The organism is Pseudomonas sp. Je.1.5.c, from assembly GCF_051129895.1.
Classification (GTDB): Bacteria; Pseudomonadota; Gammaproteobacteria; order Pseudomonadales; family Pseudomonadaceae; genus Aquipseudomonas; species Aquipseudomonas urmiensis.
Genome location: NZ_JBCPSP010000036.1, coordinates 1 through 57,671, shown reverse-complemented (window position 1 = coordinate 57,671; position 57,671 = coordinate 1). Strand labels below are relative to the sequence as shown.

Below are 57,671 nucleotides of genomic sequence, written 5' to 3'. Positions count from 1 at the left end.
ACCCCGGCGTTGTGGCGCAGGCGCATGGGGTGGCGGCGGCCGTCCCAGTTGTTGAAATCGCCGACCACCGAGACCCGCTTGGCATTCGGTGCCCATACCGAGAACAGCACGCCGTCGATGCCGTCGACCTGGGTCGGCTGCGCGCCAAAGCGCCCGGACAGGTCGCGGTGGTTGCCCTCGGCGAACAGGTACATGTCCATCTCGCCCAATTGCGGGCCAAAGCTGTAGGGGTCTTCGGTGACTTGCTCGCCACCGGCCCAAGCCACCTGCAGCTGATAAGGCTGGGCCTGATCGAGATGGGCCGTGAACAAGCCCGGCAGGCTGCCCTGGTGCATGTCGGCCAGCACGCGGCCGTCGTCACGCGCCAGCACCTTGGCATTCAAGGCATTGGGCAAAAAGGCGCGTACGAACACGCCGCCCGCACCGTCCGGGTGCGGGCCGAGCACGGCAAATGGATCGGCGTGCTCGGCGCGGGCCAGGGCGTCGATGTCCCGTTGCCGAAGTCCGCCGTTTTCACGCGTGGTTGCGTTCATTCATGACTCTCCCCAAGTGCTGATCAGTCCATGCAGACCATGCAAAGGCACGGCCAGCCACGTCGGCCGATTCTCGGCTTCATAGGTAATCTCGTAGGCGGCTTTTTCCAGACAGAACAGTTCCAATGCGGCGCGCTCGCCCTCGGCCTGTTCCCAGGCGTGGGGCATGGCGGCGGTGGCCAGGCCGTAGGCTTCAACGAAGGCATGGCGCGACTGGTGCAGGTACTGCCTTGCGACCCGCTGACGAGCCTGGCGAGCGGCGTCGGAGAGGTCTACCGCCGAGGCGCTGCGCAGGATCATCGCAGCAGCATAGTCGAAGGATCGCAACACGCCGCTGACATCTTTGTACGGGCTGTGTTTGGCCCGCCGCTCGTCTAGCGGGCGCGCCGGTTCGCCTTCGAAGTCGATCAGGTAGGCATCGCCCTGCACCACCAGTACCTGGCCCAGGTGCAAGTCGCCATGCACCCGCATCAACAAGCCCCCCTGGGCCTGCTGGGCGAGGTTGTCGATGTGCTTGGCCAGGCCATCGCGTTGCTGCTGCAAATCGTCGACCAAGGCCTGGCTGTCGCGGTCCAGGCTGTCGCGGTGCTGCACCAGCAGGTCCAGCGCATGGCTGAGCTCGGCGCTGATCTGCTGGCTCCAGCGCGCGCTGTCCTCGCCGGTACTGGCGCGGGGTTTGAACGCCGGATCGTCAGTGGCGGCGGCGAGCAGCAGGTGCATTTCGCCCAGGCGCTGGCCGAGCAAGGTGGCAAAGCCGTTCAGCTCAGCCAACGCGTCGGTGTGCGCTTCGGCTTCGACGCTATCGGGCTCCATCTCATCGCGGATCGCCCGCTCCAGGGTGTTCTGGGTCCAGGCCCAGGCATCGCCCTGGTTGCTCAGGTAGCCCTGGGCGATCATCAGCAGGTTCGGCTGATCGTGCGCATCGACGCGGCTGACCCAGGCCAGCAGCGGCGATATATTGGCAAAGCCGCCAGCGGTCAGGTAGGCGCTCATCTCCAGCTCCGGGTGAATGCCGGGGTTGACCCGCCGGATCAGCTTGAGCACCACCCGATCAGCGATCACCACCGAGCTGTTGGACTGCTCGGCGCTCAGATAGCGCACTTCGCTGTCCTCGTTGAGCTCAAGCGGCGCCAGCAAGTCGGTGCTCTCAAAGCGCAGCTCGCCGGCACTGCTGGGCAGCCGGGTGCCGTCCTGGCAGTTGCGCAGCACCGCACGAATGAACGGCTCCAGCACGAACGCATCGGTGATCAGCCCGACCTGGCGGCCACGGCGCACCCGCGACAGTGCCAGTTGCTGCGGCAATGCGGTGTTGATCTGCTCCTCGGGCAGGAAGCCGAACGGCAGCTGGTAGTAATTGGCCACGCCATCGCTAATCACTTCCAGCTCGCTGAGCAGCACCGGGGTGGTCGCCGTGGCCAGGCGCACGCCGTAGCTCAGGCGTACCTGATCGAGCGGCCCTTCCTTGCCGGCGAACCAGCGCCGTTTGGGCAGGTACTGCGGCAGGATCGCGTCTTGCAGGCTGTCGATCGAAGGCGCTTCGAGCAGCTCTTCCATGCGTTTGCGCAGCACCAGCGTGGTCAGCTCCGGCAGGCCCTCGGTGGGCTCGACGTGCCAGCTGGGCATGCGATCGCGGCTGGCCAGCAAGAACCAGTAGAAGCCATACGGCGCCAGGGTCAGCAGGAACGGCAGTTGGCCAATCGGCGGGAAGGCGCTGCCGCCGAGCATCTCCACCGGCACCTTGTCGGCGTACTGCGACAGCTCAAGCTCTGCGGCCTGGGCTGCGCGGGAAACGTTGGCGACACACAAGATGATTTCGCTGTTGCCATCGGCGTCGGTGTACTCGCGAATATAGGCGAGGATGCGCCGGTTGCTCGGCGTGAGCATCTTCAACGTGCCACGGCCAAAGGCCTTCTGCTGGTTGCGCACCGCCAGCAGGCGGCGGTTCCAGTTGAGCAGCGAATGCGGGTCGTGCGACTGGGCTTCGACGTTGACCGTCTGGTAGCCGTACAGCGGGTCCATGATCGGCGGCAGCACCAGGCGCTGCGGGTCGGCGCGGGAGAAGCCGCCGTTGCGATCAGGCGACCACTGCATCGGCGTGCGCACACCGTCGCGGTCGCCCAGGTAGATGTTGTCGCCCATGCCCAGCTCATCGCCGTAGTACAGGGTTGGCGTGCCAGGCATCGACAGCAGCAGGCTGGTCAGCAGCTCGATGCGCCGCCGGTCGCGCTGCAGCAGCGGCGCCAGGCGCCGGCGGATGCCGAGATTGATCCGCGCGCGGCGGTCTTCGGCGTAGTAGTTCCACAGATAATCGCGCTCGCGGTCGGTGACCATCTCCAGGGTCAGCTCATCGTGGTTGCGCAAGAAGATCGCCCACTGGCAGTTGGCGGGGATCTCCGGGGTCTGGCGCAGGATGTCGGTGATCGGGAAGCGGTCTTCCATGGCTAGCGCCATGTACATGCGCGGCATCAGCGGGAAGTGAAAGGCCATGTGGCACTCGTCGCCATCGCCCTCGCCAAAGTACGGCCGGGTGTCTTCAGGCCATTGGTTGGCCTCGGCCAGCAGCATGCGGTCGGGGTAGTTGGCGTCGATCTCGGCGCGAATGGCCTTGAGCACCACATGGGTCTCGGGCAGGTTTTCGTTGTTGGTGCCGTCGCGCTCGATCAGGTACGGAATGGCATCCAGGCGCAGGCCGTCGACGCCGATGTCGAGCCAATAGCGCATGACATCGATCACCGCCTTCATCACCTGCGGGTTGTCGAAGTTCAGATCCGGCTGGTGCGAATAGAAGCGGTGCCAGAAGTACTGGCCGGCGACCGGGTCCCAGGTCCAGTTGGATTTTTCGGTGTCGAGGAAGATGATCCGCGTGCCGTCGTATTTCTGGTCGTCGTCCGACCACACGTAGAAATCCCGTGCCTTGCTGCCGCGCTTGGCGTGGCGGGCCTTTTGAAACCAGGGGTGCTGGTCGGAGGTGTGGTTGATCACCAGCTCCGTGATTACCCGCAGGCCACGCTTGTGCGCCTCGGCGATGAAGCGCTTGGCGTCGGCCATGCTGCCGTAGTCGGGGTGCACGGCTTTGTACTCGGCGATGTCATAGCCATCGTCGCGCCGTGGCGAGGGGTAGAACGGCAACAGCCACAGGGTGTTGACACCCAGTTCGGCGATGTAGTCGAGCTTGCTGATCAAACCTGCGAAATCACCGATGCCGTCGTTGTTGGAATCGAAGAACGACTTGATGTGCAGTTGATAGATCACCGCGTCCTTGTACCAGAGCGGATCGTCGATGAAGGCTGCTGGGCGGGAACGCTTGGCCATGTGCAACTCCTTGCTGTCCTAGACTGTCTCGTGAGATGGGGTTGGCTGGATTGGGGCTGCAAAGCAGCCCCAAAACCTCAAGGTCATCCGGCTTTCTCGATCCGCCAGATACCAAACGGCTGATACCCAGGATCAATCCGCATCCACTGGGTCTTGCCATGCCAGGTCCAGCGATGCCCGTTCATCAAATCTTCCCCCAGGGTGTCGGCATCGTCGTCCAACCCCAGCTCCCACAGCGGCAACTCGAAGCTCGCCTCCTGCACGTTGTGCGGATCGAGGCTGATGGCCACCAGAATGAAGTTGTCCCGCTCCGGCGTGCGCTTGGCGAAATACAGGATGTTGTCGTTCCAACAGTTGAAGAACGCCACCCCCAGATGGGTCTGCAAGGCCCGGTTCTGCCGGCGAATGCGATTGAGCTGGGCGATCTCGGCGACAATGTTGCCGGGGGCGGTGAAATCACGCGGACGGATCTCGTACTTCTCCGAATCGAGGTACTCCTCCTTGCCTGGAATCGCCGCGGCTTCGCACAGCTCAAAACCCGAATACATGCCCCACAGGCCCGAGCCCATGGTCGCCAGCGCTGCGCGAATGAGAAACCCGGCACGCCCGGAGGTCTGCAGGAAGAATGGGTTGATATCGGGGGTATTGACGAAGAAGTTCGGCCGGTAGCACTGGCTCCAGGGCGGCTGGTTGAGCTCTTCGAAATACTCGCGCAACTCCTGCTTGGTAGTGCGCCAGGTGAAATAGGTGTAGCTCTGCGCATAGCCGACCTTGCCCAGCCGCGCCATCATCGCAGGCTTGGTAAAGGCCTCGGCGAGAAAGATCACCTCCGGGTGCTGGCTGCGCACATTGGCGATCAGCCATTGCCAGAACGGCAGCGGTTTGGTGTGCGGGTTGTCGACGCGGAAAGTCTTCACGCCCTCCTCGACCCAGCCGACCACCACGTCACGCAGCGCCAGCCACAGCGAGGGCACCGCCTCGGCGGCATAGAAATCGACGTTGACGATGTCCTGGTATTTTTTCGGCGGGTTCTCTGCATAGCGGATGCTGCCGTCGGGACGCCAGCTGAACCAGCCGGGGTGCTCGATCAGCCAGGGGTGGTCTTGCGAGCACTGGATGGCGAAGTCCAGGGCGATCTCCAGGCCATGCTCAGCGGCAGCCGCCACCAACCTGCGAAAGTCCTCGCGGGTGCCCAGCTCAGGGTGGATGGCATCATGGCCGCCTTCGGGGCTACCAATGGCATAAGGGCTGCCAGGATCGCTGGGTTCGGCTTGCAGGGCATTATTGCGGCCCTTGCGGTGCTTCTTGCCAATTGGATGGATGGGCGGGAAATACAACACGTCAAAGCCCATGTCGCGGATCATCGGCAGGCGCTGGTGGACATCATTGAAGGTGCCATGGCGCTCAGGGTCATCAGTGATCGAACGCGGGAACAGCTCGTACCAACTGGCGAACTGCGCTGCCGGTCGATCGACATCGAGGGGAAACTCAGCGCTGCGGGTCAGGTAGCTGCGGTGTTCGGCCTCGATCATCAGCCGCGCGGTCTCGGCGTCCAGCAGCAGGGCGACCTGCTCGTCCGCAGGCAGTGCAGACAAGCGCGATTGCAGCGCAACGATCGCTTCGCGTAGCGGCCCCTCGCTGCGCTCTGCGCCCTTGCCCAGCAATAACCTGCCCTCCTCCAGCTCAAGCTTGACCTCGACCCCGGCGTGGTACTTCTTTTCAAGGTCATGGCAGTAGGTGGCGAACGGATCGATCCAGGCCTCGATACTGAACAGGTGCAAGCCCAGCTGGACAGGCGTGAACTCGGCCAGCCACAGGTCGTTACCCGCCGCCTGCATCGGCACGCCGTGCCAGTGCCGACTGTTGGCCTCGCGCCAGTGCAGCAGCACCATCAACTGGTCGTGGCCGTCGCTGTAGACCTTGCTGCTGACCTGCACCGGCTGGCCGCTAATGGCCTTGGCGGCGAAGGTGCCACCGTCGAGCACCGGGCTTGTGTTTTCGATCACCAAACGTGGCGCCAGCAGCGCCTGCGACAGGCTGATGGCCTGTTCGGGGTGGTCGTTGGCCATGGGTACGCTTTCGAAGGGCTCGCTGCGAGACATCGGACTGTGCTCCCTGTTGGCGATGGCGGTAAGGGTTCAGAGCCGTCGGACGCGGGAGGGGTTCAAAAAAATTGAGCGAATGGCGCAGGCCCGGATCAAAGCCTCTACACCCTCTGAACACCCCAGCGAGGACAGGCGATGAACATTCCCATTCCACCGGAAACTCCCGATCCGAACATCGACGACCCCAGCTTGCCGCCGCCGGTGCCCGAACAAGAGCCGAACGAGCTGCCGATCAAGCCGACCGTGCCGCCAACCGTGGGTGACCCGCCGAGCCAGGAGCCACCGGTGAAAGCCAAAGGATAGACCAACGGCCTGATAACTCTGCCAGTAGCGGCAATCGCGCCAGGTTCCGATGATGGGTTCTCTCGAACAACAACAGGAGAACCCAGCATGGATGAGTTGCTCACCCGCGTGGAACGTGAACGCTGCCTGTTCGATGCGCTGCAAGAAGCTGGCGTCGGCTACGCCACGCTTGGCACGCGATTGCGGGAGATCGACCCAAACAAGATCGACCGCGCCATGGAAAAGTTACAAGAGCAGTTCACGGTCGAATTCAAGCGTGAGCCCCGCACCACGATCTATACCTTGGTCACTGCCCTGAGCGCCGCCGCGAGTAAACCGCCTGGTACCTCACACCGCTAGCCCAATCCTCGCCCCACCAGACAGCCCCACTCCCACAGGCTCACCACAACCGCAAACCAGCGCAGGCCCCTGTGGGAGCGGGCTTGCCCGCGAAAAAGCCAAGGCTTACCCGTCCCTAAGCCCTGCTCCCCAAGCAGTAAAACCTACCTCACAGCACCTAGTAATTCTGCCAGGTGCGCCAGTTCCCTCCCAGGCGTAGCGTCTGCTCATCCCCTCATGCACACAGCAGCGACTGTGCCTGCACCCCCTGCCCCTCTTCGTTTGCAAAGGATTCAGGCGATGAACGAACTCACCTCACCAGCCGCTGGCACCACCCCCGCCGAAAGAAATGATGCCGCCACGTACATGCGCCTGTTCCCGGACGACCAGACCCGCTGCGCACCCGGGGCGCTGATGGCCAACAATAGCCGGCTGGCCTATCTGGTGCATCTGAAGGAGTTGATCCAGGCATTCGAGGTGCGGGCGAAGATCAGCGCGCCGATCACCCTGCTCAAGCGCCGCCCCGACCTGCTGGCGTTGACGCTCGACGACAAGAACAGCCGTAAAATCCTGCCCAAGGTGCGCCTGGCCCTCGGCCTGCTAGAGAGCCGTGCCAAAGAGGCCTTGACGGCCAAGCAAACGCTGCAGCCGATGGTAGCCAAGGGGCTGTATAACGCCAACGTGCCCTACCACGCTGCCTGGGAATCGATCAAGGCCACGCTGGCAGCCAAAAACATGCCGCTCTGGGACGTGTTGAGCAGCGCCCATGCAACCTACCCCAGCTTCACCTTCGACAACCTCACGCAGGCTGCCCAGCGCTCCGCCACGTCCCTGAGCAACGGCTTCGCGCCCCAACTGCAGGCAGTGCTGCTGAGCGAAAATGGCCAGGACAGCCTCGCACTGACGTCCGTCGATACCACACGGAAAATGGCCAAGGCTCTGGGGCTTACACGTCGCGAGCTGCGCCAGCTGTTGGCCGTCAATGCTGTCGGTGAGGGTAAAACCGCAGTGAACCGCAGCGCCCATGTCAGCTCGGCAGCCGTCCCATCGAGCGCGGTGCACGGCGCGGCATTCATCAACAATGGCGCGACGCCACTATCCCTCACCGAGCCGCAGCCAGCGCAGCCGTCGGCGAAGAAGACCGTGGTCATCACCGGCCTCACGAACGCGCACCTCGACCGCATGCAACGCATTCTGCGCGTGCAGCGTGCCCTGGGCCTGAACGCCGCGGAGTGCGATAGCCTGGTGATGGCCGCGCTGCGTGCCGAGGGCCAGCAGACCGACTATCACCTGACCGGCAACACCCTGCGCGCCCTGGGTATGTTCCGTCATCTACAGCAGAAATACCGGGTCACCCCCTGGCAATATGCCGCATTCCTCGATGCGATCTCGCCCTACGCCACTGACCGACAGGTGTCGTTCTACGACCAGTTGTTTGCTCCAGCCAACGGTGACGATGCCAATCCCGCAGCCCCCGTATTATGCCTCGACGACAGCGAGTTCGATCCCCTGGCCACCAGTGCTAGCGACGGGCTGACCATAAAACAGCTCTGCCTGGCACTGAACGTGGACAACGCTTTTTTGCGCGTCATCCTCGGCTGGGTCAACAGCGCCCAAGGGCTGGCCAAGCCAACGCGGTCATTGGCGGTGGTTTCGGCCTGCTACCGGATCGTTGCCCTGGCACGCCTGTTCGGCACCTCGACCCAGCAAGGGCTGTGCCTGCTCGAGCTATTGATGGAAGAGCAACCCGTCTACCGTCAGCAACTGGCCGGCAAACCGAGCCTGCTGGGGGAAGCCGGCAAGGCAGACATCGTCGACGTGATCGCCGGCGTGGCCCATGCCATGGAGTGGGTGCAGCAGCAGGGGCTGGATACCCAGCGATTGGCCAGGGTCCTGAGTCAACAGGCCCCGTACACTTCGAGGGCATGGGAAACTGTATTCAAACCCGGCCTTGCCCAAAGCCCCGACGCCCTGCACCTGGCACTACGCACTGCGCTTGGCCTTAACGCCGACAATCTGGTGGAACCCCTGCTGCGTTGGGCCAAGGTCGACGCCAAGGCGTTTGCTGACAGGATCGAAGCCATTGCCCAGCAAAGTGCCCAAGGCGCCACACCGCTCAGCTGCTTCACGGCCAGCGACTATCTTCAGTGGTCCACGCTGCAGCGCCTGAGCGACCTGGTGAAGCTGTTCAAGCTCAGCGCCACCATGCTCCAGCAAGTCTCGCTGAACCCTGGCTGGTTCACCCTGGAGGGCAAGAAGAAGAACACCTGGCGCCCCCTCGACCTCACCACCGTCTATCAACTCAGTCGCTACAAGGCTCTGCTGGCCAGGCTTGCACAGGGCCATGGCGAGCCCGATGTCTTGCACTACCTGGCCGAGTTCGACACGCAGACCAACGGCCCACTGCAAGGCTCGCGGGTCGACAAGGCCTGGAGCGAACTCGAACGGCTGCTCGACCAACCCAGCGGCGCGCTCAGCGCCCTGGCAGGCATCGCGCCGCCCTCGACGTTGGGTGAGCTCGATCGGCTACTGCGCCTGCTGGAACAGGCGAACAAGCACCGCCTGGCGGTAGACACCCTGCTCGAACTGGGCGCACTTCCCAAGGCCAAGGAGTACGGGGCCTTCGAGCAAGCAGCCGTCGCCCTGCGCAAAGGCTGCTCCAACAAACAGCGCAAAGCGCTCGACGCACAACTGAGCCTGGCCTGGCGCGACGCGCTGATGCAATGGATGATCGTCAACTGGGCGCCCAAGGAAGCCGCGCGTAGCTGGATCAGCAGCCCGCAGACCCTGGCCGACTACCTGCTGATGGACCTTCAGGTGTCCCACGAACCACTAACCACCCGCACGCTCTCGGCCACCGCCAGCCTGCAGCGCTACCTGCATCAGATCCACTCGAACCTGGAAAACGGCTACCGCAACAGCAAGATCAGCGAAGAGGAGCGTGAGGAGTGGGAAACCTTCAGCAGCAGCTACGAACGCTGGAAGCTGCGCAAGGACGCGCATAACGAGCCGCAAAACTTCATCGACCCCACCCGTCGCCACCGCAAGACCACCGCGTTCAAGGATCTGGAAACCGCACTCGCCCAAGGCAAGTGCACGGCGGATGACGTGCAGATTGCGATGCTGGGTTACCTCAGCAGCTTTGAGACAGTCAGCAATATCCAGCCGATTTCGGTGTATGCCGACGGTACTTCACCGTTGACCGATACCTACCATTTCATCGGCAAGACCAACGTGGAGCCTACCGAGTATTACTGGCGCACGCTGGATATGAAACAACTCGACAAGCAGCGCGCGCCCAGCATGCTGGCGTGGAGCGAGTGGGAAAAGATCACCTTGACGGTCAGCGGGCAGATGGCGGTGACACCACTGCCCAAAACGCTGGTTTACGTAAAAGGACAGGGAACGGCTGAGGAAGAAGCCGCGAAGAAGGAACAGTTCTTGGTCGATAACGCCACAGAGCAAAGCCTGCTTGCGAACGACTCGCGTGAGCATATCGATCTGGTCCGTCCGGTCGTTATTGCAGGCCGCCGCTATGCCGTGTGGGTGGAACGCGACACCACCGCGATCATAGGCGAAGACAGTAAACCCAGCCCCTACTATGCGTTACGGGTCTGTTTCAGCTACCAGCAGACCGACGGTATGTGGACCCCTGCCAATGAACTGATATGTCTGGATGGGCATGATGACCAGGGCGCATTCACGCCAATTGCCAAAAATGACACGCAAGCCAATGGTACATCGAGCAGCAATAATTACCTGAAAACCAAAGATTTCAAGCCTGGCCTGATGGTAATGGTGAATATTGAAGGTGATCGCCTGGATGACCCATGGCTAACCGTTCTATTGTTCGACGCCTCCCCAAGCGCCAAAAAAGATGCCACCTCTTTCATTGTAATGAAGGACCTATTGTTACTGGAAAATAGATCACTCGACATAGGCAACGAAGAAAAAACCATTCAAAGTAAATTGGCGACTAATTGGCTGAAACTGTTCGATGACCCAAGGACGGTGCAGCACCCGTACAAAGGCCCATCAATCGATCTGGAACCGAAGGCAGATACCAAGAAGCAACACACGTGGAGTAGGACTACGCCAGAGAGTAAGTTGGGGAAGAAATATGGTATTCAGCCTATTGGGAAAATAGATTTTACAGCGCAAATTTCAACCGATCAGAAACAAATCAAAATCTGGGCAGACCCGCAGAACATTTGGTTACCCAGAACACTATTTGCATTAAAGCCATTTATCGTAAACGAAAAGGGTTACGGAAATATCGCAACCATCGCAATCGAAGTCCGCGAGACAAATAACAACGAAGATTACGAACTTCTTGTAAGTGCCACTCACATATCAAAGGATGCGTACAAACTTATACGCCTATACCTCGAACTCCCATCCCAAAACGATCTATTAACAAAAGATGACATGCTATTCAAAGAACACTTTGCACAACAAAAGTTCAGCGTCACCATCAAAAAAAATGCCTTTGAAAAACTTAAAAACTCGAAGGAAATATACTGCCCCACAACCGCCTCCTATGGTGAAAATAGATCCGAGTGGCCCACCGCCCAGCTCACACCTATATCTATCCAACGACCCTCACAAGTTAAAACCAGATCAACCATCACACCACACAATGCATCCCATCCAACCTGGACCTTACCCAACCAAGACTCACAACAACTCGAAACTCCAGTTCTGAGCCAACTAAAAACGCTCGCCAGCGCAAAACTGCCCCTCTTCAACGCATTAAAAAAAGCGCTATTGAAAACCCGCTACACCACGCTCTCTGAATACAACTCACAGCTCGGGATAACCGAGGGCACCAACGACCAGAGCCGCTTGGCCTATGGCGAAGCGATCACCATGGCTCGAACATCAAATAACAGCAAGGCGGCCGACGCCATCACCGCCTTTATCGACAAAGAAGCCGAAGAAATTAAGCTGGCAGACAGTACTTTGCCAGATGACCTGTTAAAAGCTGCTGTTCGGCTACGCCACTACCACCCTGAAAGCTGCCTCAGAATCCTGCTCTACCTCGGCCCCGAGCACACCATGGTCTTCGAGGACGTGCTGCTGAAAAATGACCTGTCCCAAGTGCTATGCCAATACCCTTTCAACCGGGACATCACTGAGTACACGATCAAGCTTGAAGCCTTCGATGAAGCGATAGACGACGAGCCGCTCGCCTCTGTCGAAGAGGTCTACACCTTGGTCAGCAAAGAAGATGATGCCGTGCCTAGCGTGTTCATCAGGCGTAACGACCAGCAGGCACTTTACCTTGATCTGGCTGAGGCCAATGAGAAAGCAGACACGAAGGACAAGCTGAGCGTACAAAGCTTGCGCCTCAACACCTTGTTCGGCAAACAGCTGGTAGCCTTGGCCAGCCAGTCGGTTGAGCAGGCCCTGTCGTGGAAAGCCCAGCATCTACCAGAGCCGCCCCTGGAACCCGGCAGCTCGGGTACCACCGTCGACTTCCGTAGTGCCAACGGTCTGTACTTCTGGGAACTGTTCTTCCACGTTCCGTTCCTGCTTGCCTGGCTGCAACGCCAGAACCGCGAATACAGCCAGGCCTGGCGCTGCTGTACCCGCTACCTGTTCGACCCGTACCGCACCTGGGTGCCCGAAGGTGACCGCCCACCGAAGCACTGGCTCAGCCAAGCACTGCTCGACGACGTCGGCTATGCTGTCGCCGCCCAATCGAACGACCCCGACCTGCTGGCCTACGCCGAGCCTGAACGCTACCAGAAGGCTCTGCACCTGTTCGTGGTGGGCAACTGGCAACGCCAGGGTGACGACCAATACCGCCTGCTCACCCTCGATTCACTGGTCGAGGCGGCGCTGTGCTACGACAAGGCCCTGCGCCTGATCGGTGTGCTGCCGGAAAACCTGTCGAGCGCACCCGCCCAGCCACCGTCGCTGGACGATGCCCGTTCAAGCGCCTTTACACCGCCGCTCAACAACAAATTGGTCGAGCTACGCAATCTGCTGCGCAATCGCCTGTTCAACCTACGCCACGGTCTGACCCTGGATGGCAAGCCCGCCTCGATCATGCTCGACCCCGACGTCATCGACCGGCTCGCCTTGGGCCATGGCAGCGCAGACCAGGACCAAAGCAGCAAGGCGAGCAAAGCCCGGGTGGTGCCGCCTCTGCGTTATGCGGAAGTGCGCAAATGCGCAGGAGAGGCGGTACAGCAACTGATTGGCATGGGGCAGACCCTGCTGGGCTACTACCAGACCGAAGCGACCCAGCAGCTTGAGCTGCTCAGCAAGCGTAACCTGATCAAGCTGCTGGACTTCCCTTACCAACTTCAAGAACAGGCGCTTGAGTTGGCCCAGCGAGAGCGTGAGACCGTTCTGACCGCCAAAGAGATGGCGCATCACCGCTTGCACCACTACCAGCAATTGAAGGATGACGTTCGCATAGACAACCTTTCGCTTGCCGGCATTGGGCTTGGAACCGCATCGTATGCTACACGCATAGCTGCAATCCCCCTGTATGCCGTCGCCGCCAAAGCGGCAGTGGTGCCGACAATTTTCGGAATGGCCTGCGGCGGCCATAGCCCAAATGAATGCTTTGAGTCAGTGGCAAATGCGATTGAAGCAGCGGCCGAAACCATCGAAACCACAAGCAATTCGATGTTTCAACTCGCAGACTATTTCCTGCGCCAGGCTCAATGGAACTACGAAATCGAACAGGCTGGTCACGAGCTCAACATTCTCGACAAACAACTGCGCGAACGGGACGTGCATATCAAAGCCGCCCGCATCGCCCTGCAAGAAACCAACGCCACCCGCCAGGCCCACCAGGCCGAGTACGAGGTGATGACCTCGGTATTCCCCAACCGCACCACCTACCTCTGGCTGATCGAGCGCCTGTCGGAGATCTACAACAGCGCTTACGATGCCACGCTCTCGTTGTGCCTGATGGCCGAGGCTTGCCTGCAGTATGAACTTGCTGATTTCAAGACCACTTGGATCAAACCTGGCGCCTGGCTGGACAACTGGCGGGGCATGCTCGCCGGCGAGGCACTGATACGCGACCTGATGCTGATGGACGTGGCTGCCGTGCGCGATAATCATCGGCCGCTGATTGTCCACGCGAATGTCTCACTGAGAAAGATAAAGGGCTGGAGCCAGGATCAACTAAAAGAACACATTGAGAAGGGCACAATTTATTTCGAACTAGCCCCCCACCATTTTGACGCTCACTTCCCCGGGCACTATCTGAGGCGCATTGAAGATCTTGATGTCGAATTCATCAAGTACAACAGAATGGCCAGCGGTCTACACACCGTGTCGGCAATGCTACGGCAGACCTCGAGCACCGTCTTGCTGGAGCCAAACGTCGAAGCAATGGCGCTTCTCTACGCCGGTAAGCGGGAGGGACATGACGCTATAAAAACCAATTTGCGTGTCGACCAGTACATGGCCATTTCAGCAGCCTCCCGACCTCCACTGCCCTATGACGTGCTGCCAGCGATGACCGACAAATCACGTTATAACGTCTTTGAAGGCACAGGATTGATTTCAAGTTATACCCTCACCTTCCCGACTGACGCGGCCTGTCACCCTGGGTTATACAACGACAAGGGAACATTCATAGTGGAGGATATTACCGTAAAACTTATTATCTCCGCCTACCAAGGTGAAGTTGCTTTCTGTGACGCCGTCAAGCGTGAACTAAACGAATTCAACAAAACAGAAGCGGCGCGCAAAACCGCCGACAAGTTGGCCAAGGCCCGAAAAGCCGAGCAAGACGCCAACGCGTCGAGCGCACAGGCACAAATCGACGCCAGCGCCGACGTGCTCAAAGCCCCCGAAGCCGCCGCCGAACTGAGCAAAGCCACTGCGGCGGCCACCGAAGCCCAGACCGCAGCAGATAAAGCCAAGGCCGCCAGGGAACAAGCCGAACGGGCTATAACGGTGGAGGGTTTGGATAACGCTGTGGCCGAGGCTGAGCATGCGGCTCAGGAGGCTAAAGATGCAGCGGATAAAGCGGCAGCAGCCCGCAAGGCTGCCGAGGATTTGGCCACACAACGCCGCACCAATGCCCTGGCCAAGGCCCGAAAAGCCGAGCAAGACGCCAACGCGTCGAGCGCACAGGCACAAACCGACGCCAGCGCCGACGTGCTCAAAGCCCCCGAAGCCGCCGCCGAGCTGAGCAAAGCCACTGCGGCACTCACCGAAGCCCAGACCGCAGCCAAAAAAGCCAAGGCCGCCAGGGAAAAAGCCGAACAGGCTACAACGGTGGAGGGTTTGGATAACGCTGTGGCCGAGGCTAAACATGCGGCTCAGGAGGCTAAAGACGCGGCGGATAAAGCGGCAGCAGCCCGCAAGGCTGCCGAGGATTTGGCCACACAACGCCGCACCAATGCCCTGGCCAAGGCCCGAAAAGCCGAGCAAGACGCCAACGCGTCGAGCGCACAGGCACAAACCGACGCCAGCGCCGACGTGCTCAAAGCCCCCGAAGCCGCCGCCGAGCTGAGCAAAGCCACTGCGGCACTCACCGAAGCCCAGACCGCAGCCAAAAAAGCCAAGGCCGCCAGGGAAAAAGCCGAACAGGCTACAACGCTGGAGGATATCAATAACGCTGTAGCCGAGGCTGAACGTGCGGCTCAGGAGGCTAAAGACGCGGCGGATAAAGTGGCAGCAGCCCGGATCGCCGCTGAGGACATCAACACGACAAAGAGAGTTCTGGCTGAAGCACTAGCGCACCGGGATAGCTCCAACATGAAGATTAAGTTCCGAAACGGCGAGAGTACATACGGCCATCTCAACACCGTGAACGAAACCAGTATAACTTTCTATGAGTACGGAACTAAAAAGGACAGAACACTAGAACTCAAGGACATCAAGAAAATTAGCAAATGATCACAGCCAGCCCAGCTACCCATATACAGCCCGGGCGAAGACACGCTCGCCGCAGACTCCACATGTGATTGCACCCGCTACAGGCGCGAGCAAGCGCTGTATGTTTACCCACAACCAGGAAGCCACCATGAGTCATTCACAAAACATCACACTTGAGCAATTAATCGACCTGATACATCACCGCATAACAACTCTCAAAGACATCAGCAAAACAACAAAGATCGAGGAGCTCACGGTAGATACGAATTTCTTTGCCCACACCCTTAACTCAACATTCGGCGTCACTCTATCCGCGAACGATTTCCAGCGCCTTGAGACCGTTGATGATTTGTTAAAAATGCTAAATGACAATTGATAGCCCGTGCACTCGTCGGCCTTCGCGCTGAGCGGTTTACAGCTCGAAGCCGACAGTGCCCGAGGCTTGGCGACCGTCGGCTCAAGCTCGTCGTCGCCGTTCTAGGTAGAGAGGTGCTTCAAGTCATCAGGTCTTGCCGATTTCTGCAAGGCTGATTTCGCGCATGCGAAACTTCTGCACCTTGCCCGTCACCGTCATCGGAAACTCATCCACCAAGCGGTAATGCCTGGGCACCTTGAAATGCGCCATGCGCGCCTTGCACCAGCTGTGTAATTCCTCAACCGTCGCCGTATGCCCGGGATGCAGTTTGATCCAGGCCACCACCTCTTCCCCATACTTGCTGCACGGGATGCCGATCACCTGGGCATCGGCCACTGCCGGATGGGTGTAGAAGAACTCTTCCAGCTCGCGCGGATAGATGTTCTCCCCTCCCCTGATGATCATGTCCTTGTTGCGCCCAACGATGCGTACATAGCCCTGCTCGTCCATCACCGCCAGGTCGCCGCTGTGCATCCAGCGCGCCGGGTCGATGGCATCGGCGCTGGCCTGGGGGTTGTCCCAGTAGCCGAGCATCACGCTGTAGCCGCGGGTACACAGCTCGCCGATCTCGCCACGGGCGACGATGCAGCCGTGCTCATCGATCAGCTTGGTTTCCAGCTGTGGCTGGGTGCGGCCGACGGTGGTCACGCGCAGTTCCAGTTCGTCGTCCGGGCCGGTTTGCAGTGAGACTGGGCTGGTCTCGGTCATGCCGTAGGCGATTTGCACCTGGGCCATGTGCATCTGCTCGATGACCCGACGCATCACCTCAATCGGGCAGGTGGCGCCGGCCATGATGCCGCTGCGCAAGCTTGAGAGGTCCAGTTGCTGGCGTGACGGGTGGTCGAGCATGGCGATGAACATGGTCGGCACGCCATAGAGGATGCTGGCGCGCTCTTCGGCCACCGTGCGCAGGGTCAGCTCGGGGTCGAAGGCGTCGTTGGGGTAGATCATGGTGCTGCCATGGGTGATGCAACCCAGGTTGGCCATGACCATGCCGAAGCAGTGGTACAGCGGCACCGGGATCACCATGCGGTCATGCTCGGTCAGGGCCAGGCTTTCGCCGACCATCCAGCCGTTGTTGAGGATGTTGTAGTGGCTGAGCGTCGCCCCTTTAGGCGCACCGGTGGTGCCGGAGGTGTATTGGATGTTTACCGGCTGGTCGAACTGCAAGCTCTGCTGGCGGGCCGTGTAGGCCTCAAGCGACGTCTGCCCTGCCCGTTCGGCAAGCGCCTGCCAGGGCAGAAAGCCTTGCGGCGGCTGGGCGGCCAGGCTGATCACCCCGCGTAGCTGGGGCAGGCTTTCGCTGGCCAGTTCGCCCAGGGCTGCTGTGGCCAGCTCAGGTACCAGCGCTTGCACCATGGCGTGGTAATCGGAGGTCTTGAAGGCATCGGCGCACACCAGCCAGCGGCAGCCGGACTGGCGCAGCACGTAGTCCAACTCAGCAACGCGATAAGCCGGGTTGATGTTGACCAGAATCGCGCCGACCTTGGCGCTGGCCAACTGCAGGATGCACCACTGGGCGCAGTTGGGCGCCCAAATGCCGACCCGATCGCCTGTGTTGACGCCCAGCGCCATCAAGGCGCGGGCATGCGCATCGACCTGTTCGGCCAGCTGCTGCCAGGTATAGCGCACGCCCTGGTGGCGTACCACCAGCGCTTCGCGGTCGGCATGACGGGCCACGGTGGCAGCGAAGGCCTGGCCGATGGTCTGCTCGAGCAAGGGCCGGTCCTGGCGGCCGCGGGTGTAGCTGGGTTGATTCATGACTGTCCCTTCTTGTGGTTGTTCTGGGCATGACTGAAGCAAGCGACGAATACTCTGGCGCAGATTTACGTTAACGTAAAGGTCATGAGCGGATTGACAGTGAAGTGAGCCAGGTTTACGTTAACGTAAAGGTTACAAGCAGCGTGGGAGCGGGTTTGACCCGCGACAGCAATCCAATGGCATCCAGGGCCATACTGATATTGATAGACGCCATCGCGGGGCGAGCCCGCTCCCACGCGCCAAGCTCACTCAGGCCTAGCCAAGAACAAGAAGGTGCCCCACATGCATTACCCGTCCCTGAACTTCGCCCTGGGCGAAACCGTCGACATGCTGCGCGAACAGGTGCAGGCCTTCGTCGCGGCCGAACTGGCCCCGCGCGCCGCGCAGATCGACCAGGACAACCTGTTCCCCGCCGACATGTGGCGCAAATTCGGCGACATGGGCCTGCTCGGCGTCACCGTGCCGGAAGAATACGGCGGTGCCGGCCTGGGCTACCTGGCCCACGTGGTGGCCATGGAAGAGATCAGCCGCGGTTCGGCCTCGGTGGCGCTGTCGTACGGCGCGCACTCCAACCTGTGCGTCAACCAGATCAACCGCAACGGCAGCCACGAGCAGAAGCAGAAATACCTGCCCAAGCTGATCAGCGGCGAGCACATCGGCGCCCTGGCCATGAGCGAACCCAACGCAGGCTCCGACGTGGTATCGATGAAGCTGCGCGCCGAGAAGCGCGGCGATCACTACGTGCTCAACGGCAGCAAGACCTGGATCACCAACGGCCCCGACGCCAACACCTACGTGATCTACGCCAAGACCGACCTGGACAAGGGCGCCCACGGCATCAGCGCGTTCATCGTCGAGCGCGACTGGAAAGGTTTTACCCGCAGCAACAAGTTCGACAAGCTCGGCATGCGCGGCTCGAACACCTGCGAGCTGTTCTTCGATGACGTCCAGGTGCCCGAAGAAAATATCCTCGGCCAGCTCAACGGCGGCGTGCGCGTGCTAATGAGCGGGCTGGACTACGAGCGCGTGGTGCTCTCCGGTGGCCCGACCGGGATCATGCAAGCGTGCATGGACCTGGTGGTGCCATACATCCACGACCGCAAGCAATTCGGCCAGAGCATCGGCGAGTTCCAGCTGATCCAGGGCAAGATCGCCGACATGTACACCCAACTCAATGCCAGCCGCGCCTACCTGTATGCCGTAGCCCAGGCCTGCGACCGTGGCGAGACCACCCGCAAGGACGCCGCTGGGGTCATCCTCTACACCGCCGAGCGCGCCACGCAAATGGCTCTTGAGGCGATTCAGATTCTGGGGGGCAACGGCTACATCAACGAGTTCCCGGCGGGGCGTCTGCTGCGCGATGCCAAGCTGTACGAAATCGGCGCCGGCACCAGCGAGATTCGCCGGATGCTGATCGGCCGCGAACTGTTCAACGAAACCCGCTGAGCAAAAGGAACTGGCGCCCATGGCTATCCTGCATACCCAGATCAACCCGCGCTCGGCAGAGTTCGCCGCCAATGGCGCGGCCATGCTCGAACAGGTCCAGGCCCTGCGCGGCCTGCTCGCCCACATCGCGCAGGGCGGCGGGCCCAAGGCCCAGGAGCGGCACACCTCGCGCGGCAAATTGCTGCCACGTGAGCGTATCGACCGCTTGCTGGATGCCGGCTCGGCGTTTCTTGAGGTCGGCCAATTGGCCGCCCATGAGGTGTACGGCGAAGACGTCCCCGCTGCCGGGGTGATCGCCGGCATTGGCCGAGTCGAAGGTGTCGAGTGCATGATCGTGGCCAACGACGCCACGGTCAAAGGCGGCTCGTACTATCCGCTGACGGTGAAAAAACACCTGCGCGCACAGACCATCGCCCTGCAGAACCGCCTGCCGTGCATCTACCTGGTGGATTCGGGCGGGGCCAACCTGCCGCGCCAGGATGAAGTATTCCCGGACCGCGAGCATTTCGGGCGGATCTTCTTCAATCAGGCCAACATGAGCGCCCTGGGCATTCCGCAAATCGCCGTGGTGATGGGCTCGTGCACCGCTGGCGGCGCCTATGTGCCGGCGATGGCCGACGAGGCGATCATGGTCCGCCAGCAGGCGACCATCTTCCTCGCCGGCCCGCCCTTGGTGAAGGCCGCTACGGGTGAAGTGGTCAGCGCTGAAGACCTGGGCGGCGCCGACGTGCACTGCCGCACCAGCGGCGTGGCCGACCACTATGCCGACAACGACGAGCACGCCTTGGCCCTGGCCCGGCGCAGCGTGGCCAACCTCAACTGGCACAAGCTCGGTAAGCTGCAACGCCAGGCGCCAGTGGCGCCGCTGTATGCCGCCGATGAGCTGTACGGCGTGGTGCCAGCCGATGCCAAGCAGCCGTTTGATGTGCGCGAGGTGATTGCGCGGCTGGTCGACGGCTCGGTGTTCGATGAGTTCAAGGCGCTGTTCGGCACCACCCTGGTGTGCGGTTTTGCCCACTTGCACGGCTACCCGGTGGCGATCCTGGCCAACAACGGCATCCTGTTTGCCGAAGCTGCGCAAAAAGGTGCGCACTTCATCGAGCTGGCCTGCCAGCGCGGCATCCCCTTGCTGTTTTTGCAGAACATCACCGGCTTCATGGTCGGCAAGAAATACGAAGAAGGCGGCATCGCCAAGCACGGCGCCAAGCTGGTCACCGCGGTGGCCTGCGCCCAGGTGCCGAAGTTCACCGTGATCATCGGCGGCAGCTTTGGCGCGGGTAACTACGGCATGTGCGGGCGGGCCTACGACCCACGCTTCTTGTGGATGTGGCCCAATGCGCGGATTGGCGTGATGGGCGCCGAACAGGCCGCTGGGGTGCTGGCGCAGGTCAAGCGTGAGCAGAGCGAGCGCAGCGGCCAGGCCTTCAGCGCCGACGATGAGGCCAAGCTCAAGCAGCCGATCCTCGATCAGTACGAGCGCCAGGGCCACCCCTACTACTCCAGCGCCCGGCTGTGGGACGACGGCGTCATCGACCCGGCACAAACCCGCGACGTGCTCGGCCTGGCGCTGTCTGCCGCGCTGAACGCGCCCATCGAACAGAGCCGCTTCGGCATATTCCGGATGTGACCCATGAGCGATTTCAGCACCCTTGAACTGATCAAGGACCCGCGCGGCTTCGCCACCCTGTGGCTGAACCGCGCCGACAAGAACAACGCCTTCAACGCGCAGATGATCCGCGAGCTGATCGTCGCCATCGACCAGCTCGGCGCCGACGCCAGCCTGCGTTTCGTGCTGCTGCGCGGCCGTGGCCGGCACTTCAGTGCCGGCGCCGATCTGGCCTGGATGCAGCAATCGGCGCAGCTGGACTTCAACACCAACCTGGACGACGCCCATGAACTGGGCGAGCTGATGTACAACCTGCACAACCTCAAGCTGCCAACTGTGGCGGTGGTGCAAGGCGCGGCCTTCGGCGGCGCCCTGGGGCTGATCAGCTGCTGCGACATGGCCATTGGTGCCGAGGACTCCCAGTTTTGCCTGTCCGAGGTGCGCATCGGCCTGGCGCCAGCGGTGATCAGCCCGTTCGTGGTCAAGGCCATCGGCGAGCGCGCCGCACGCCGCTATGCGCTCACCGCCGAACGCTTCAGCGGCCTGCGCGCCCGCGAGCTGGGCCTGCTGGCCGAGGCCTACCCTGGCGCCGAGCTTGAGCAGCAGGTCGAGGCCTGGGTCGACAACCTGCTGCTCAACAGCCCCCAGGCCCTGCGCGTGAGTAAGGAGTTGCTGCGTGAAGTCGGTCATGGCGAGCTGACCCCGGCCGTGCGCCGCTACTGTGAAAACAGCATCGCCCGCATCCGCGTCAGCCCCGAAGGCCAGGAGGGCCTGCGCGCCTTTTTGGAAAAACGCCGCCCTGCCTGGCAAGACTTTGATAAGGAACCGCGCCCATGAGCCAACCCACGCTGACCACCCTGCTGGTCGCCAACCGCGGTGAGATCGCCTGCCGGGTGATGCGCACGGCCAAGGCCATGGGCCTGACCACGGTCGCCGTGCACAGCGCCATCGACCGCGAAGCCCGGCATGCGCGTGAAGCTGATATTCGTATTGACCTGGGCGGCGCCAAGGCTGCCGAGAGCTATCTGGACATCGACAAGTTGCTGGCCGCCGCCAAGGCCAGTGGCGCCCAGGCGATTCACCCAGGGTACGGTTTCTTGTCGGAAAACGCAGGTTTCGCCCGCGCCATTGAACAGGCCGGGCTGATCTTCCTCGGCCCACCGGCCAGCGCCATCGACGCCATGGGCAGCAAGTCGGCGGCCAAGGCATTGATGGAAAACGCAGGTGTTCCGCTGGTGCCGGGTTATCACGGTGAAGCGCAAGATCTGGAAACCTTCCGCGCCGCCGCCGAACGCATCGGCTATCCGGTGCTGCTCAAGGCCAGCGCTGGCGGCGGTGGCAAGGGCATGAAAGTGGTCGAGGAAGAAAGCCAGCTGGCTGACGCCCTCGCCTCGGCCCAGCGTGAGGCGCAGTCGTCGTTTGGCGATTCGCGGATGCTGGTGGAAAAGTACGTGCTCAAGCCGCGCCACGTGGAGATCCAGGTATTCGCCGACCAGCATGGCAACTGCCTGTACCTCAACGAGCGCGACTGCTCGATTCAGCGTCGTCACCAAAAAGTGGTCGAGGAAGCGCCAGCCCCAGGGCTCTCGCCCGAGTTGCGTCAGGCCATGGGCCAAGCGGCAGTGCGTGCCGCCCAGGCGATTGGTTACGTCGGCGCAGGCACCGTGGAGTTTTTGCTCGATGCCCGCGGCGAGTTCTTCTTCATGGAAATGAACACGCGCTTGCAAGTCGAGCACCCGGTGACCGAGGCGATTACCGGCCTGGACCTGGTCGCCTGGCAGATTCGCGTGGCGCGTGGCGAGGCGCTGCCGATCAGCCAGGCGCAGGTGCCGCTGATCGGCCATGCGATCGAGGTGCGTCTGTATGCTGAAGACCCGGCCAATGAGTTCTTGCCGGCCACGGGCACCCTCAGCCTGTACCGCGAATCGGCGCCTGGTGAAGGCCGGCGGGTGGATAGCGGCGTCAGCGAGGGCGACAGTGTGTCGCCGTTCTACGACCCGATGCTGGGCAAGCTGATTGCCTGGGGTGAAGATCGCGAACAGGCGCGGCTGCGCTTGCTGGCGATGCTCGATGAGTTCGCCATTGGCGGGGTGAAAACCAACATTGCCTTCTTGCGCAGAATTCTCGCGCATCCGGCGTTTGCCGCGGCAGAGCTGGATACGGGTTTCATTGCGCGTCATCAAGAGCTGTTGCTGCCGACTGCCAGCGAGCTGCCCGCCGCGTTCTGGCAGGCTGCTGCCGAGGCCTGGTTGCAGAGCACGCCTGCGCAGCTGCGCGCTGACGATCCTGGCTCGCCGTGGGATGAGCGTGAGGGCTTGCGGTTAGGCTTGCCAGCACGTAGCAGTGTGCACCTGACCAGTGCTGGGCAAGATCAAGCCGTGGCGCTGGAGCGCAGTGCACCGTCCACTTTGCGCCTTGAAGGCGAGCAGCTGTGCGAGGACCGCGACGGCCTGCGCCGCCGGCATCTGGCCATTCGCCGGGCTGGCACGCTGTATCTGCGCTGGGAGGGCGACATGCATGCCATTACCGCGTTCGACCCGATTGCCGAGGCTGAAGCCAGCCACAGCCACCAGGGCGGGCTCAGTGCGCCAATGAACGGCAGCATCGTGCGGGTACTGGTCGAGCCTGGGCAACTGGTCGAGGCCGGCACCGCGCTGGTGGTGCTGGAGGCGATGAAGATGGAGCACAGCATTCGCGCGCCCCAGGGCGGGACGGTGCAGGCACTGTTCTGTCAGGAGGGGGATATGGTCAGTGAAGGGGCGGTGTTGGTCGAGTTGGCTGACTGATCGGAGATTTTGGGGCCGCGCTGCGGCCCTTCGCGGCGGTTCGGCGCCCCGACAAGCCCGCTCCCACAGGTACTGTGTTGAAACTAAGTGCAGCGCGCTCTCTGTGGGAGCGGGCTTGCCCGCGAAGGGCTGCGAAGCAGCCCCAAAATCCCAAATCTAAAAAATCCCGTGAACCCGCACCACCACGCCTAGAAACTCACACCCAGGTTCGCACAGAACCGTCGGATAGCGCGTATTCAGCGGCCTAAGCAAGCGTTCACCGCCCTCCTCGATCAACTGGCGCAGCACCGCTGATTTGCCCGGCTGGCGAGCAATCACCAGCTTGCCCGGCTGCACCTCAAGCCCGGTATCCACCAGGATCAGCATGCCCTCGGGCACGCTCTTGCCGCTGGCGGCATTCATCGAGTCGTTTTCCACCGGCAGCCAGTAGGCATTGCCCGCAGGCATGTAGTCGGTCTGCTCTTGCAGTTCGCTTGCCGTGGGCAGCCCTTCCTGCAGATCCGCCCAACTCAGCACCGGAAAACGAAAACTGGCATAGCGCAACGCTTGCGCCGACAGCGGCTGCTCGGTGGCGTAACTGCCCTGCGCCTCGCGCACCAGATCACGCTCGACCACCATCGCCTGCGCCTCCAAATACACCAGGCCCAGCACTTCGAGTTTCTCGTTGATGGTCTGCAAGGTCGGCCTGCGCGAACCGCGCAGCCAATGACCGACGCCGCCTTGGGTCATCTGCAGGCGCTCGGCCAGTTTGATCTGGCTGAGGTTGTGTTCGCGCTTGTAGCGCGAGAGAAAATCGATCCAGTTTTCCATGACCGGAACAATACGGGCTGTATTAATCTCATCAATACACATTGTGAATTATCTTCAGAGAGCTAATTAGTACAAATTGACCTATGCTCGGCATTCACTGTCCTTGAAAGGAAATCGAAGGTATCCAAATGAATCCGCAGAAAAACGAAGATACAGATCTCGACAGCGAAGCCGCACGCCGCGCCCTCGACTATTACCTCAACCCCACCCCACCGCGGCCGAACCTGGACAACAAGCTGTGGGCCCTGCAGCCGGGGGTTTCCAGCACTGAAGCCCACGACCATGCGCTGGCCCTGCTGCGCTGCGCCGCAGCCACCGCCCACGAAACCGCCGTTCACCAAGACGGCATGACCCGCGAGATCACGCTGGCGCTGATGCACATGGTGAACATGGCCAGGGCGCTGCTGGAGCACAAGCAGGCGGTTCAATCAGAAGGGAAATAAGGGAGAAACGTGACAGCCGATTAACGGCAATGGCCCCGATTGCCGGGACCGAGGAAGTGCATCGGTAAAAGTATTTTGCCGAATTAAACAAATATCATTTGACTGGCAAATGATAACGATTATTATTGCACTCAGCAGGTCGCGAGACCCGCTGGATAACCTGGAGCCCTTAGGTCGGACTCTCAGATTATCTCCTCATCAGGCTAATCACGGTTTTTGACCCGGCTTTTTGCCGGGTCTTTTTTTTTGGCTCTTCAGGCTAATGAAGAAGGGTTACCGCTTGAATGGCCGCGATGATAGCAAAGGTGTGTCAATTGGTGAACGGTTGTTACAGCGTTTTGCGCAAACAGCACTTGAGAATCAATCTCGTTACCATTAAGCTGGCTGCGCATTAGGGAAGATGCCCCCACCCCTACCCTTGAGCAAGGAGCAATCCATGACCCGCCTGCTGCTGCCCCTTGAACACGCCCCGCACACTGCTGCAGCACTGGATGATGACGCCTTGCTGCATGCCCTCAAGCGCCTGCCGCGCCGGGTGCAGCAAGTGTTTCTGCTCAACCGCCTCGATCAACTGGATTTTGCCGCTATCGCTGCCCGGCTCGATTTGCCCTTGCTCAGTATCGAGCGGCATATGAACCAAGTGTTGCAGGCCGCTCGCCCGCACGGCGATGGCTTGGCCGGTGTCGCCGGGCAATGGTATGTGCGCTTGCAAAGCCCGCAGGTGACCGCGTGCGAGCGGATTGATTTTCGCCGCTGGCTGGATGCAGCGCCCGCGCATCTTGAGGCGTTTCACCAGACCGAGCTGCGCTGGCGCAGCCTGCTCGGCCCAGCGCGGCAGTTAGGCCACGATGACTGGTACCGGCAAGGCCGGGCCGCGTTGTCGCTGGGGGGCTGTTCGATTGCCATTGGGCTGGGCGTCGCAGCCCTGTTCGCCTTGGGTTTCTGGGCCTGATTTGTGGGTCGATGAGGTCGCTATCGCGGGGCAAGCCCGCTCCCACGTGCTGTTTCATTGAACACTGACAGCTTCATTGAACACTGTCGGCTTCATTGAACACTGTCAGCTTCATTGAACACTGTCAGCTTCATTGAACACTGACAGCGTGGGAGCGGGCTTGCCCCGCGATAGCGACCTCACTGACACCACGCAACACTTTACCCGCACAACATTCGAACCAACCCCTCCACCGAGGGGTGTACAGTAGCGTCACAACAAAAGCCACAGGAGTCTGGCAATGACCGTGACGCTGTCCCCCCTGCAGATCGACTGCGATTTCGATTCCGGCAACATTCAGGTGAAGGACGCCAGCGACCCCAGTCGGGTACACCTGGCCATCCGCCCTGACAGCCACAGCGACCACTTCCAATGGTTCCACTTCAAGGTCGACGGCTTGACCCCGGGCCATACCCACCGCTTCAGCCTCGACAACGCCAGCCAGTCTTCCTACAAGAATGCCTGGGATGGCTATCAGGCAGTCGCCTCCTACGATCAGCAAAGCTGGTTCCGCGTGCCCAGCCAGTTCGATGGCCAGGCCCTGACGTTCCAATTGCAGGCCGAGCAACCGCAGGCCTGGTTCGCCTACTTCGAACCTTATCCGCGCGCCCGCCACAATCAACTGATCGAACGTGCCCGCCAGCTCCCTGGCGTCGAGCTGTTGGCCAGCGGACGCAGCGTGCAGGGCCGCGATATCCCGCTGCTGCGTGCAGGCGATGGCGCGGCGGGCAAACGCAAGCTGTGGCTGATCGCCCAGCAGCACCCCGGCGAGCACATGGCCGAGTGGTTCATGGAGGGCGTGATCGATCGCCTTGAAGCCAACGATGCGAGCATCCAGGCGTTGCTTGCAGAGGCCGACCTGTACCTGATCCCTAACATGAACCCTGACGGCGCCTTCCTAGGCCACCTGCGTACCAACTTCAAGGGCAAGGATCTGAACCGCGCCTGGCAGGACGCCAGTGTCGAGCTCAGCCCCGAGGTGTTCTTCGCCCAATCGCAGATGAAGCTGTATGGCGTCGATGCCTTCATCGACGTGCATGGCGATGAAGAAATCCCCCATGTGTTTACCGCTGCCTGTGAAGGTAACCCTGGGTACACGGCGCGGATCGAGAAGCTCGAGGAGCAGTTCCGCAGCACCCTGTGCAGCGTCACCAAGGATTTTCAGACCGAGCATGGCTACACCCGCGACCAGCCGGGCCAGGCCAACATGACCTTGGCCTGTAACGCGGTAGGCCAGATGTATGACTGCCTGTCGCTGACCCTGGAAATGCCGTTCAAGGACCATGACGATGCGCCCAATGCGCGTACCGGGTGGTCGGGCGAGCGTTCCAAGGCGTTGGCGGCGGCAGTGCTGGAAACCTTGCGCAAAATGGTCAGGGATTTGCGCTGACTGTACCGCCCTCATCGCGGGGCAAGCCCGCTCCCACGCATCTTTGCTTGCGAAATGCACGTAGTGGGAGCGGTGCACGCCCAGCCACCTCAGAACTGCACATCAAGGATCACACTGTCGGTGTAACTGGCCGCCGGCGGGGTTGCCTGGTCGGTGTACACCTTGGCGTTGTAGTTGAACACCTGACTCCCGATGCCAGTCCCCGCGCCGGGGTTTACATCCGCATCGCTACTGGCCCGCCGTGCGCTGCTCAACATCCCCCAGCGGACACTGCCGGCACTCTTGAAGATGTCGTAAGCCAGATAGTTGTTGGCCGCCGACTTCATCCGCCGCCGCCCATTGAGCACATTCTGCCCATCATCGAGCCCAACGGTGTAGTTGCTGCCTTTGGTGCAGGCAATATTGATGCTCTGGTTGACCGTACCAAACCCTGCCACCACCGGCGCACTGGCAAAGCTGATAGTAGGCGTGGTGATCTGGCAATCGTTGCTCACCGTCAGGCTGACGGTCAGCGTCTGCACGCCACTGCCGATGTCGCGCCCCAGGCAGATAGCGCCAATGCCAATGCCTGAGCAGTAGTTCCAGCTCCAGGCGATGTTCAGGGTTTCCTGATACAGCCCGGCGGCCACATTGGCGCCGACCACCGTTCGAAAATACAGCGGCACCGACTTGGGCGTGGTGCCACTGAGCAGGCCCAACGCATCGATGATGCCCCCCGGGGCGAAATCGAACTGGGTACCGCGGGCGATTGGAAACGAGGTGGTATTGTTGGCATAGATGGTATACGGGATCACATCGCCAGTAGGGCCCACCAGGCCGCTGCGACTGGAGGTAATGGTGGCGTAGAAGTGGTCGTTGCTGGTCAGCAGCGACAACAGCGAGCCGGTGCATTGCAAGCCGGCGTTGGTGCTGCTGGCCGTCTGCACCGTGCTGCGCACCAGGGTGGAATTGATAGTGCCAAAGGCGGCCGGCGCGGTCGCCACCGACGAGCACAAGGCCCAGGCCGGAGCGGCTGGCAGCAGCATGGCGCACAGCAGCGCGCTACGGCTTAAGGTGTTCATTGGCACACCAGCGGGCCGATCAATGGGATGGGCCCCTGCCCTTCGGGCAGATCGAATTCAACCTGGCACGGGCCGCCATCCGCCACGTCGACCTGCAAGCGGTTGTGCGCCGAGAGGTTCTCCAGGTAGACCAAGCCATCCCAGCCCACCACTGCCTGGGCGCCGCTGTGCGCGTCGGTCACGCGGCTGCCAAGCTTGAGCACCTGCTGCTTGGCGTCGACCAGCACGATGCTCGCCGCCAGCACCTGCTTGAGCGGGAACTCCAGCAGATAGCCGCTGCCACGCCGCACCGCCACGCGCTGCTCGACCTGTGGCGCGAGGATGTCGGCGGGCAGCTCCATCGGATCGATCTCGTACTTGCCGCGGTAATAACCGCTGCTGTACGGCACCAGCAGATGGCCTTTGCTATCGGTGCGCCCAATCACCTGGTTTTCATAGCGCACCGGCACGTCGGCATAGCCGCTGGTGCTGACCACGACGAAGGCATCGTCGATGCGGTTGGCGGCAAACACCCCGGCATCCATCCACACCAGCGAGCCACTGGCGTCGGCCCAGCGGGTCATCGAACCACTGCTGCCATAGGCCCCTGCCTGCAGTTGTACCGACTGCAAACGCCAGGTGACGTCGGCCTGGCGATAGGCCTCGCGGTCACCGTCGGCATAGCCCAGGTTAAAACCAACACCACCTTCTACTGGCACTGCGCGGCTGTAGTTGACCCGTTGCAAGCGTTCGCCGTCGGTGCTGCGCTCCATGCTCAGGGCCAGGGTGCCGCGCAGGTCGAACGGGATCACCCACTGCGCCTGCACTGCCCACTGGCTGTCACCGACTTCGCGGTTGGCCGACAGGTACAAGCTGCTGTTGCCCCACAGCGGCTTGCTCCAACTGAGGTTGATCAGGCGGGTGCGTGAGCCGTCGCCAGCGCGCACGTCGAAGTAGCCCGCGCCAAGGCTGCCATAGCTGTCCAGGTTCAGGCTCAGGGTGACCTGCTCGCTGCGTTGCGACAGGCGCATGTAGGGGGTGTCGACCCGCGACAGGTCGGCATACTCGCCATGGCGTTGCAGGCGCTGGTAATTGAAGCCCAGCCGCTGGCTGTTGTACTGATAGCCCAGGGCCACCTGCTGGCCCTGCTCGCCTTCGAAACGGCTTTGCGCCACTGCGGCATTGAGCACGCCAAAGGTGCCCAGGCGCATGTTGCCGCCCAGGCCACCGAGCATCAGCGACTCGGCGCTTTCAAGGTGGCTTTCGAGGGTGAAATTGTCGCTCAGGCCATGGCGCAGGCTGGCCGAGGCGACGCCTGGGCCGTAGCTGAAATCGCGCAGCGCATAGTCGCGACGCAGGCTACCGGCGGCCAGGGAGAAATCGCTCAAGCCCTTGGCCAGCAAACTGCTGGTGACGTAGAACGGCAAGGTGGTCGAAACCTGTCGGCCCAAGGCATCGGTGGTGACCACCACTGCCTCGCCCGCACCATTGATGAAGGGCACATTGGTCAGGGTGTACGGCCCAGGCTGCAGCTCGGTGGTGCTGGTCTTGTAGCCGTTGATGAACAGGTCCAGCGACGTCGGCACCGCCGCTTCACCGGCAAAGGCCGGCAAGGGATAGGTGACCAGGTCGGGACGCGCACCAAAGTCGCGCGACAGCTGCACACCGCCGACCCGCACCGAGCTGGTCCAGGGCAAGGCGCCGGTGATCACATCCCCGGCTTCGAATGTCAGCAGGCGCTGTTCGTCGGTGTAGCGCCAGGTAGTGTCATAGCGCAAAAAGCCCTGGCGGCTATCGTCCTCAGGTGCCCCATTGAATGACTGACGCCACTGCCCGGTCGTGGCGAAGGTGCCCCAGCTGTCGAACAGGCGCAGCTCGTTCCAGGCCGCCAGGTAGGTGCCGCCTTCATCGGTGTCGTTCAGGTACAGGTCGTAGTTGAACAGTGCGCCGAAGCTGCTGCGCGCATCGCTGGCCGGGTACAGGTTGCGAGCACCGACCTGCTGCCCTGGCAACCAGGCGGCGGGCACCTGCAACAGCAGCCGTTGATTCTGGCTGTCGTAGTCGCTGTGCAGCGCCGCAACGCTATCCAGCGCGATTTCGCCCTGCGGCGTACCCGGCAGGCTGATGCCCGCGGCACTGAGCGCCGCACTGTCGATGAACAAACGCCCGGCACGCTGTTGCACGGGCACCAACTCAGCCTTGGGCATCTGGTTCACCAACAGGTCGAGGTACAGCGTGGCGTCGGCAATGGCGGCGGTTTCGCTGGGCGGCGGCGGCAGCTCGTTGGCCACGCCAAGGCCCGACCCCATCAGCAACAGGCCTAAGCACACGCGGCATGTCGCCTGCGACACGCATTTCACACACGGCTTCCAGCCATTGTCGGGTCCTCCATGGCCCCTGACGTCGTTTCACGATTGCTTCAACGGCCCTGGCTGATCGCCTGGGCCGCATCCTGTCCATTGACCCGGCCCTTGAGCACGCTAGCGGCACTCGGCGCGCTCGGTGCCGGCCAGCGCATGCTGGCGCCGGGCAACACATAGCCGAGCAGGCCCTCGACCACGGGCGTATCCCGGCCGCCCTGCTGCAACACCACATCAGTCAGGCGCGCATGCACCGGCCCTGTGTTGCGCAGCTCAAGGTAGGGCTTGCCTTGCACGCTGACCGGGCGCCAGCTCAGTTGCGGCTTGCCGACGCCCTCGGCGCTGCGCTTGCCTTCAGGGTCGGGCTTGCCCCACAAGCCTTCGCCGTAGACGAACAGCGGCACCGAATAGCGCATTTGCAGGCGGATCGCCGCCAGGGTGCCTGCGCTGGGCGCATCGGCCGGCAGCGGCGAGGGGATTTCGTCGATGATGATCCGGTAGGCCTGCTCCTGGCCGGCCGGTGAAGTGCCGGTACGGGTCAGGCGGATCAGCTGTTTTTGCCCGGGCGCAATATTGGCCACCGGCGGGCTGCCGATGATCTCGCGCTGGGCCTGAAACTGCTCCTGGTACTCGCCCTGGCGCCAGGCGAATACCCGCACTTGCAAGCTGGCCGGCGCCGTGCCGCGGTTTTCCAGCCACAGTGCGCCGGCCTTCTGGTCAGCTTCGAGCACCGGGTCGATCGGCCAGATCAGCACCGAGGTGGCGGCCCCTGCTGGCACACTGGCCAGCAGCAGCAAACCGATCAATGTTCGCGCCCATTTTGCGCCTGCCCCCATGCTGCTCTCCTTCGCTGGTTGTGATTGATCCGGGCCTCACCAGGTCACCGTCACCTGCACCACATCGGTGTAGGTCCCGGCCGGCAGCGTGCCGCTCAACTGGGTGCGCCCGTACACCGGCAGCTTGATCGCCGTCGGGTCGCTGTAGCTCACGCTCACGCTCTGGCCAATCGCCAGGGCCTGGCTCAGGGCGGCGTCGCGATAGAGCTGGTAGGCGAGCAACTGGCTGCCGCCATTGCGTTTGAGGTTGCGGCTGCCGCTGGCGCTGTTCTGGCCGCCATCCAGGCTCATGCTCAGCGCCACCCCCGGGGTGCACTGGAAGGTCACCGTGGTGCCACCCAACGAGGTGCTCAGGGTGGCGGTGGACAGCGCCGACTGGCTGCCGAAATTCAGCACGCCATAGTTGCTCACCCCGCCCACCACCAGGCAGCCAGCGACAATCTGCGCGCTGACCTGGAAAGTGCTGCTGGTCACCGCCCCCAGCGGCAAGGCCAACAGCAGGCCGAGGGCGCCGACGCCACTGCGCAGCCAGGCGCTCATGGCTCAGAACGTCAGCTCGACTGCCACCGTGTCGGTATAGGTGCCTGCCGGCAGCCCGGCCTTGCCACGCGCCTGGCCATACAGGTTGACGGTCTGCGCCACGCCCGTGCTGGTCGGCAAGGTGATGGTGCCGTCGATGGCCAGCACCTGGGTGTGGCCGGCATCGGTGTAGAAGTCGTACGGCACGAAGTTGCCGCTGCCATCGGCCAGGGCGCGGGTGCCACCGGTCGACTGGCCGTCATGGGCGCCGGCGCGCACGCGGATCGAAGGCACCGTGCCATTGGAGCAAAGAATGCTCATGGCGCCACCGCCCGGGCCGAGTACCTGGGCATTGGCAGTACCGAACAAGGCGTCCTGGGTACCGAAGTTGAGGCTACCGAAGTTCAGCCCCGAGGTGCCGGCGCTGCCGTTGACCTGGCAGGCGGCGGTCAGGGTCAGGGTCGAGTTGATCGTGCCGGTGACGGTCGCGGCCTGGGCCTGGGACGCCAAGGCCAGACCGAGGCCAGCGAGGATGGAGCAAGTGACATGAGTGCGCATCGGAATCTCCTTGGGTGTTACCAGTCCAGGGTCACGCTCAGGGTGTCGCGGTACAGGCCTGCGGGCAGTGCGCGCGGTTGCGCGACCACCACGCCGTAGATCGGGATGGGGATCTGTCGGGTGCTGCTGATGGTGAAGGTGCGCGCCTGGCCGACCCCATAACGGTTATTGCCATTGGGGTCGACGGCCAGTTGATAGGGGATCAGTTCGCGACCATTACTCAAGCGGCGCACGCCATCGCCGCCATTCTGGCCGCCATTGATACGCACGCTGAAAGCGCGCACCGACGGCGTGCAACTGATCTGTAACCCGCCCTCACCGCCCGCCTCGTCGACCCGGCCTTGCAGGGGCTGGTCCCAGCTTGGCCCGCGGGCGCCGAAATCCATCACACCAGGGTTACCCAAGGTGGCCGGTTGCTGCGGGTCGCTGCTGATCTGGCAGGCCGCGCTGATCACCAGGCGCGCCTCGATAAACCCGGTGGTGGTGCCATGCACCACTGAGCTGGGCAACAGCAGCGGGCCGAGGGTCAGCAGCAGGAACGAGGTGCGGTTCATCGGGCGGCGTCCTTGTCCATGGCGATATCCCTACCAGGTGAGCGTGACTTTGAGCAGGTCGGTGTACAGGCCTGGGCGTGGCACCCAGGCCAGTCGGTCGATCCGCGCGTAGAGCGGAAGTTGCGCCGAACCGCTGTCCGGCACCCGCGCCGCGTGCGCCTCACCGACGCTCAACGGTTGGCGCCAGGCGGCATCGCGGTAAAGACGGTAAGGAATGGGCTTGGCCTGGCGGTCGTCGCTGGCCAGAAAACGCAGTTCGCCAACGCCGCCATGCTGGCCGCCGTCGACGCGGATCTGATAAGGCGTATCAGGGTTGCACTCCAGCCGCGGTGGGCGCTGGCTGAGCAGCACGCCGGACAACGGCGCGCCCGGCCCGTCCAGCCGCGCAACCGCGCCCAGGTCGATGCGACCCAGCGCTTGCGCGCCAGCGTCGCGCTGCTGGTTGACCAGCATGCAGCCGCGCTGCACCTGGACCCGCACTTCGACCAAAAAGTCCGCCGCCAGGGTGCTCGCGCTTAACAGCAGGCCCGACAACACGGCCAGAAAGCGTCTCGTCACCTCGATATTCCTGTCTGTAGGTACTGAGCTTGAGGGTAGCAGCCGGGGGAGATAGCGCCGGGCTCGGCGGCCCCTTCCTTGGCATTAATAACAAGGGGTTAGCGCAGGTTTGGTAGGGGCTGGAGGCCATCATCGCGGGGCGAGCCCGCGCCTACAGAGGGCACGATCTGTTGTTGTGAAAGAATTTTCTGACACAGCGGCAGAACCCCTGAACTTATCAGCCCTCAAATGGCCATATGCCGGCAAAGCAGACGACATTCTGATACCGTGCATGTGAAACATCCTGTGCCATGCGCATTCCGCCATGCGCGGACGGAACCGACAGGAGAACCTCTTTTGACTACTGCCCAGAACGCGCTCGACCAAGCGGTCGAACGCTGTGCCCAGGAACCGATCCAGGTCCCCGGCAGCATTCAGCCGCAGGGCTTTCTGCTGGTGCTGGACGAGCACGACCTGCGCATCCTCCAGGCCAGCGAAAACGCCGAGCGCTGGCTAGGCTTGCCAGCCCGCGAGTTGGTCGGCTGCACCTTCCCCGACCTGATCAGCGAAGGCTTCGACCTGCGCGCGCACCTTCAGTACCTGCCTGATGACGAAGTGTTTCCCTTCCATATTGGCGACGTGCAACTGCGCCAAGGTGTGCCGGGCGGTGAGCGCCTGCGGGTGCTGGTGCATCGTCATGACCAGGTGCTGATCAGCGAATTCGAACCGATTCGTTCAAGCCCGGGGCCAACCGGTCATGGCGACTATTACCCGCTGGTGCGTGCGTTCGTCAGTAGCGTGCACCAGGCAGGCTCGATCCAAGAGCTGCTGCAGCAGTCGGTGGTGCAGCTCAAGCGCATCACCGGTTTCGGCCGGGTCAAAGCCTACCGCTTCGATGCCGAAGGTAATGGCCAGGTGCTGGCCGAAGTGGCGGACCCTGGCTACCCGAGCTACCTGGGGCTGTGCTTTCCGGCCTCCGACATTCCGCGCCAGGCCCGCGAGCTGTACCGGGTCAACCGCATCCGGGTGATCGAAGATGCCAATTACCAGGCCTCGGTGCTGGTCCCAAGCAACAACCCGCGCACCGGCAAACCGCTGGACATGAGCTTTGCCGCGCTGCGCAGCGTCTCTCCGGTGCACCTGCAATACATGCGCAACATGGGCACCCTGGCCTCGATGTCGCTGTCGATCGTGGTCGATGGCCAGCTGTGGGGCTTGGTCTCGTGCCACCATGTACAGCCGCACCGGGTCGACTTGCCGACCCGTACCGCCTGCGAATTGCTCGGCAGCGTGCTGTCGCTGCAGATCGAGTCACGCGAGGCGCATACCAGCACCCAGACCCTGCTCGACATGCGCCAGCGCATCGTGCGCATGCTCGCCTCGATGGCCGACCATGACAACGTCAGCCAAGGCCTGCGCGCGTTGCCCGATGTGCTGCTGGACTTCGCTGGCGCCAGCGGCGCTGCGATCATCTCCGCCGAACGCTGCGACCTGATCGGCATCACGCCGCCAGAGGCCCAGGTCAACGCCCTGGTGCACTGGCTGGGCGGGCGTGGCGAGGTGTTCCACACCGACAACATTCGCCGCGATATCGACGAGCTGCCGGAACTGGCCGAACACGCTGGCGGCCTGCTGGCGGTGTCGATCTCGCAGATCCACTCCAATTATCTGGTGTGGTTCCGCCCCGAGCAGATCCGCACCGTAACCTGGGCCGGGCGCCCGGAAAAACACATCAGCGCGCAAGGCTCGCTCGACCCGCGCAACAGCTTCGAGCGCTGGCAAGAGCAGCTCAGCGGTTTCTGCCAGGCCTGGGATCCGCTGATCATCGAAGGCGTACAGGAGCTGCGCGGCGCGGTGTTCGGCATCGTCCTGCGCAAGGCCGAAGAGCTGGCGCAATTGGCCGGCGAGCTGAAGCGTTCGAACAAGGAGCTTGAAGCGTTCTCCTATAGCGTGTCGCACGACCTGCGGGCGCCGTTGCGGCATATCGCCGGCTACACCGAGCTGCTCGGCGAAATCGAAGGCGCCGGGCTCAGCGAGCGCGGCCGGCGTTTTTTGCAGCACATCGAGGAAGCCGCGCACTTTGCCGGCACCCTGGTCGACAACCTGCTCAATTTCTCGCAGATGGGCCGCTCGGCGCTGCGTCTGTCGGATGTCGACCTCAATACCCTGGTGGAGGCGATCCGCAGCGAAATGGCCCCCGACTATGCCGGACGCGAGATCGTCTGGGAGGTCGAGCAATTGCCCAAGGTGATCGGCGACCCAGCCTTCATCAACATGGCCCTGCACAACCTGATCGCCAACGCCATCAAGTACACCCGGGGCCGCCAGCCTGCGCGGATCAACATCGGCGCCCGGCAACTGGAAAACGAAACCGAGATTTTCATCCGCGACAACGGCGTGGGCTTTGACATGGCCTATGCCGGCAAGCTGTTCGGCGTGTTCCAACGCCTGCACCGCATGGAAGATTTCGAGGGCACCGGGATTGGCTTGGCCAGTGTCCGGCGGATCATCGAACGGCACGATGGCCGAGTCTGGGCCGATGGCCAGATCGACCAGGGCGCCAGCTTCCATTTCACGCTCCCGCGTAATTCAATCAATACCTGAGGCAACCGTACGATCATGCTCAAGCCCATCCTTTTGGTCGAAGACAACCCTAGGGACCTGGAGTTGACCCTCCTTGCGCTGGAGCGCAGCCAACTGGCCAACGAAGTCATCGTCTTGCGCGATGGCGCCGATGCCCTTGATTACCTGTTACGCCGTAACGCCTACGCCGATCGCGCCGGCGGCAACCCGGCGGTGTTGTTGCTGGACCTGAAACTGCCCAAGGTAGATGGCCTGGAAGTGCTCAAGGAAGTACGCGCCACCGCCGAGCTGCGCAGTATCCCGACGGTGATGCTGACCTCCTCGCGCGAGGAGCCAGACCTGCTGCGCGCCTACGAACTGGGGGTCAACGCCTACGTGGTCAAACCGGTCGAATTCAAGGAATTCGTCGCCGCCATTTCTGACCTTGGGGTGTTCTGGGCGGTGCTCAACGAACCACCACCTGGCTCGTTGCGCCTGAATCGGCGCGGCAGCAATTGAGCCTGGCGCCGATGCTGCCCAGCCCGCTGAAACTGCTGATGGTCGAAGACAGCTCGATGGACGCCGAGCTGAGCTTGCTGCGCCTGGAGCGCAGTGGCCTGCAGATTCAGTCGCAGTTGGTGTTCGACCATGTCGGCGTCGAGCACGCGCTGCGTGAAGCCAGCTTCGACTTGATCCTGTGTGACTGTGTGCTGCCCGGCTCCTCCGGCACCGAGGTGCTGGCGATTGCCCAGCGCCTGGCGCCGGATGTGCCGTTCATCTTCCTGTCCGGGATCTACGGCGAAGAGCATGCGGTGGAGATGATCCGCCTCGGCGCCACCGATTATGTGCTGAAAAAGAACCTGCCGCTGCTGCCCAAAGCCGTGCGCCGGGCACTGACCGAAGTGCAAGAGCGCCAGCGTCGGCGCCGCGCCGAAGAGGCCTTGGCCGATGTCGAGGCGCGCGCACGGATTGCCATCGATGCCGCCGGCATGGGCACCTGGGACTTTCGCCCCGAAGACGGCCTGCTGCTGTGGGACGACCGCTGCAAGACCCTGTTTGGCCTGCCCACCGATACCGAGATGAGCCTGGATGTGTTCTACGCAGGCATCTATCCCGATGACCGGGAGATGGTCCGCAACGCGGTCGAACAAGCCATGCTGCCAACCAGCGATGGCCGCTACCGAGTTGAGTTTCGTATCGCCCAGGCCAACGGCCTGGAGCCACGCTGGTTGCTCAGCAGCGGCCAGTGTCAGTTTGTCGAAGAGCGCTGCGTGCGGTTCTCCGGCGTGCTGCAGGACATCCAGCAACAGCGCCAGGCCACCCAGGCGCTGAAACAGCTCAACGAGATGCTCGGTGAGCGCGTCGAGCGCCGCACCCGCGAACGCGACCGCGCCTGGGAGTTGTCCCAGGATTTGCTCGCGGTGCTGAACAAAGACCTCACCCCCGTGGCGCTCAACCCTGCCTGGGAGGCTAGCCTGGGCATCTCCCGCGAGCGCCTGAGCCAGGCCTCGCTGCTGCAACTGTTGCCCGAACAGGATCAGGAGTCGTTTCTTGCCGAGCTGGCAGCCCTCGCCCATGGCCGCACCAGTGCGCGCTTCGTGGGTCGCATCCAGCATGCCAGTGGCCAGCAACGTTGGTTGTCCTGGGTAGTGGTGCCGGAAGACACCCTGCTCTACGTCGTGGCGCGCGACATTACCAGCGAGCGTGAATCGTCACTGGGCCTGGCCGAGGCCAACGCCCGCCTGCGTGAGCAGATCGATGAGCGCGAACGAATCGAAGCGGCGCTGCAACAGATGCAGCGCCTGGAGGCGGTCGGCCAGCTCACTGCAGGCGTGGCCCACGACTTCAATAACCTGCTGACGGTGATCCTCACCGGCGCCAGCTTCCTTGAGCGCGACCTGGACAAGGCAAACTACGAGAAGGCGCGCAGCCGCCTGCAACACATCCGCGAAGCAGGCGAGCGCGGCGCCAAGCTGACCTCGCAATTGCTGGCATTCTCCCGCCGCCAGCGCCTGGAGCCGGTGCCGCTGAACCTCAATCAGACATTGGCCGGCCTTGAGGAGCTGCTGCGCCGTACCCTGGGCGGCAACATTTCGGTGCGCCTGGACCTGGACGACAGCCTCTGGCAAGCGCTGACCGATCCGACCCAGACCGAAATGATCATTCTCAACCTGGCGATCAACGCCCGCGACGCCATGCCCGACGGCGGCCAATTGACCCTGACCACGCGCAACACCCAGGTGGTGGCTCGCCCGCAGCGACCGGAAGACCCCGAGCCTGGCGAGTACGTTTCGCTGTCGATCCGCGACACCGGCTGTGGCATGAGCGAGGACGTGGTGGGCAAGGTGTTCGAGCCGTTCTTTACCACCAAGGATATCGGCAAGGGCTCAGGCCTGGGCCTGGCCCAGGTGTTCGGCTTTGCCAAACAATCCGGTGGCGGGGTGCGCATCGATACCGCACCGGGGCATGGCACGCTGGTGTCGGTCTACCTGCCCGCGGTCAAGCAGCCGTACGTGCTTGAAGCGGCAGTGGTCAATCCAGCGCAGCCGCTGACGGCCGAGGGGCGCGATCGTACCGTATTGCTGGTCGACGATGATCACCTGGTACGCGACATGATTGGCGATGTGTTGCGCCTGCACGGCTATCAGGTGCGCCAGGCGCATAGCGGCGAGCAGGCCTTGGTGCTGCTCGATGAGCACATCGACCTGCTGCTGACCGACTTCGCCATGCCCGAATTCAATGGCGCGCAGTTGGCCTTGGCAGCGCGCACGCGCTTTCCCAAGCTGCCGGTGGTGATCCTGACGGGCTATGCCGAACTGCAGGGCCTGGAGTTGGCCGATAGCCTGGTGATCCAGAAACCGGTGCAGGCGCAAGTACTGGCGCAGGCATTGAACGATCTGTTGGGAGCGGTCTGAGCAGGAAGCTCGGCCGTTTTTCAAACGAATAAAGCAGGAGAGTGTTGGAGGGTAAAGCGAGGAAAGAAAATGGCAGGGGCGGCTGGATTCGAACCAACGCATGGCAGGATCAAAACCTGCTGCCTTACCGCTTGGCGACGCCCCTGTATCGGATGCGACGAGTGCTGAGCACTGTCGTTCTGACAACTCCCCTTGGATGACAACATGGGTTGCTGTCGGGGAATGCGCGGCACTTTAACAACAAACGTTCGATGTGGGAAGTTTTTTTTAAAAAAAATTGCCGGAAAACAGCAGGTTAGTCATTGGGGGCCCTGCGCGGGCCTCATCGCGGTGCAAGTTTGCTCCCCTGGGTAGCGCGGTGATCGCGCAAGCACCACTCGACCACCCGTCGTAATTTCTCAACGCTGCCTCAACACAATCGCCTTGCCCCCTTCCAATCAGATAAGCCATATCAGCGCATCACAAGGAGGGCGCAATGCCAGTTTCCCATGACCTGTACCAGGACCTGCACTACCCGCGCGAGATCGTCCAGCAGCGCCGCCAGCAAGACCCGAAGCTCGACCGCCTGCTCGACGAGTACATCGATATCGACAATCAGGTGCTGGCCGCAGAATCGATCTCGGCGGGCATCGCCAACGATGACGATCTGCATCGCCTCAAGGAGCGCCGCCTGGCGGTCAAGTACATGATCGAACGGCAACTCGAACGCAAAAGCTGAGTCGCCAGACTGCTCGAGCAGCGCCGGCGTGCGCGCATCCGCAAAGCACCAAGCTGGGTGAGCTGACGAGCGACGTTGTCCGGTATCCGCCCAGTATCGGAGCTATCGCATAGTGCGATCGTTGCCTGCCAATTTATCTATTGGTCAAAATAGCCGCCCTCGCGCATGCTGCGCCCTGCCCTGTCCTTCGAGGAACTTTCGCTGTGTCCGCCTGGATCCCCACGCCGCTGCGCCACCTGCAGCAACGCCTACGCAGCGAAGCGCGCGCCGACAGTGCGCTGCTGGCCAGCTTCGAGGAAAAAGCCCGCGAGCGTGGCTACACCCTGAGCGACGGCCAGCGCCGGGTGATTGCCTGCATGGCCGAGCAGTTGGCACTGCTGGAGCAAGGCCAGGCACGCAGCCTGTACCTGTATGGCGCGGTCGGGCGCGGCAAAAGCTGGCTGCTCGATGGTTTTTTCCAGGCGCTTGCAATCGAGGCCAAGCGTCGTCTGCACTTTCATGACTTCTTCGCTCGCCTGCACCAGGGCATGCATCGCCACCGGGCGCAGGACGATGCCTTGGGCGCGACCCTGGATGAGTTGATCGGCAAGTGCCGCGTGCTGTGCTTCGATGAGTTCCATGTGCATGACATTGGCGATGCCATGTTGCTGACCCGGCTGTTCACGGCGCTGTTCGAGCGGGGGATTTTTGTCCTGGTGACGTCCAACTATGCCCCTGAGGGGCTGCTGCCCAATCCGTTGTATCACGAGCGTTTTCTGCCGGTGATCCGCCTGATCAACGGCCGCATGCACGTGCTCGAAGTGGGCGGCGATACCGATTTTCGGAGCCTGCCCGCCAACCGCGCGCATCAGCGCTTTACCCAGGGCCACTACGTGTGGCCGGGTGAGACGCAGCAGTTGCAGGCGTTGCTGGTGCCCGCTACCGAACCGGTCATGCTGGAGGTGAACCAGCGCCCGCTGCGCGCACTGGCCAGCGGTGAGCGACAGGTGATGTTTGGCTTTGCCGATTTGTGCGAGCAGCCGACGGCGGTGATCGATTATCTGCACCTGGCTGGGCGCTATGAGCGCTGGGTGATCGCAGGTCTGGATGACCTGGCCGAGTGCTCGCTGGCGGCGCAGCAGCGCTTCGTCAACCTGGTGGATGTGTTGTATGACCAGGACCGCGAGCTGGTGGTGATTGCGCGGCGGCCGCTGGCGGACAGTCTGGGTGGGGCGATTGCTGATCTGATGCGTACGCGCAGTCGCTTGGGGCAGTTGCATCAGGTTGGGCCGGTAACGCGCTTGGACTGACCGCCGCTATCGCGGGGCAAGCCCGCTCCCACGATAGCCGCGATAGCATCAGTTCGCTTCCACGCCACCTGTGAACGCTGCGCTATCGTGGGAGCGGGCTTGCCCCGCGATAGCGATATCAGCGCCGCCGCATCAGCCAGCCCTGGGCAAATCCGCCAACACCCCTTCAATCTCGCCAAGCACCGCCGGATCATCCAAGGTCGAAGGCGGCACATAATCCTGGCCATCGGCAATCTTGCGCAGCACGGCCCGCAGGATCTTCCCTGAGCGAGTCTTGGGCAAACGCTTGACCAAGCGCACCTGGCTAAAACACGCCAACGCGCCGATATGCTCGCGCACGCTGGCCACCAGGTCCTTCTGCAACTGCTGCTCGCCAATCCCTTGGCCATCCTTGAGCACCACCAGTGCCAACGGCACCTGCCCTTTGATCTCGTCATGCACACCGATCACCGCGCATTCGGCCACTGCTGGATGGCGTGCCACCAAGTCCTCCATTTCGCCAGTCGACAGCCTGTGCCCGGAGACGTTAATCACATCGTCAGTACGGCCCATGATGTAGACGAAGCCATCGTCATCCAGATACCCGCCGTCGCCGGTGTGGTAGTAGCCCGGATAGGTCTGCAGATAAGCCTGCAGATAGCGCTCATGATCACCCCACAGGGTCTGGCTGCAACCGGGTGGCAGCGGTAAGGCGATCACGATCGCGCCTTGCTGGTTGGGCTCCAGCAGCTGGCCGTCGTCATCCAGCACCTGCACGTGATAACCGGGCACGGCGCGATTACTCGACCCGGGCCGGGCGGCGCTGCCCTCAAGGCCGACACAAGGCGCGGTGACCGGCCAGCCGGTCTCGGTTTGCCACCAGTGATCGTGCACCGGCTTGCCGCTGACCCGTTCCAGCCATTGATGGGTGCTGGAGTCGAGCTTCTCCCCTGCCAGGAACAACTGGCGCAGCGAGCTCAAATCATGCCGGGCGATCAGTTCGCCATCGGGGTCTTCCTTGCGAATCGCACGCATGGCAGTGGGCGCGCAGAACAGCGCATTGACCTGGTATTGCTCGACTACCCGCCAATACGCCGAGGCATCGGGGGTGCGGATCGGCTTGCCTTCGTAGAACACCGTGGTGCAGCCGTTCATCAATGGCCCATAGACGATCAGTGAGTGGCCGACCACCCAGCCCACGTCGGAGATCCCCCACCAGACATCGCCGGCCTGCATGCCGTAGATATGGCGCATGGCAAAGCTCAGGGCCACCGCGTTGCCGCCGTTCTCGCGCACGATCCCCTTGGGTTTGCCGGTGGTGCCGGAGGTGTACATGATGTACAGCGGATCGCCCGCATCCAACTCGACCGGTGGCACGGGCTGGGCGTTGGCCAGCGCTTGAGTCCAGTCCAGGTCACGCCCGGCTTGCAGTTCAGCACGCGCCTGCGGTCGCTGCAGCACCAGCACCTGCTTGGGCTGATGCGTGGCCAGCTGCAGCGCGCGGTCGACCAGTGGCTTGTATTCGATCACCCGCTCGAACTCCAGCCCACACGAGGCGGTGAGCAGCAGCGTCGGCCGGGCATCGTCGATGCGCAGCGCCAGCTCGTTGGCGGCAAAGCCACCGAACACCACCGAATGCACCGCGCCAATCCGCGCACAGGCCAGCATGGCCATCGCCGCCTGGGGCACCATGGGCATGTAGATGATCACCCCATCGCCCTTGCACACGCCCAACTCGCGCAGCAGCCCGGCCAGGCGCGCCACTTCATCGCATAGCTGCTGGTAGCTGAAGCGCTGCTGCACGCCGGTCACCGGCGAGTCGTAGATCAGCGCGGTCTGCTCGCCGCGGCCCTGCTCGATCTGATGATCGAGCGCCAGGTAGCAGCTATTTAGGCGGCCATCGGCGAACCAGCGGTGGGTACCGTCGGGGTTGTCTTGCAGGGTCTGCAAAGGCTTGCGATGCCAGGCCAAATGCTCGGCCTGCTCGGCCCAGAAGGCCACGGGATCGGCAATGGAACGGGCGTAGCTGTGCTGGTAAGTCATGTCGGTCGCAACCTAAATACTTGTTGTTATTAAAGGGCGAGCCTCCAGTATGGACCGCCAGCACGCGCCTGCCATGGGACTAAAGTCCATAACCGACCTGCAAATTCGCAGACTCTGCGCCCCGCCCAGGGAGAATTTGCCGGTATCATGCCGGGCCCTGCCTCAGCACCCGTGCCACTGCCCCATGCATAGCCTCGACGACCTCAGAGCCGGCCGCCTGCGCGGCATCCCCCGCCTTAACCTCAAGCAAGGCCTCGAGCAGTTCCCCGAGGAAATCTTCGCGCTGGCCGAGAGCCTGGAAATACTCGACCTGAGCGACAATGCCCTGAGCACACTGCCCGAGGATCTGCATCGGCTGACCCGGCTCAAAGTGCTGTTCTGCTCCAACAACCGCTTCAACCACCTGCCCGAGGCGCTGGGACGCTGCGCCAAGCTTGAGACCATTGGCTTTAGGAGCAATCAGATCAGCGAGGTGAGCGGCGCCGCGCTGCCGCCCAGCGTGCGGGCGCTGATCCTCACGGACAACGCGCTTGAACGCTTGCCAGACAGCCTGGGCCAATGCCATCAGTTGCAAAAGCTGATGCTGACCGGCAATCGCCTGAGCGCCCTGCCCGCAAGCCTGGCTGATTGCCAACGGCTGGAGCTGTTGCGTATCGCCAGCAATCGCCTCACCAGCCTGCCCGACTGGCTGCTGCGAATGCCGCGCCTGGCCTGGTTGGCCTATGCCGGTAACCCGCTACCGGAGGGCTTTGTCGCGCCCCCTGTGGATGCCCCGTGCCCGAGCATTGCCTGGCAAGACATCGAGCTTGGGGCAGAGCTCGGTCGCGGCGCTTCCGGCTTGATCCACCTTGCGCACTGGCGCGGCCAGGACGCGCCACTGGCGGTCAAACTGTACAAAGGGGCGATTACCAGCGACGGCTCGCCCCTGGCGGAAATGAGCGCCTGCATCGCTGCCGGTGATCACCCGCAACTGGTGCGCCTGGCCGGACGCATCGATGACCATCCGCAACAGTTACCGGCCCTGGCCATGCAGTTGATCCCCGCCCATTGGCACAACCTCGCCGGGCCGCCGAGCCTTGCCAGCTGCACCCGCGACCAGTATCCGGACGCACGCCGTTTATCGCCCACGGCGCTGCGCCGGCTGGCCCTGGGCATCGCCTCGGTCTGCGCGCACCTGCACGCCCGTGGCCTGAGCCATGGCGACCTGTATGCACACAACATCCTCTGCGATGACCACGGCCAGTGCCTGCTCGGCGACTTCGGCGCGGCCTCCTTCCACTCAACAGCCGAGCAGCCTGCCGCCATCCTTTTGCAGCGTTTGGAAGTACGCGCCTTCGGCATTCTTCTGAGCGAACTGCTGGCGCACTGCACGCAGCCCGATGAGCAGCTGCAGGCTTTGGCCGAGCACTGCCAGCAGGCCGACGTCGCCCAGCGCCCAGGCTTCAGCGAACTGCTGGCGCTACTGGCGCATTGAGCGGCCACTGCGCGGGGCAGGCGGCAAAGCCAACACGCCGCTGCCCCAATCCGGTGCGAAGCCTCTAGAATAGCCGCCACCTACCTCAACGAGCTCAGCCATGGACATCGATCAGGCCCGTACCTTCCTGGAAATCGTCCGTTGCGGCAGCCTGGTCGCCGCCGCCGAGCGCCTGTTCGTCTCGCAAACGGCGATCACCGCGCGGGTCCAGCGCCTGGAGCAGCAGCTGGGCTGCCAACTGTTCGTGCGCAGCCGCAGCGGCGCCAGCTTGACCAGCGACGGCGAAGCGTTCGTCACCTACGCCAACCAGCTGGTCGAGACCTGGGAGGCGGCGCGCCGCGACCTGCCGCTGCCACAGGGCTGCCAGCAAGTGCTGCATCTCGGTGGTGAAGTGAGCCTGGGCAATCCGATGCTGCTCGACTGGGTCAGCGCCCTGCACCGCGAGCTGCCGAGTCACGCGATTCGCAGCGAGGTCAGCGACGGCGAGTCGCTGCTGCGCAAAGTGGAGATGGGCCTGCTGGACGCGGCATTGGTCTATCAGCCGACCTACGGGCCGGGCCTGCAGGTCGAGCAGTTGATGGAAGAAAAGCTCATCCGCATCCGCCGCGTCGATCTGCCCGAGCCCTACATCTATATCGACTGGGGCGAAGCTTTTCGCCGCCAGCACGACGCCGCCCTGCCCGACTGTGCCCGCGCGGCGCTGAGCTTCAACCTCGGCCCACTGGCCTTGCAGTTCATTCTCGACCAGGGCGGCAGCGGCTATTTCCGTACCCGCGTGGTCCAGGCGTACCTGGACAGCGGCGTGTTCGAGCGGGTGCCGCAGGCGCCGGAGTTCACCTACCCGACCTTCCTGGTGTATGCCCGCAAACGCGACAGCGAGGCCTTGCAGCAGGCCTTCAGCGTGCTGCGCCGGCAAGTCGCCGCCGGCGCCAGCGATTGGTCACAGCGCTGGGACCCGATCATCTGATTTCAGCGCAGCGGCGTTGAGCAAGTGTCGCTTGAGCCCGGCGATCAGGTCGCTCTGGGTGATGACCCCGACCAGGCTGTCGCCATCGAGCACCGGCAGGCAGTGCAGGCCCTGCTCGCTGAGCAGCGGCAACAGCCGCTCCAGCGGGTGCTGGCTGCTGACGCTGACCACCCGCCGACTCATCACCTGCTCCATCAGCACCGGCTTGCGCCGCAGCACGCCGCGCCAGCTGAAACGCCCACGAGCCATGGCCGGGCCAACCAGGTCGCTAAGGCTGACGATGCCCACCAGGCGGCCTTGATCAAGCACTGGCAGGGTCTTGAGGTGATGGCTGGCGAGCATCTTCCAGGCTTGCTCCAAGGTGGTGTGCTTGCTGGCGAACTGAATATCCCGCGACATCACCGAGGCGGCGGTGATCCCGCCCAGGCTGCGCTGCAAGGCGTGTTGCTCGGTGGCGAGGATGATCCGCTCCAGCTCGTCGCGGGTGACGTCGACGAACTCGCCGATGTCTTCCAGCGCCTGGTCGAGGTCGGCGCTGTTGATACCGACGCGCTCGCTGGGCAATGGATCGTGGGTGTGATGCAGGTCTTTACGCGGCAAGGGGCCCTTGGGGTAGCGCACCCCGGTCAGGCGGTTGTAGAGCACCGCAACCGTGATCAGGATCAGCGCGTTGAGCATGATCGGCTCGAGCAGGTGATCGCCTAGCGCAACCAGCCCTGAGTCGGCCAACACCGCACTGACCGCCACGCCACCACCGGGTGGATGCAGGCAGCGTAGCAGGCACATCACCAGGATCGAGATGCCCAGGGCGGCGCCAGCGACCCACAGCTCGCTACCAAAACCATGGCGCATCGCCAGGCCCACCGCACCGGCCAGGGCATAGCTGCCCAGCACCGGCCAGGGTTGCGCCAAAGGCCCGGAGTGCACTGCGAACACCAGCACCGCAGTGGCGGCCAGGGGGCCGAGCAGGTGTAACGCGATGGAGGGGCCGTAGGCCAGGCTGCACAACCAACCGGCCAGGAACAGGCCAAGCAGTGCGCCGAGGCCGGCACGTAGCCATTCTTTGCGGGGGATATTCAGAGGCGCCGGCAACAGGCGCTGCAATCGACTTTCAGGACGCGAGGCAGACATCGGGCAGTTGATCGTGTTCCAGGGGTTGATGGGTTATGTTTTTTAAAAAGAAAGCCCAGCCGCAATTGGCCTGGGCCCTGTATTGCAGATGCAATCGCTAAGGGGTTCCGTCCGTGGAGATGGAAACTGGTAAGTTTCGTGGCAGGGATTGTGCCGGGCGCACCGTTTTGGGGCCAATTCAAAAAAATGCGCTTGAGCTGCAATATTTTTGCAGGGTGGGACGTGGGCTGGCAGGGCCGGCCTCATCGCGGGGCGAGCCCGCTCCCACGAATGTGCGGCTAGGTCGACGATGGCGTGGGAGCGGGCTTGCCCCGCGATGAGGCCCCGGCGAACGACGAAATTCAGCGCCCCTTGCGCGGCAGCTCGATGCTTACCCGCAACCCACCCAGGGGACTTTGCAGCAAGGCGATGCGCCCGCCCCAGGCCTCGACGATATCGCGCACGATGCCAAGGCCCAGGCCATGCCCATCGACCTGCTCGTCGAGCCGCGATCCGCGCTCAAGCACCTGCATGCGGTTGGCTTCGGGAATCCCCGGGCCGTCATCGTCGACCCACAGCTGATAGCCATCGCTCGTCTGGGCAATGCCAAGGCGCACTTCGCTGTCGGCCCACTTGCAGGCGTTGTCCAACAGATTACCGAGCAGCTCCAGCAAATCTTCGCGGTCCCACGGCAGCAGCAACCCCGGTGCGACATCGCGCTCGAGCAACAGCCCTTCACCATGGATCATGCCCAAGGTTGCCAGCAGCGCCGGCAGTTCTGCATCACAGTCGAACTGCGCGCCCGGCAGCGCATCGCCGGCCAGCCGGGCCCGGTTTAGTTCGCGGGTCAGGCGTTGCTGGATCTGTTCCAGCTGCTCACGCATCTGCGCCTGCACCTCGGGCAGATCCTTGAGCCGTTCACTGGAGGCCAGACTGATCAATACCGCCAGCGGCGTTTTCAGTGCGTGGCCGAGGTTGCCCAAGGCATTGCGCGAGCGTCGCAGGCTGTCTTCGGTGTGCGCCAGCAGGTGGTTGACCTGATCCACCAGCGGTTGCAACTCACTGGGCACCTGGGCATCCAGCTGAGAGCGCTGGCCTTGCTGCAACTGGGCGATCTGCTGGCGGGCGCGCTCCAGTGGGCGCAGTGAGCGGGTCACTGTGATGCGCTGCAACACCAGCACCAGCACCAGCGCCACCAGGCCCATGCCTAGACCAATCTGCTGCATCCGGCGAAAGCCATCGCGCACGGGTGAATAGTCTTGGGCGACGCTGATCGAGATGTCCTGCCCCAGGCGCCGGTAATCGGCGCGAAAGGCCAGCAGTTGCTGGCCTTCTGGCCCTAGCTCATGGCTGTCTTCCAGGCCGGGCTTGGACGGCTTGGGCATGTCCAGGTCCCACAGCGAACGTGAGCGCCAGGTGCCCTTGTCGAAGTCGATGCGAAAGTAATAGCCAGAGAAGGGCCGCTGGTAGGCGGCAGACACCCGCCGCTCGTCCAGCTGCAGGCCGTTGGGGCCGCGCACCATGGCTACCAGCAGGTTCTCGCTTTCCTTGCGCAGGCCGGTTTCCAGGTAGCGTTGCAGGCCTACCTCGAACAGCCACAAAGTCAACTGGGCCAAGGCCAGGCCGACCACCACCAGCACCGCGACCAGGCCCAGGCTCAGGCGCGCCTGAATCGACTTCACTGGCTGTTCCCGGCGTAGACGTAGCCCTGGCCGCGACGGGTCTCGATCACGCTGCGCCCGAGTTTGCGTCGCAGGTGATTGACGTGCACTTCGAGCACGTTGGAATCGCGCTCGGTCTCGCCGTCATACAGGTGCTCGGCCAAGTGGCTTTTGGACAACACCTGCCCCGGATGCAGCATGAAGTAGCGCAGCAGGCGAAACTCGGCGGCGGTCAGCTGGATGTCGACACCTTCGCGGCTGACGCATTGCCGCCCCTCATCCAGGTGCAGCCCGGCAGCTTCCAACTTCGGCTGGTTGGCCAGGCCCCGCGCACGGCGCAGCAAGGCCTGGATGCGCAGTTGCAGCTCTTCGGGGTGGAACGGTTTGCTCAAGTAATCGTCGGCCCCGGCCTTGAGCCCTTCGATGCGCTCGGCCCAGGAGCCGCGCGCGGTGAGGATCAATACCGGGGTGGCCAGGCCTGCCGCGCGCCATTGGGCCAACACCTCCAACCCCGGCAACCCGGGCAAGCCCAGGTCGAGGATGATCAGGTCATAGGGTTCGCTTTGGCCCTGGTACACCGCATCGCGGCCATCGGCCAGCCAGTCCACGGCGTAGCCCTGGCGTTGCAGGCCCACCGTCAGTTCGTCCGCCAGGGGGACATTGTCCTCGACAAGCAGCAGGCGCATTCAGTCGTCTTCCTCGTCTTTGAGCAGCACGCCACTGCGGGCGTCCAGCTTGATCTCGCGCACTACGCCGGCAGGGGTCAGCAACTCGACTTCATACTCGTAACGGTTGTGCTTTTCTTCCAGCTCCGCCTCCAACAGCCGCGCCCCGGGGTAACGCCCCAGGGCGGACTCGAGCAGTTGCTCAAGCGGCAGGATGATGCCCTTTTGCCGCAGCTCAAGGGCTTCATCCTGGTCAAGGTCACGGGCCACTGCCAGCGAACAGACGGTCATCAGCGCAAGGGCGAGGTAGCGCGCCGTTCGCGGTACAGGGTTCATCAGTTATCCCGAGCGTCCTTGAGTACTTCACCGGTCTTGGCGTCCAGGTCCACGTCCCACTCGACGTTCTGCGCATCACGCAGCTCGACCTTGTAGATGTAGCGGCCGTACTCGTCTTCGAGTTCCGAATCGGTGACGGTGGCGCCTGGGTGCTTGGCGACCGCCTTGGCCTTCAATTCGTCCAGCGACATGATGGTCTTGGCGTTGACCAGCTTGACCACTTCGTCAGGCTGGACGTCTTTGGCCAGGGCAACGTTGGCGCCAAAGGCCAGGGCAGCGGCGGTGAACAGGGCAGTCAAAGTTTTCATGAGGGTCTCTCCGTCGAGATGTGTAATTTGTCTACGGGGTTAAGATTAACCACCGGTCCTTAACTCAACCTGAAAACAGCTGGCGCCATGATAGCGCAGCGCGTTAGCCGCCGGTTCCCTATAATGCCCCGCTTGTTAGCCGCGAGGTCGTGCATGAGGGCCATCCATATCAAGTCCCCTGCCCTGACGTTCAAGGCGGGCAAGCGTGCCTTGCACCAGATCCGCGAGCGCGGCCTGCGCGCCGCCGATGTGGGCGTGGTGCCTGGTGCTGCGGGCGGGCCAAAGCCGCTGGGGATCCAAGGCCTGGACCTGGCGCTGTTCGGTGAGTGGCTGCCTTCGGCGCCGCGCCAGCGGGCATTGATTGGCGCCTCGATCGGCTCCTGGCGCTTCGCCAGCGCCTGCCTCGATGACCCGGTTGCCGGCCTGCGCCGCCTGGGCGAGCTGTACACTGAGCAAGACTTCGCCAAGGGCGTGACGCCCGCCGAAATCAGCCGCAGCTGCCAGCGCATGCTCGATGACCTGTTGCAGGGCAACGATGGGCAGATCCTGGCCAATGCGCACTACCGGCTGAACATCATGGTGGTGAAAAGCCACGGCCTGCTGGCCGACGACCATCGCGCTCGGCTAGGGCTGGGCTTGTCTTCGGTGATTGCCAGCAACCTGCTTGGGCGCGCCCGGCTGGGCCGGCATTTCGAACGGATCATCCTGCATGACGGGCGTTCGCCACCGCCGCTGGATGAGCTGACCGACTTCCCCTCGCGCTACCTGCCGCTGGACCTGGCCAACCTGCGCCACGCCCTGCTCGCCTCGGGTTCGATCCCCATGGTCATGCACGGGGTGCGTGATATTCCAGGCGCTGGCAGCGGCACCTACCGTGACGGCGGCTTGCTCGACTACCACCTGGACCTGCCCTACCGCGGCGATGACCTGGTGATCTACCCGCACTTCACCGACAAGGTGGTGCCCGGCTGGTTCGACAAGGCCCTGCCCTGGCGCAAGGGTGACGCCACGCGGCTGCAGAATGTGTTGCTGATGACCCCCTCTGCGCACTACCTGGCGGCCCTGCCCTACGGCAAGCTACCTGACCGCAACGACTTCAAGCGGTTCATGGGCGATGCGCCAAGCCGCAAGCGCTATTGGTACAAGGCGATTGCCGAGAGCCAGCGATTGGGCGATGAGTTACTCGAGTTGATCGCCACCGGGCGGCTGCACGAACGGCTGCAACCGTTGTAGCGGGCATGCTGGTAGAATCGCCGTCAGCATTTTTTACAAGAGTCTCTACAGCGTGGAAATCTTCAAGGAATTCACATTCGAATCGGCCCACCGCCTGCCCAACGTCGCGCCAGGCCACAAGTGCGGTCGCCTGCATGGCCACTCGTTCAAGGTCGCCCTGCACCTGACCGGCCCGCTTGACCCGCACACTGGCTGGATCCGCGATTTCTCCGAGATCAAGGCGATCTTCAAGCCGATCTACGAGCAGCTGGACCACAATTACCTGAACGACATCCCTGGCCTGGAAAACCCGACCAGTGAAGTCATCGCCAAGTGGATCTGGGAACAGGTCAAGCCGCTGCTGCCTGAGCTGTCGAAAGTACGCATCCACGAAACCTGCACCAGCGGCTGCGAATACACCGGCGACTGAGTCAGGCCTGCCCGGCGCCCAATTCCAGGGCGTCGCGCAAAAAACGCGGGGCGATGTAGCGCTCGTAGTGCGCCTCGGACAGCAGGAAGAACTCGCGGTCGATGGCATCGCGCAGCTGCGGCAGCTCCCAGTCGCGAAACTCCGGCATCAAGGCCATGCCGTAGGCTTCCAGGTCGCGGATCATTCGCGCGCCGCGGGCGATCAACTGATACGCCCAGCAGTATTCGGACTGATGGGCGACGAAGCGAATCGAGCGCTGCTCCAATTGCTGGCGCAGGCAGTCTTTGTCGAACACCTCAAGCTTGGCCATCATCACCTGCACCAGCAATTGCTCCAGGCGCAGCCAGACCGCGCGCTTTTGCTCGTCGCTGTAGCCGTTCCAGTGGATCACTTCGTGGTGAAAACGCTTGCAGCCGCGGCACACCAGGTCGCCGTAGACGGTAGAGCACAAGCCCACGCAAGGGGTTTTGATGGATTGATTGGACATGAAAAAACAACGGCTTGGCGGTGGAACACGGCCCCATGTTAGCCCTTTGTCTAACCAGGGTCACCCGTTAAAGTCATAAGTGCCGCCTTACTTTCGTTCGCTTTTTGCCGTAGAATCACTCCGCCTTTTCAAGGCAACAATGTCCGTTGGAAGCTGTTTTCAAAGCGTCACGAGCACAGTTGATCCGGTAGAACGGCGTTGGCCCGGCTCATGCACCCTCGCATGGTCCGCGCCAACCCCTCATCAGCCTCCGTTCTACAGGCGTAAAACTTTGAAAGCAGCTTCTGTAAGGATTCTCTGCGACCCTGGCTGGGCGGCCCAAGAAGCCGTCATTGCGCATGGGTGCATGAGAATGCTGGATGAGCGTCCCGGACTCCCTTTAGGGACCACTGATGAGGGTAATAACTGTGCTTGAAGCCTACCGCAAACACATCGAAGAGCGTGCCGCTCTGGGTATCGTGCCCCAGCCGCTGAACGCCGAACAAACCGCAGGCCTGGTCGAGCTGCTGAAAAACCCGCCGGCCGGCGAAGAAGCCTTCCTCGTAGAACTGATCACCGACCGCGTACCGCCAGGCGTCGACGAAGCCGCCTACGTCAAGGCCGGTTTCCTCTCCGCCCTCGCCAAGGGCGAAGCCAAGTCGCCGCTGATCGACCGCAAGCACGCCACCGAGCTGCTGGGCACCATGCAGGGCGGCTACAACATCGAAACGCTGGTCGCGCTGCTGGACGACGCCGAACTGGGCGCCGTCGCGGCCGAACAGCTCAAGCACACCCTGCTGATGTTCGATGCCTTCCATGACGTCGCCGAGAAAGCCAAGGCGGGCAATGTCCACGCCAAGGCCGTGCTCGAGTCGTGGGCTGCTGGCGAGTGGTTCACCAACCGTCCAGCGATCGCCGACAAATACACCCTGACCGTGTTCAAGGTGCCTGGCGAAACCAACACCGACGACCTTTCCCCTGCCCCGGACGCCTGGTCGCGCCCAGACATCCCGCTGCACGCCCTGGCCATGCTGAAGATGGCCCGTGACGGCATCGAGCCTGAGCAACCGGGTTCGGTTGGCCCGCTCAAGCAGATCGAAGCGATGCGCGCCAAAGGCTTCCCGGTCGCCTACGTCGGCGACGTGGTCGGTACTGGCTCGTCGCGTAAATCGGCGACCAACTCGGTGCTGTGGTTCTTCGGTGACGACATCCCTAACGTGCCGAACAAGCGCGCTGGCGGTTTCTGCTTCGGCACCAAGATCGCCCCGATCTTCTACAACACCATGGAAGACGCCGGCGCCCTGCCGATCGAATTCGACTGCACCAACCTGGCCATGGGCGACGTCATCGACGTCTACCCGTACAAAGGTGAAGTGCGCCGTCACGAAAGCGACGAGCTGGTCACTACCTTCGCCCTGAAAACCGAAGTGCTGCTCGATGAAGTCCGCGCTGGCGGCCGTATCCCGCTGATCGTCGGCCGCGGCCTGACCGAAAAAGCCCGCGCCGAACTGGGCCTGGGTGCATCGGACTTGTTCAAGAAGCCCGAGCAGCCAGCCGACACCGGCAAAGGCTTCACCCTGGCACAGAAAATGGTCGGCCGCGCCTGCGGTCTGCCAGAAGGCCAAGGCGTACGTCCGGGCGCCTACTGCGAGCCGAAGATGACCACCGTCGGTTCTCAGGACACCACCGGTCCTATGACCCGTGATGAACTCAAAGACCTGGCGTGCCTGGGCTTCTCCGCTGACCTGGTGATGCAGTCGTTCTGCCACACCGCGGCTTATCCGAAGCCGATCGACGTCACCACCCACCACACCCTGCCAGACTTCATCCGCACCCGTGGCGGCGTGTCGCTGCGTCCAGGCGACGGCATCATCCACAGCTGGCTGAACCGCATGCTGCTGCCTGACACCGTCGGCACCGGCGGCGACTCGCACACCCGCTTCCCAATCGGCATCTCGTTCCCGGCCGGTTCCGGCCTGGTGGCGTTCGCCGCAGCCACTGGCGTCATGCCACTGGATATGCCTGAGTCGGTCCTGGTGCGTTTCAAGGGCAAACTGCAACCGGGCATCACCCTGCGTGACCTGGTACATGCCATCCCTTACTACGCCATCCAGCAAGGCCTGCTGACCGTCGAGAAGAAAGGCAAGAAAAACGCCTTCTCCGGTCGCATCCTGGAAATCGAAGGCCTGGACGAGCTGACTGTCGAGCAAGCCTTCGAGCTGTCCGACGCCTCGGCCGAGCGCTCCGCTGCTGGCTGCACCATCAAGCTGCCGGAAAAAGCCGTTGCCGAGTACCTGCAGTCGAACATCACCCTGCTGCGCTGGATGATCAGCGAAGGCTACGGTGACGCGCGTACCATGGAGCGCCGTGCGCAAGCCATGGAAGCCTGGCTGGCCAACCCGCAACTGCTGTCGGCCGACGCCGATGCCGAATACGCCGAGATCATCGAGATCGACCTGGCCGACGTCAAAGAGCCTGTGCTCTGCGCGCCGAACGACCCGGACGATGCGCGCCTGCTGTCTTCGGTACAGGGCGAGAAGATCGACGAAGTGTTCATCGGTTCGTGCATGACCAACATCGGTCACTTCCGCGCTGCCGGTAAGCTGCTGGACAAGGTCAAGGGCGGTATTCCGACCCGTCTGTGGCTGGCCCCGCCAACCAAGATGGACGCCCACCAGCTGACCGAAGAAGGCTACTACGGCATCTACGGTAAGGCCGGTGCGCGCATGGAAATGCCAGGCTGCTCGCTGTGCATGGGTAACCAGGCACGTGTGCAGACCGGTTCTACCGTGGTCTCCACTTCGACCCGTAACTTCCCGAACCGTCTGGGCGACGCCACTAACGTCTACCTGGCCTCGGCCGAGCTGGCTGCAGTCGCTTCGATCATCGGCAAACTGCCGACTGTCGAAGAGTACATGCAGTACGCCAAGGACATCGACAGCATGGCTGCCGACGTCTACCGCTACCTGAGCTTCGACCAGATCGCCGAGTTCCGTGAAGCGGCCGAAAGCGCCAAGATCCCGGTTGTTCAGGCGTAACAACAGCGACGAGCGTTAAGCTTCACGCTGTAAGAAAAGCCCCGGCAGAAGTGCCGGGGCTTTTTTGTGGGTCTTGCAGTGCCTGTACCGACCTCATCGCGGGGCAAGCCCGCTCCCACGCAATCCACGGCCCATGTAGCGAACTGCGTGGGAGCGGGCTTGCCCCGCGATGAGGCCGGCATGAACACTACAAAATCATCAGATCACGAACAGATCGACAAACCGGTGCACCGGTGTCGCCTCCAGCTGCGCCTGCGCCTTGCACAAGGCAAAGATCTGCGCACAACGCTGCCCGGCAAAGCGGGTAGCGAGGTTGGCCTTGAACTTCTCCTCAAGCAACGGGATACCCTCGGCCCGCCGCCGCCGATGACCGATCGGATACTCCACCGTCACCTGCTCGGTACTTGAGCCATCGTTGAAGAACACCTGCAGCGCATTGGCGATCGAGCGCTTGTCAGCCTCAAGATATTCACGGCTGAATCGCGGCTCCTCGACCACCTCCATCTTCTCGCGCAGGCGGTCGATGGTCGGGTGCGCGGCATGGAAGCTGTCTTCGTAGTGCTCAGCCACCAGGTTGCCGAAAATCAGCGGCACGGCGGTCATGTATTGCAGGCAATGGTCACGGTCAGCGGCATTGGCCAGCGGCCCCACCTTGGAAATGATGCGGATCGCTGATTCATGGGTCGTGATGACGATGCGCTCGATTTCATGCAGTCGGTTACGCACTTTTGGATGCAACACCAGCGCCGCCTCGCAGGCGGTCTGGGCGTGAAACTCGGCCGGGAAGCTGATCTTGAACAGGACGTTTTCCATCACGTAGCTGCCGAACGCCTGAGGCAGTCGCAGCTGACGCTGGTCGACCGGCTTGAGCGCCAGATCCTTGTTGGTATGACTGAACAAGACGTCGTAGAAGCCCCACTGCTGTGCACTGAGCACACCCGGAATGCCCATCTCCCCGCGCAGGGCGATATCGGCCAGGCGCACACCACGGCTTGACGCATCACCTGCGGCCCACGACTTGCGTGAACCGGCATTAGGCGCATGGCGGTAGGTGCGCAACGCCTGGCCATCGACGAAGGCATGCGACAGCGCCGACAACAGCTGCTCGCGGTTGGCCCCCATCAACTTGGCGCATACTGCCGTGGAAGCGACCTTGACCAGCAGCACATGGTCCAGGCCGACGCGGTTGAAGGAATTCTCCAACGCCAGCACCCCCTGGATTTCGTGCGCCATGACCATGGCTTCGAGCACCTGGCGCATGTTCAACGGTTGCTCGCCTGCTGCCACGCGCTTTTGCGAGAGGTGATCGGCCACCGCCAGGATGCCGCCGAGGTTATCGGACGGATGCCCCCACTCGGCCGCCAGCCACGTGTCGTTGTAGTCCAGCCAGCGGACGATGCAGCCGATGTCCCAGGCGGCCTTGACCGGGTCCAGCCGGTACGAGGTGCCGGGCACCCGCGCGCCGTTGGGCACGATCGTGCCCTCGACGAGCGGCCCCAAGTGCTTGCTGCACTCGGGGAAGCGCAACGCCAGCAGGCCGCAGCCCAAGGTGTCCATCAGGCAGTTGCGCGCGGTGTCCAGCGCCTCGGCCGAGCCGACTTGATAGTCGAGCACGTAGTCAGCAATGGTTTGCAGCACCCGGTCGTAGTCCGGGCGGTCGTTGAGGTCAACGTTGGCGCTCATCTCTGTTGCTTCCTGTTGCAGAGGGTTGAACAAAGAAGCCGAGCGCCGCTCATGTGTCAGGGGGTGCGCCTAGAAGGCATCACCAGGTACCCGTACCCAGCCCTCCATCAACACGCGAGCGCTTCGGCTCATGATTGCTTTGGTGACTGTCCACTGGCCATCCACCTGACGTGCCTCGGCGCCGACCCGCAAAGTGCCTGAGGGATGGCCGAAACGTACCGCGCTACGCGGGTTGCCGCCCGCTGCCAGGTTGACCAGCGTCCCTGGAATGGCGGCGGCGGTACCGATCGCCACGGCGGCGGTGCCCATCATGGCGTGGTGCAACTTGCCCATCGACAGTGCACGAACCAACAGGTCGATGTCACCTGGCGCAACCGCCTTGCCACTGGATGAGGTATAGGCCACTGGCGGCGCGACGAAGGCGACCTTAGGGGTGTGCTGACGCGTGGCCGCCTGATCGACGTGCTCGATCAAGCCCATGCGCAGGGCACCATAGGCGCGGATGGTTTCAAAACGCGCCAGCGCCGCAGGATCGCCGTTGATCGCGTCTTGCAGTTCGCTGCCGCTGTAACCGATGTCAGCAGCATTGACGAAGATGGTCGGGATACCCGCGTTGATCAGGGTCGCCTTGAAGGTGCCGATACCTGGCACTTCGAGGTCGTCGACCAGATTGCCGGTGGGGAACATCGCCCCGCCGTCGCCGTCTTCGTCGGCGGCCGGGTCGAGGAATTCCAGCTGCACTTCGGCAGCGGGGAAGGTCACGCCGTCCAGTTCGAAATCACCGGTTTCCTGCACTTCGCCTTCGCTGATTGGCACATGGGCGATGATGCTCTTGCCGATGTTGGCCTGCCAGATGCGCACGGTGGCGATGCCGTTATGCGGGATGCGCGCGGGGTCGACCAGGCCGCTGCTGATGGCGAACGAGCCGACCGCTGCCGAGAGGTTGCCGCAGTTGCCGCTCCAATCGACGAAGGCCTTGTCGATCGAGACCTGGCCGAACAGGTAGTCGACGTCGTGCTCAGCGTTGCTGCTGGCCGAGAGGATCACGCACTTGCTGGTGCTGGAGGTGGCGCCGCCCATGCCGTCGATCTGCTTGCCGTAAGGATCCGGGCTGCCGATGACCCGCAGCAACAGGGCGTCGCGGGCCGGGCCAGGTTGCTGGGCGCGCTCGGGGAGGTCTTGCAGGCGGAAGAACACGCCTTTGCTGGTGCCGCCACGGATGTAGGTGGCGGGGATCTTGATCTGCGGTGCGTGTGCCATGGTTCGGTCCTGATCATTCAGTTGTACGGCTGGGGCCGCTCCGCGCCCCTTCGCGGGCAAGCCCGCTCCAATCGGG

42 protein-coding genes and 1 tRNA gene (1 of these 43 running past the window's edge) are annotated in these 57,671 nt (G+C 62.8%); 21 read left to right on the top strand and 22 right to left on the bottom strand.

Annotation, left to right across the window (positions count from 1 at the left end; translation table 11 throughout):
• The 3 genes from glgB to AAZU54_RS21410 all read right to left on the bottom strand — a co-directional run.
• A protein-coding gene (gene glgB, locus AAZU54_RS21420; RefSeq protein WP_186554835.1) for a 1,4-alpha-glucan branching protein GlgB crosses the window boundary here: on the bottom strand, positions 1–533 show its start. The gene continues 1,678 nt to the left of window position 1, outside the view; only the first 533 of its 2,211 coding nucleotides appear in the window; it begins with the start codon at positions 531–533; its stop codon lies beyond the left edge, outside the window.
• Entirely contained in the window at positions 534–3,845 is a 3,312-nt protein-coding gene (gene treS, locus AAZU54_RS21415; RefSeq protein WP_186554836.1) for a maltose alpha-D-glucosyltransferase, read from the bottom strand. It abuts the gene before it with no gap.
• A gap of 83 nt (positions 3,846–3,928) precedes the next feature.
• On the bottom strand, positions 3,929–5,947 hold the full coding sequence (locus AAZU54_RS21410; protein WP_434727653.1) for an alpha-1,4-glucan--maltose-1-phosphate maltosyltransferase: 2,019 nt from the start codon (positions 5,945–5,947) through the stop codon (positions 3,929–3,931).
• A 138-nt stretch (positions 5,948–6,085) separates the two neighbouring features.
• Between AAZU54_RS21410 and AAZU54_RS21405 the strand changes: the two genes are divergently transcribed.
• The 4 genes from AAZU54_RS21405 (at position 6,086) to AAZU54_RS21390 (ending at position 15,803) form a co-directional block, all read left to right on the top strand.
• Positions 6,086–6,253 (top strand): hypothetical protein, encoded by a 168-nt coding sequence (locus AAZU54_RS21405; RefSeq protein ID WP_186554838.1) that lies wholly within the window; start codon positions 6,086–6,088, stop codon positions 6,251–6,253.
• 87 nt (positions 6,254–6,340) lie between these two features.
• A complete protein-coding gene (locus AAZU54_RS21400; protein WP_312153782.1) occupies positions 6,341–6,592 on the top strand; it encodes a hypothetical protein in 252 nt (83 codons plus the stop codon).
• Positions 6,593–6,871: 279 nt separating this feature from the next.
• Positions 6,872–15,448: a neuraminidase-like domain-containing protein gene (locus AAZU54_RS21395; RefSeq protein WP_434727652.1), complete on the top strand. Its 8,577-nt coding sequence runs from the start codon at positions 6,872–6,874 to the stop codon at positions 15,446–15,448.
• A gap of 127 nt (positions 15,449–15,575) precedes the next feature.
• The gene (locus AAZU54_RS21390; RefSeq protein WP_312152856.1) at positions 15,576–15,803 is read left to right on the top strand and encodes a hypothetical protein; all 228 of its coding nucleotides are present in this window, start codon (positions 15,576–15,578) and stop codon (positions 15,801–15,803) included.
• 126 nt (positions 15,804–15,929) lie between these two features.
• Here AAZU54_RS21390 and AAZU54_RS21385 read toward each other — a convergent pair whose 3' ends face one another.
• Positions 15,930–17,603 (bottom strand): AMP-binding protein, encoded by a 1,674-nt coding sequence (locus AAZU54_RS21385; RefSeq protein WP_434727651.1) that lies wholly within the window; start codon positions 17,601–17,603, stop codon positions 15,930–15,932.
• A gap of 282 nt (positions 17,604–17,885) precedes the next feature.
• Between AAZU54_RS21385 and AAZU54_RS21380 the strand changes: the two genes are divergently transcribed.
• The 4 genes from AAZU54_RS21380 to AAZU54_RS21365 are packed head-to-tail and all read left to right on the top strand — an operon-like array spanning position 17,886 to position 23,441.
• A complete protein-coding gene (locus AAZU54_RS21380) occupies positions 17,886–19,049 on the top strand; it encodes an isovaleryl-CoA dehydrogenase (protein WP_186554841.1) in 1,164 nt (387 codons plus the stop codon).
• Positions 19,050–19,068: 19 nt separating this feature from the next.
• Positions 19,069–20,676 (top strand): carboxyl transferase domain-containing protein, encoded by a 1,608-nt coding sequence (locus AAZU54_RS21375; protein ID WP_186554842.1) that lies wholly within the window; start codon positions 19,069–19,071, stop codon positions 20,674–20,676.
• 3 nt (positions 20,677–20,679) lie between these two features.
• Entirely contained in the window at positions 20,680–21,492 is an 813-nt protein-coding gene (locus AAZU54_RS21370; RefSeq protein ID WP_405130314.1) for a gamma-carboxygeranoyl-CoA hydratase, read from the top strand.
• Complete coding sequence (locus AAZU54_RS21365) at positions 21,489–23,441, top strand: acetyl-CoA carboxylase biotin carboxylase subunit (RefSeq protein ID WP_434727650.1); 1,953 nt, start codon at positions 21,489–21,491, stop codon at positions 23,439–23,441. Before AAZU54_RS21370 ends, AAZU54_RS21365 begins: the two co-directional genes overlap by 4 nt.
• Positions 23,442–23,597: 156 nt before the next feature.
• Here the strand turns inward: AAZU54_RS21365 and AAZU54_RS21360 are convergent, their stop codons facing one another.
• Entirely contained in the window at positions 23,598–24,251 is a 654-nt protein-coding gene (locus AAZU54_RS21360) for a LexA family protein (RefSeq protein ID WP_186554845.1), read from the bottom strand.
• 128 nt (positions 24,252–24,379) lie between these two features.
• Between AAZU54_RS21360 and AAZU54_RS21355 the strand changes: the two genes are divergently transcribed.
• The 3 genes from AAZU54_RS21355 (at position 24,380) to AAZU54_RS21345 (ending at position 27,075) form a co-directional block, all read left to right on the top strand.
• On the top strand, positions 24,380–24,694 hold the full coding sequence (locus AAZU54_RS21355) for a DUF6124 family protein (RefSeq protein WP_186554846.1): 315 nt from the start codon (positions 24,380–24,382) through the stop codon (positions 24,692–24,694).
• A gap of 436 nt (positions 24,695–25,130) precedes the next feature.
• Positions 25,131–25,646: a DUF4880 domain-containing protein gene (locus AAZU54_RS21350; protein WP_186554847.1), complete on the top strand. Its 516-nt coding sequence runs from the start codon at positions 25,131–25,133 to the stop codon at positions 25,644–25,646.
• Between the two features lie 280 nt (positions 25,647–25,926).
• Positions 25,927–27,075, top strand: coding sequence for a M14 family metallopeptidase (locus tag AAZU54_RS21345; protein WP_434727649.1), 1,149 nt, complete (start codon positions 25,927–25,929; stop codon positions 27,073–27,075).
• 89 nt (positions 27,076–27,164) lie between these two features.
• Here the strand turns inward: AAZU54_RS21345 and AAZU54_RS21340 are convergent, their stop codons facing one another.
• From AAZU54_RS21340 to AAZU54_RS21310, 7 genes are all read right to left on the bottom strand, one after another.
• Positions 27,165–28,136 carry a Csu type fimbrial protein gene (locus AAZU54_RS21340; RefSeq protein WP_434727648.1) on the bottom strand — a complete coding sequence of 324 codons (972 nt, stop codon included), beginning with the start codon at positions 28,134–28,136 and terminating at the stop codon, positions 27,165–27,167.
• The gene (locus tag AAZU54_RS21335) at positions 28,133–30,424 is read right to left on the bottom strand and encodes a fimbria/pilus outer membrane usher protein (RefSeq protein WP_434727654.1); all 2,292 of its coding nucleotides are present in this window, start codon (positions 30,422–30,424) and stop codon (positions 28,133–28,135) included. Before AAZU54_RS21335 ends, AAZU54_RS21340 begins: the two co-directional genes overlap by 4 nt.
• Positions 30,425–30,534: 110 nt before the next feature.
• Positions 30,535–31,311, bottom strand: coding sequence for a fimbrial biogenesis chaperone (locus AAZU54_RS21330; RefSeq protein WP_186554850.1), 777 nt, complete (start codon positions 31,309–31,311; stop codon positions 30,535–30,537).
• A 36-nt stretch (positions 31,312–31,347) separates the two neighbouring features.
• Positions 31,348–31,851, bottom strand: coding sequence for a Csu type fimbrial protein (locus tag AAZU54_RS21325; RefSeq protein WP_368972736.1), 504 nt, complete (start codon positions 31,849–31,851; stop codon positions 31,348–31,350).
• Positions 31,852–31,854: 3 nt separating this feature from the next.
• Positions 31,855–32,388 (bottom strand): Csu type fimbrial protein, encoded by a 534-nt coding sequence (locus AAZU54_RS21320; RefSeq protein ID WP_186554852.1) that lies wholly within the window; start codon positions 32,386–32,388, stop codon positions 31,855–31,857.
• Between the two features lie 17 nt (positions 32,389–32,405).
• On the bottom strand, positions 32,406–32,942 hold the full coding sequence (locus AAZU54_RS21315) for a Csu type fimbrial protein (protein WP_186554853.1): 537 nt from the start codon (positions 32,940–32,942) through the stop codon (positions 32,406–32,408).
• Positions 32,943–32,972: 30 nt separating this feature from the next.
• The gene (locus AAZU54_RS21310) at positions 32,973–33,500 is read right to left on the bottom strand and encodes a Csu type fimbrial protein (protein ID WP_434727647.1); all 528 of its coding nucleotides are present in this window, start codon (positions 33,498–33,500) and stop codon (positions 32,973–32,975) included.
• A gap of 336 nt (positions 33,501–33,836) precedes the next feature.
• Between AAZU54_RS21310 and AAZU54_RS21305 the strand changes: the two genes are divergently transcribed.
• The 3 genes from AAZU54_RS21305 to AAZU54_RS21295 are packed head-to-tail and all read left to right on the top strand — an operon-like array spanning position 33,837 to position 38,956.
• Positions 33,837–36,083, top strand: a complete 2,247-nt coding sequence (locus tag AAZU54_RS21305; protein ID WP_434727646.1) for an ATP-binding protein — start codon at positions 33,837–33,839, stop codon at positions 36,081–36,083.
• Between the two features lie 15 nt (positions 36,084–36,098).
• Positions 36,099–36,560 carry a response regulator gene (locus AAZU54_RS21300; RefSeq protein ID WP_428627999.1) on the top strand — a complete coding sequence of 154 codons (462 nt, stop codon included), beginning with the start codon at positions 36,099–36,101 and terminating at the stop codon, positions 36,558–36,560.
• Between the two features lie 11 nt (positions 36,561–36,571).
• Positions 36,572–38,956: a response regulator gene (locus AAZU54_RS21295; RefSeq protein WP_434727645.1), complete on the top strand. Its 2,385-nt coding sequence runs from the start codon at positions 36,572–36,574 to the stop codon at positions 38,954–38,956.
• Between the two features lie 70 nt (positions 38,957–39,026).
• Here the strand turns inward: AAZU54_RS21295 and AAZU54_RS21290 are convergent.
• Positions 39,027–39,101 (bottom strand) — tRNA-Gln (locus tag AAZU54_RS21290).
• A gap of 330 nt (positions 39,102–39,431) precedes the next feature.
• On the opposite strand from AAZU54_RS21290, the gene AAZU54_RS21285 reads away from it, so the two are divergent.
• Positions 39,432–39,674 (top strand): hypothetical protein, encoded by a 243-nt coding sequence (locus AAZU54_RS21285; protein ID WP_312154193.1) that lies wholly within the window; start codon positions 39,432–39,434, stop codon positions 39,672–39,674.
• Between the two features lie 203 nt (positions 39,675–39,877).
• Positions 39,878–40,963 carry a cell division protein ZapE gene (gene zapE / locus AAZU54_RS21280; protein WP_434727644.1) on the top strand — a complete coding sequence of 362 codons (1,086 nt, stop codon included), beginning with the start codon at positions 39,878–39,880 and terminating at the stop codon, positions 40,961–40,963.
• Between the two features lie 132 nt (positions 40,964–41,095).
• On the opposite strand, the gene AAZU54_RS21275 is transcribed toward zapE, so the two are convergent.
• Positions 41,096–42,985 carry a propionyl-CoA synthetase gene (locus AAZU54_RS21275; protein WP_434727643.1) on the bottom strand — a complete coding sequence of 630 codons (1,890 nt, stop codon included), beginning with the start codon at positions 42,983–42,985 and terminating at the stop codon, positions 41,096–41,098.
• Positions 42,986–43,169: 184 nt separating this feature from the next.
• Between AAZU54_RS21275 and AAZU54_RS21270 the strand changes: the two genes are divergently transcribed.
• Together AAZU54_RS21270 and AAZU54_RS21265 are read left to right on the top strand one after the other, a co-directional pair.
• Positions 43,170–44,459: a leucine-rich repeat-containing protein kinase family protein gene (locus AAZU54_RS21270; protein ID WP_186554860.1), complete on the top strand. Its 1,290-nt coding sequence runs from the start codon at positions 43,170–43,172 to the stop codon at positions 44,457–44,459.
• Between the two features lie 100 nt (positions 44,460–44,559).
• Positions 44,560–45,426 (top strand): LysR family transcriptional regulator, encoded by an 867-nt coding sequence (locus tag AAZU54_RS21265; RefSeq protein ID WP_186554861.1) that lies wholly within the window; start codon positions 44,560–44,562, stop codon positions 45,424–45,426.
• Here the strand turns inward: AAZU54_RS21265 and AAZU54_RS21260 are convergent.
• The 5 genes from AAZU54_RS21260 to AAZU54_RS21240 all read right to left on the bottom strand — a co-directional run bounded on the left by AAZU54_RS21260 (position 45,400) and on the right by AAZU54_RS21240 (position 49,506).
• The gene (locus AAZU54_RS21260; RefSeq protein ID WP_186554862.1) at positions 45,400–46,557 is read right to left on the bottom strand and encodes an HPP family protein; all 1,158 of its coding nucleotides are present in this window, start codon (positions 46,555–46,557) and stop codon (positions 45,400–45,402) included. The two genes, AAZU54_RS21265 and AAZU54_RS21260, sit on opposite strands and share 27 nt — an antisense overlap.
• Positions 46,558–46,898: 341 nt before the next feature.
• Positions 46,899–48,218, bottom strand: coding sequence for a sensor histidine kinase (locus AAZU54_RS21255; protein WP_186554863.1), 1,320 nt, complete (start codon positions 48,216–48,218; stop codon positions 46,899–46,901).
• The gene (locus AAZU54_RS21250; RefSeq protein ID WP_186554864.1) at positions 48,215–48,883 is read right to left on the bottom strand and encodes a response regulator transcription factor; all 669 of its coding nucleotides are present in this window, start codon (positions 48,881–48,883) and stop codon (positions 48,215–48,217) included. The genes AAZU54_RS21255 and AAZU54_RS21250 overlap by 4 nt, the downstream gene beginning before the upstream one ends.
• A complete protein-coding gene (locus tag AAZU54_RS21245; RefSeq protein ID WP_186554865.1) occupies positions 48,884–49,198 on the bottom strand; it encodes a PepSY domain-containing protein in 315 nt (104 codons plus the stop codon).
• Positions 49,198–49,506: a PepSY domain-containing protein gene (locus AAZU54_RS21240; RefSeq protein ID WP_186554866.1), complete on the bottom strand. Its 309-nt coding sequence runs from the start codon at positions 49,504–49,506 to the stop codon at positions 49,198–49,200. The genes AAZU54_RS21245 and AAZU54_RS21240 overlap by 1 nt, the downstream gene beginning before the upstream one ends.
• Before the next feature lie 153 nt (positions 49,507–49,659).
• On the opposite strand from AAZU54_RS21240, the gene AAZU54_RS21235 reads away from it, so the two are divergent.
• Together AAZU54_RS21235 and queD are read left to right on the top strand one after the other, a co-directional pair.
• Positions 49,660–50,739, top strand: a complete 1,080-nt coding sequence (locus AAZU54_RS21235; protein WP_434727642.1) for a patatin-like phospholipase family protein — start codon at positions 49,660–49,662, stop codon at positions 50,737–50,739.
• Positions 50,740–50,791: 52 nt separating this feature from the next.
• Positions 50,792–51,148, top strand: a complete 357-nt coding sequence (gene queD, locus AAZU54_RS21230; RefSeq protein ID WP_186554973.1) for a 6-carboxytetrahydropterin synthase QueD — start codon at positions 50,792–50,794, stop codon at positions 51,146–51,148.
• Position 51,149: 1 nt separating this feature from the next.
• Here the strand turns inward: queD and AAZU54_RS21225 are convergent, their stop codons facing one another.
• Positions 51,150–51,635: a DUF1289 domain-containing protein gene (locus AAZU54_RS21225; protein WP_186554974.1), complete on the bottom strand. Its 486-nt coding sequence runs from the start codon at positions 51,633–51,635 to the stop codon at positions 51,150–51,152.
• A 407-nt stretch (positions 51,636–52,042) separates the two neighbouring features.
• Here AAZU54_RS21225 and acnB point away from each other — a divergent pair, with 407 nt between their 5' ends.
• On the top strand, positions 52,043–54,652 hold the full coding sequence (gene acnB, locus AAZU54_RS21220; protein WP_186555070.1) for a bifunctional aconitate hydratase 2/2-methylisocitrate dehydratase: 2,610 nt from the start codon (positions 52,043–52,045) through the stop codon (positions 54,650–54,652).
• A 198-nt stretch (positions 54,653–54,850) separates the two neighbouring features.
• Here acnB and prpD read toward each other — a convergent pair whose 3' ends face one another.
• Positions 54,851–56,335: a 2-methylcitrate dehydratase gene (prpD, locus tag AAZU54_RS21215; protein WP_186554975.1), complete on the bottom strand. Its 1,485-nt coding sequence runs from the start codon at positions 56,333–56,335 to the stop codon at positions 54,851–54,853.
• Positions 56,336–56,404: 69 nt separating this feature from the next.
• The gene (prpF, locus tag AAZU54_RS21210) at positions 56,405–57,595 is read right to left on the bottom strand and encodes a 2-methylaconitate cis-trans isomerase PrpF (protein ID WP_434727641.1); all 1,191 of its coding nucleotides are present in this window, start codon (positions 57,593–57,595) and stop codon (positions 56,405–56,407) included.
• Positions 57,596–57,671: the final 76 nt, after the last annotated feature.

What these genes read in the sequence shown, in the direction of transcription:
- treS (WP_186554836.1), bottom strand. Translation starts at nt 3,845, where the DNA reads ATGGCCAAGCGTTCCCGCCCAGCAGCCTTCATCGACGATCCGCTCTGG.
- AAZU54_RS21410 (WP_434727653.1), bottom strand. Translation starts at nt 5,947, where the DNA reads ATGTCTCGCAGCGAGCCCTTCGAAAGCGTACCCATGGCCAACGACCAC.
- AAZU54_RS21405 (WP_186554838.1), top strand. Translation starts at nt 6,086, where the DNA reads ATGAACATTCCCATTCCACCGGAAACTCCCGATCCGAACATCGACGAC.
- AAZU54_RS21400 (WP_312153782.1), top strand. Translation starts at nt 6,341, where the DNA reads ATGGATGAGTTGCTCACCCGCGTGGAACGTGAACGCTGCCTGTTCGAT.
- AAZU54_RS21395 (WP_434727652.1), top strand. Translation starts at nt 6,872, where the DNA reads ATGAACGAACTCACCTCACCAGCCGCTGGCACCACCCCCGCCGAAAGA.
- AAZU54_RS21390 (WP_312152856.1), top strand. Translation starts at nt 15,576, where the DNA reads ATGAGTCATTCACAAAACATCACACTTGAGCAATTAATCGACCTGATA.
- AAZU54_RS21385 (WP_434727651.1), bottom strand. Translation starts at nt 17,603, where the DNA reads ATGAATCAACCCAGCTACACCCGCGGCCGCCAGGACCGGCCCTTGCTC.
- AAZU54_RS21380 (WP_186554841.1), top strand. Translation starts at nt 17,886, where the DNA reads ATGCATTACCCGTCCCTGAACTTCGCCCTGGGCGAAACCGTCGACATG.
- AAZU54_RS21375 (WP_186554842.1), top strand. Translation starts at nt 19,069, where the DNA reads ATGGCTATCCTGCATACCCAGATCAACCCGCGCTCGGCAGAGTTCGCC.
- AAZU54_RS21370 (WP_405130314.1), top strand. Translation starts at nt 20,680, where the DNA reads ATGAGCGATTTCAGCACCCTTGAACTGATCAAGGACCCGCGCGGCTTC.
- AAZU54_RS21365 (WP_434727650.1), top strand. Translation starts at nt 21,489, where the DNA reads ATGAGCCAACCCACGCTGACCACCCTGCTGGTCGCCAACCGCGGTGAG.
- AAZU54_RS21360 (WP_186554845.1), bottom strand. Translation starts at nt 24,251, where the DNA reads ATGGAAAACTGGATCGATTTTCTCTCGCGCTACAAGCGCGAACACAAC.
- AAZU54_RS21355 (WP_186554846.1), top strand. Translation starts at nt 24,380, where the DNA reads ATGAATCCGCAGAAAAACGAAGATACAGATCTCGACAGCGAAGCCGCA.
- AAZU54_RS21350 (WP_186554847.1), top strand. Translation starts at nt 25,131, where the DNA reads ATGACCCGCCTGCTGCTGCCCCTTGAACACGCCCCGCACACTGCTGCA.
- AAZU54_RS21345 (WP_434727649.1), top strand. Translation starts at nt 25,927, where the DNA reads ATGACCGTGACGCTGTCCCCCCTGCAGATCGACTGCGATTTCGATTCC.
- AAZU54_RS21340 (WP_434727648.1), bottom strand. Translation starts at nt 28,136, where the DNA reads ATGAACACCTTAAGCCGTAGCGCGCTGCTGTGCGCCATGCTGCTGCCA.
- AAZU54_RS21335 (WP_434727654.1), bottom strand. Translation starts at nt 30,424, where the DNA reads ATGGGGTCGGGCCTTGGCGTGGCCAACGAGCTGCCGCCGCCGCCCAGC.
- AAZU54_RS21330 (WP_186554850.1), bottom strand. Translation starts at nt 31,311, where the DNA reads ATGGGGGCAGGCGCAAAATGGGCGCGAACATTGATCGGTTTGCTGCTG.
- AAZU54_RS21325 (WP_368972736.1), bottom strand. Translation starts at nt 31,851, where the DNA reads ATGAGCGCCTGGCTGCGCAGTGGCGTCGGCGCCCTCGGCCTGCTGTTG.
- AAZU54_RS21320 (WP_186554852.1), bottom strand. Translation starts at nt 32,388, where the DNA reads ATGCGCACTCATGTCACTTGCTCCATCCTCGCTGGCCTCGGTCTGGCC.
- AAZU54_RS21315 (WP_186554853.1), bottom strand. Translation starts at nt 32,942, where the DNA reads ATGAACCGCACCTCGTTCCTGCTGCTGACCCTCGGCCCGCTGCTGTTG.
- AAZU54_RS21300 (WP_428627999.1), top strand. Translation starts at nt 36,099, where the DNA reads ATGCTCAAGCCCATCCTTTTGGTCGAAGACAACCCTAGGGACCTGGAG.
- AAZU54_RS21295 (WP_434727645.1), top strand. Translation starts at nt 36,572, where the DNA reads ATGCTGCCCAGCCCGCTGAAACTGCTGATGGTCGAAGACAGCTCGATG.
- AAZU54_RS21285 (WP_312154193.1), top strand. Translation starts at nt 39,432, where the DNA reads ATGCCAGTTTCCCATGACCTGTACCAGGACCTGCACTACCCGCGCGAG.
- AAZU54_RS21275 (WP_434727643.1), bottom strand. Translation starts at nt 42,985, where the DNA reads ATGACTTACCAGCACAGCTACGCCCGTTCCATTGCCGATCCCGTGGCC.
- AAZU54_RS21270 (WP_186554860.1), top strand. Translation starts at nt 43,170, where the DNA reads ATGCATAGCCTCGACGACCTCAGAGCCGGCCGCCTGCGCGGCATCCCC.
- AAZU54_RS21265 (WP_186554861.1), top strand. Translation starts at nt 44,560, where the DNA reads ATGGACATCGATCAGGCCCGTACCTTCCTGGAAATCGTCCGTTGCGGC.
- AAZU54_RS21260 (WP_186554862.1), bottom strand. Translation starts at nt 46,557, where the DNA reads ATGTCTGCCTCGCGTCCTGAAAGTCGATTGCAGCGCCTGTTGCCGGCG.
- AAZU54_RS21250 (WP_186554864.1), bottom strand. Translation starts at nt 48,883, where the DNA reads ATGCGCCTGCTGCTTGTCGAGGACAATGTCCCCCTGGCGGACGAACTG.
- AAZU54_RS21245 (WP_186554865.1), bottom strand. Translation starts at nt 49,198, where the DNA reads ATGAACCCTGTACCGCGAACGGCGCGCTACCTCGCCCTTGCGCTGATG.
- AAZU54_RS21240 (WP_186554866.1), bottom strand. Translation starts at nt 49,506, where the DNA reads ATGAAAACTTTGACTGCCCTGTTCACCGCCGCTGCCCTGGCCTTTGGC.
- AAZU54_RS21235 (WP_434727642.1), top strand. Translation starts at nt 49,660, where the DNA reads ATGAGGGCCATCCATATCAAGTCCCCTGCCCTGACGTTCAAGGCGGGC.
- AAZU54_RS21225 (WP_186554974.1), bottom strand. Translation starts at nt 51,635, where the DNA reads ATGTCCAATCAATCCATCAAAACCCCTTGCGTGGGCTTGTGCTCTACC.
- prpD (WP_186554975.1), bottom strand. Translation starts at nt 56,335, where the DNA reads ATGAGCGCCAACGTTGACCTCAACGACCGCCCGGACTACGACCGGGTG.
- prpF (WP_434727641.1), bottom strand. Translation starts at nt 57,595, where the DNA reads ATGGCACACGCACCGCAGATCAAGATCCCCGCCACCTACATCCGTGGC.